52 protein-coding genes (2 of these 52 only partly in view) are annotated in these 57671 nt (G+C 74.7%); 16 read left to right on the forward strand and 36 right to left on the reverse strand.

Annotated elements, in window-relative coordinates:
* Window positions 1-1289 carry the 5' portion of a potassium/proton antiporter gene (locus ACU436_RS33575; protein ID WP_459031074.1) on the reverse strand. It extends 205 nt beyond the left edge of the window, so only the first 1289 of its 1494 coding nucleotides appear in the window; it begins with the start codon at window positions 1287-1289; its stop codon lies off the left edge, out of view.
* A gap of 161 nt (window positions 1290-1450) precedes the next feature.
* On the opposite strand from ACU436_RS33575, the gene ACU436_RS33580 reads away from it, so the two are divergent.
* The 3 genes from ACU436_RS33580 to ACU436_RS33590 are packed head-to-tail and all read left to right on the forward strand — an operon-like array spanning window position 1451 to window position 4208.
* Entirely contained in the window at window positions 1451-2770 is a 1320-nt protein-coding gene (locus ACU436_RS33580) for a sensor histidine kinase (protein ID WP_459031076.1), read from the forward strand.
* The gene (locus tag ACU436_RS33585; RefSeq protein ID WP_459031077.1) at window positions 2767-3435 is read left to right on the forward strand and encodes a response regulator transcription factor; all 669 of its coding nucleotides are present in this window, start codon (window positions 2767-2769) and stop codon (window positions 3433-3435) included. Before ACU436_RS33580 ends, ACU436_RS33585 begins: the two co-directional genes overlap by 4 nt.
* A 2-nt stretch (window positions 3436-3437) precedes the next feature.
* The gene (locus ACU436_RS33590; protein ID WP_459031078.1) at window positions 3438-4208 is read left to right on the forward strand and encodes a DUF4097 family beta strand repeat-containing protein; all 771 of its coding nucleotides are present in this window, start codon (window positions 3438-3440) and stop codon (window positions 4206-4208) included.
* Window positions 4209-4227: 19 nt separating this feature from the next.
* Here the strand turns inward: ACU436_RS33590 and ACU436_RS33595 are convergent, their stop codons facing one another.
* The 23 genes from ACU436_RS33595 to mraZ all read right to left on the reverse strand — a co-directional run bounded on the left by ACU436_RS33595 (window position 4228) and on the right by mraZ (window position 32135).
* The gene (locus ACU436_RS33595; RefSeq protein ID WP_459031079.1) at window positions 4228-4989 is read right to left on the reverse strand and encodes a class I SAM-dependent methyltransferase; all 762 of its coding nucleotides are present in this window, start codon (window positions 4987-4989) and stop codon (window positions 4228-4230) included.
* A gap of 42 nt (window positions 4990-5031) precedes the next feature.
* Window positions 5032-5307, reverse strand: coding sequence for a DUF167 domain-containing protein (locus tag ACU436_RS33600; RefSeq protein WP_459031080.1), 276 nt, complete (start codon window positions 5305-5307; stop codon window positions 5032-5034).
* An 11-nt stretch (window positions 5308-5318) separates the two neighbouring features.
* The gene (gene ileS, locus ACU436_RS33605; RefSeq protein WP_459031081.1) at window positions 5319-8459 is read right to left on the reverse strand and encodes an isoleucine--tRNA ligase; all 3141 of its coding nucleotides are present in this window, start codon (window positions 8457-8459) and stop codon (window positions 5319-5321) included.
* 1711 nt (window positions 8460-10170) lie between these two features.
* Window positions 10171-11304 carry a hypothetical protein gene (locus ACU436_RS33610; protein ID WP_459031082.1) on the reverse strand — a complete coding sequence of 378 codons (1134 nt, stop codon included), beginning with the start codon at window positions 11302-11304 and terminating at the stop codon, window positions 10171-10173.
* A 61-nt stretch (window positions 11305-11365) separates the two neighbouring features.
* Complete coding sequence (gene wag31 / locus ACU436_RS33615) at window positions 11366-12208, reverse strand: DivIVA-like cell division protein Wag31 (RefSeq protein WP_459031083.1); 843 nt, start codon at window positions 12206-12208, stop codon at window positions 11366-11368.
* 50 nt (window positions 12209-12258) lie between these two features.
* Window positions 12259-12549: a YggT family protein gene (locus tag ACU436_RS33620; RefSeq protein ID WP_459031084.1), complete on the reverse strand. Its 291-nt coding sequence runs from the start codon at window positions 12547-12549 to the stop codon at window positions 12259-12261.
* A gap of 29 nt (window positions 12550-12578) precedes the next feature.
* Entirely contained in the window at window positions 12579-13283 is a 705-nt protein-coding gene (locus ACU436_RS33625) for a cell division protein SepF (protein WP_459031085.1), read from the reverse strand.
* 55 nt (window positions 13284-13338) lie between these two features.
* The gene (locus ACU436_RS33630) at window positions 13339-14073 is read right to left on the reverse strand and encodes a YggS family pyridoxal phosphate-dependent enzyme (RefSeq protein ID WP_459031086.1); all 735 of its coding nucleotides are present in this window, start codon (window positions 14071-14073) and stop codon (window positions 13339-13341) included.
* Window positions 14070-14783, reverse strand: coding sequence for a peptidoglycan editing factor PgeF (gene pgeF / locus ACU436_RS33635; RefSeq protein WP_459031087.1), 714 nt, complete (start codon window positions 14781-14783; stop codon window positions 14070-14072). The genes ACU436_RS33630 and pgeF overlap by 4 nt, the downstream gene beginning before the upstream one ends.
* On the reverse strand, window positions 14780-16285 hold the full coding sequence (gene ftsZ, locus ACU436_RS33640) for a cell division protein FtsZ (protein ID WP_459031088.1): 1506 nt from the start codon (window positions 16283-16285) through the stop codon (window positions 14780-14782). The genes pgeF and ftsZ overlap by 4 nt, the downstream gene beginning before the upstream one ends.
* A 218-nt stretch (window positions 16286-16503) precedes the next feature.
* Entirely contained in the window at window positions 16504-17304 is an 801-nt protein-coding gene (locus ACU436_RS33645) for a cell division protein FtsQ/DivIB (RefSeq protein ID WP_459031089.1), read from the reverse strand.
* Window positions 17301-18695, reverse strand: coding sequence for a UDP-N-acetylmuramate--L-alanine ligase (murC, locus tag ACU436_RS33650; protein ID WP_459031090.1), 1395 nt, complete (start codon window positions 18693-18695; stop codon window positions 17301-17303). The genes ACU436_RS33645 and murC overlap by 4 nt, the downstream gene beginning before the upstream one ends.
* Entirely contained in the window at window positions 18692-19810 is a 1119-nt protein-coding gene (murG, locus tag ACU436_RS33655; protein ID WP_459031091.1) for an undecaprenyldiphospho-muramoylpentapeptide beta-N-acetylglucosaminyltransferase, read from the reverse strand. Before murG ends, murC begins: the two co-directional genes overlap by 4 nt.
* Entirely contained in the window at window positions 19807-21174 is a 1368-nt protein-coding gene (ftsW, locus tag ACU436_RS33660; protein WP_459031092.1) for a putative lipid II flippase FtsW, read from the reverse strand. Before ftsW ends, murG begins: the two co-directional genes overlap by 4 nt.
* Window positions 21171-22565, reverse strand: coding sequence for a UDP-N-acetylmuramoyl-L-alanine--D-glutamate ligase (gene murD / locus ACU436_RS33665; protein WP_459031139.1), 1395 nt, complete (start codon window positions 22563-22565; stop codon window positions 21171-21173). Before murD ends, ftsW begins: the two co-directional genes overlap by 4 nt.
* Before the next feature lie 131 nt (window positions 22566-22696).
* Complete coding sequence (gene mraY / locus ACU436_RS33670; protein WP_459031093.1) at window positions 22697-23767, reverse strand: phospho-N-acetylmuramoyl-pentapeptide-transferase; 1071 nt, start codon at window positions 23765-23767, stop codon at window positions 22697-22699.
* Window positions 23764-25173 (reverse strand): UDP-N-acetylmuramoyl-tripeptide--D-alanyl-D-alanine ligase, encoded by a 1410-nt coding sequence (locus ACU436_RS33675; RefSeq protein ID WP_459031094.1) that lies wholly within the window; start codon window positions 25171-25173, stop codon window positions 23764-23766. The genes mraY and ACU436_RS33675 overlap by 4 nt, the downstream gene beginning before the upstream one ends.
* A 52-nt stretch (window positions 25174-25225) precedes the next feature.
* The gene (locus ACU436_RS33680) at window positions 25226-26704 is read right to left on the reverse strand and encodes a UDP-N-acetylmuramoyl-L-alanyl-D-glutamate--2,6-diaminopimelate ligase (RefSeq protein ID WP_459031140.1); all 1479 of its coding nucleotides are present in this window, start codon (window positions 26702-26704) and stop codon (window positions 25226-25228) included.
* Window positions 26705-26935: 231 nt separating this feature from the next.
* The gene (locus tag ACU436_RS33685; protein ID WP_459031095.1) at window positions 26936-27796 is read right to left on the reverse strand and encodes an alpha/beta fold hydrolase; all 861 of its coding nucleotides are present in this window, start codon (window positions 27794-27796) and stop codon (window positions 26936-26938) included.
* A 14-nt stretch (window positions 27797-27810) separates the two neighbouring features.
* On the reverse strand, window positions 27811-29664 hold the full coding sequence (locus tag ACU436_RS33690) for a peptidoglycan D,D-transpeptidase FtsI family protein (RefSeq protein WP_459031096.1): 1854 nt from the start codon (window positions 29662-29664) through the stop codon (window positions 27811-27813).
* Complete coding sequence (locus ACU436_RS33695; protein WP_459031097.1) at window positions 29664-30494, reverse strand: hypothetical protein; 831 nt, start codon at window positions 30492-30494, stop codon at window positions 29664-29666. Before ACU436_RS33695 ends, ACU436_RS33690 begins: the two co-directional genes overlap by 1 nt.
* Before the next feature lie 28 nt (window positions 30495-30522).
* Window positions 30523-31503, reverse strand: coding sequence for a 16S rRNA (cytosine(1402)-N(4))-methyltransferase RsmH (rsmH, locus tag ACU436_RS33700; protein ID WP_459031098.1), 981 nt, complete (start codon window positions 31501-31503; stop codon window positions 30523-30525).
* Window positions 31504-31703: 200 nt separating this feature from the next.
* Window positions 31704-32135 (reverse strand): division/cell wall cluster transcriptional repressor MraZ, encoded by a 432-nt coding sequence (gene mraZ, locus ACU436_RS33705; protein WP_459031141.1) that lies wholly within the window; start codon window positions 32133-32135, stop codon window positions 31704-31706.
* 469 nt (window positions 32136-32604) lie between these two features.
* Between mraZ and ACU436_RS33710 the strand changes: the two genes are divergently transcribed.
* From ACU436_RS33710 to ACU436_RS33720, 3 genes are read left to right on the forward strand one after another with little or no spacing between them, the layout of a single operon-like run.
* Window positions 32605-33564, forward strand: a complete 960-nt coding sequence (locus tag ACU436_RS33710) for an AAA family ATPase (RefSeq protein ID WP_459031142.1) — start codon at window positions 32605-32607, stop codon at window positions 33562-33564.
* Window positions 33565-33567: 3 nt separating this feature from the next.
* Window positions 33568-34812 carry a DUF58 domain-containing protein gene (locus ACU436_RS33715; RefSeq protein WP_459031099.1) on the forward strand — a complete coding sequence of 415 codons (1245 nt, stop codon included), beginning with the start codon at window positions 33568-33570 and terminating at the stop codon, window positions 34810-34812.
* On the forward strand, window positions 34809-37187 hold the full coding sequence (locus tag ACU436_RS33720) for a transglutaminase TgpA family protein (RefSeq protein WP_459031100.1): 2379 nt from the start codon (window positions 34809-34811) through the stop codon (window positions 37185-37187). The genes ACU436_RS33715 and ACU436_RS33720 overlap by 4 nt, the downstream gene beginning before the upstream one ends.
* Before the next feature lie 82 nt (window positions 37188-37269).
* Here the strand turns inward: ACU436_RS33720 and ACU436_RS33725 are convergent, their stop codons facing one another.
* Window positions 37270-37650 (reverse strand): DUF3040 domain-containing protein, encoded by a 381-nt coding sequence (locus ACU436_RS33725; protein WP_459031101.1) that lies wholly within the window; start codon window positions 37648-37650, stop codon window positions 37270-37272.
* A 384-nt stretch (window positions 37651-38034) separates the two neighbouring features.
* A complete protein-coding gene (locus tag ACU436_RS33730; RefSeq protein WP_459031102.1) occupies window positions 38035-38796 on the reverse strand; it encodes an SAM-dependent methyltransferase in 762 nt (253 codons plus the stop codon).
* A 75-nt stretch (window positions 38797-38871) separates the two neighbouring features.
* Here ACU436_RS33730 and ACU436_RS33735 point away from each other — a divergent pair, with 75 nt between their 5' ends.
* A complete protein-coding gene (locus ACU436_RS33735; protein ID WP_459031143.1) occupies window positions 38872-39732 on the forward strand; it encodes a ParA family protein in 861 nt (286 codons plus the stop codon).
* Between the two features lie 1050 nt (window positions 39733-40782).
* On the opposite strand, the gene ACU436_RS33740 is transcribed toward ACU436_RS33735, so the two are convergent.
* Window positions 40783-41250 carry an SAV_6107 family HEPN domain-containing protein gene (locus ACU436_RS33740; RefSeq protein WP_459031103.1) on the reverse strand — a complete coding sequence of 156 codons (468 nt, stop codon included), beginning with the start codon at window positions 41248-41250 and terminating at the stop codon, window positions 40783-40785.
* Between the two features lie 34 nt (window positions 41251-41284).
* A complete protein-coding gene (locus ACU436_RS33745) occupies window positions 41285-41590 on the reverse strand; it encodes a hypothetical protein (protein ID WP_459031104.1) in 306 nt (101 codons plus the stop codon).
* Between the two features lie 215 nt (window positions 41591-41805).
* Between ACU436_RS33745 and ACU436_RS33750 the strand changes: the two genes are divergently transcribed.
* Window positions 41806-42381: a GNAT family N-acetyltransferase gene (locus tag ACU436_RS33750; RefSeq protein ID WP_459031105.1), complete on the forward strand. Its 576-nt coding sequence runs from the start codon at window positions 41806-41808 to the stop codon at window positions 42379-42381.
* Window positions 42382-42464: 83 nt separating this feature from the next.
* A complete protein-coding gene (locus ACU436_RS33755) occupies window positions 42465-43121 on the forward strand; it encodes an LppM family (lipo)protein (protein ID WP_459031106.1) in 657 nt (218 codons plus the stop codon).
* Here the strand turns inward: ACU436_RS33755 and metF are convergent.
* Window positions 43108-44010: a methylenetetrahydrofolate reductase [NAD(P)H] gene (gene metF / locus ACU436_RS33760; protein WP_459031107.1), complete on the reverse strand. Its 903-nt coding sequence runs from the start codon at window positions 44008-44010 to the stop codon at window positions 43108-43110. The two genes, ACU436_RS33755 and metF, sit on opposite strands and share 14 nt — an antisense overlap.
* A gap of 186 nt (window positions 44011-44196) precedes the next feature.
* Between metF and ACU436_RS33765 the strand changes: the two genes are divergently transcribed.
* From ACU436_RS33765 to ACU436_RS33780, 4 genes are read left to right on the forward strand one after another with little or no spacing between them, the layout of a single operon-like run.
* Window positions 44197-45315: a polyprenyl synthetase family protein gene (locus ACU436_RS33765; protein WP_459031144.1), complete on the forward strand. Its 1119-nt coding sequence runs from the start codon at window positions 44197-44199 to the stop codon at window positions 45313-45315.
* A gap of 13 nt (window positions 45316-45328) precedes the next feature.
* Window positions 45329-46891, forward strand: coding sequence for a phytoene desaturase family protein (gene crtI, locus ACU436_RS33770; protein WP_459031108.1), 1563 nt, complete (start codon window positions 45329-45331; stop codon window positions 46889-46891).
* A 28-nt stretch (window positions 46892-46919) separates the two neighbouring features.
* Entirely contained in the window at window positions 46920-48596 is a 1677-nt protein-coding gene (mptB, locus tag ACU436_RS33775) for a polyprenol phosphomannose-dependent alpha 1,6 mannosyltransferase MptB (RefSeq protein WP_459031109.1), read from the forward strand.
* Window positions 48574-49515 (forward strand): phytoene/squalene synthase family protein, encoded by a 942-nt coding sequence (locus ACU436_RS33780; protein WP_459031110.1) that lies wholly within the window; start codon window positions 48574-48576, stop codon window positions 49513-49515. Before mptB ends, ACU436_RS33780 begins: the two co-directional genes overlap by 23 nt.
* A 27-nt stretch (window positions 49516-49542) precedes the next feature.
* On the opposite strand, the gene ACU436_RS33785 is transcribed toward ACU436_RS33780, so the two are convergent.
* Window positions 49543-49899, reverse strand: coding sequence for an Rv2175c family DNA-binding protein (locus tag ACU436_RS33785; RefSeq protein WP_459031111.1), 357 nt, complete (start codon window positions 49897-49899; stop codon window positions 49543-49545).
* A 66-nt stretch (window positions 49900-49965) separates the two neighbouring features.
* Here ACU436_RS33785 and pknB point away from each other — a divergent pair, with 66 nt between their 5' ends.
* A complete protein-coding gene (pknB, locus tag ACU436_RS33790) occupies window positions 49966-51756 on the forward strand; it encodes a Stk1 family PASTA domain-containing Ser/Thr kinase (protein WP_459031112.1) in 1791 nt (596 codons plus the stop codon).
* Window positions 51757-51967: 211 nt separating this feature from the next.
* On the opposite strand, the gene ACU436_RS33795 is transcribed toward pknB, so the two are convergent.
* Window positions 51968-53356, reverse strand: a complete 1389-nt coding sequence (locus ACU436_RS33795; RefSeq protein ID WP_459031113.1) for a class II 3-deoxy-7-phosphoheptulonate synthase — start codon at window positions 53354-53356, stop codon at window positions 51968-51970.
* A 102-nt stretch (window positions 53357-53458) separates the two neighbouring features.
* Between ACU436_RS33795 and ACU436_RS33800 the strand changes: the two genes are divergently transcribed.
* Window positions 53459-53602, forward strand: coding sequence for a GPGG-motif small membrane protein (locus tag ACU436_RS33800; RefSeq protein ID WP_343944106.1), 144 nt, complete (start codon window positions 53459-53461; stop codon window positions 53600-53602).
* A gap of 11 nt (window positions 53603-53613) precedes the next feature.
* Here ACU436_RS33800 and ACU436_RS33805 read toward each other — a convergent pair whose 3' ends face one another.
* The 3 genes from ACU436_RS33805 to ACU436_RS33815 all read right to left on the reverse strand — a co-directional run bounded on the left by ACU436_RS33805 (window position 53614) and on the right by ACU436_RS33815 (window position 55760).
* Window positions 53614-54102 carry a polyadenylate-specific 3'-exoribonuclease AS gene (locus ACU436_RS33805; RefSeq protein ID WP_459031114.1) on the reverse strand — a complete coding sequence of 163 codons (489 nt, stop codon included), beginning with the start codon at window positions 54100-54102 and terminating at the stop codon, window positions 53614-53616.
* A gap of 97 nt (window positions 54103-54199) precedes the next feature.
* On the reverse strand, window positions 54200-54934 hold the full coding sequence (locus tag ACU436_RS33810) for a hypothetical protein (RefSeq protein ID WP_459031115.1): 735 nt from the start codon (window positions 54932-54934) through the stop codon (window positions 54200-54202).
* Between the two features lie 52 nt (window positions 54935-54986).
* On the reverse strand, window positions 54987-55760 hold the full coding sequence (locus tag ACU436_RS33815; protein ID WP_459031116.1) for a lysophospholipid acyltransferase family protein: 774 nt from the start codon (window positions 55758-55760) through the stop codon (window positions 54987-54989).
* 197 nt (window positions 55761-55957) lie between these two features.
* Here ACU436_RS33815 and ACU436_RS33820 point away from each other — a divergent pair, with 197 nt between their 5' ends.
* Complete coding sequence (locus ACU436_RS33820; protein ID WP_459031117.1) at window positions 55958-56443, forward strand: hypothetical protein; 486 nt, start codon at window positions 55958-55960, stop codon at window positions 56441-56443.
* Window positions 56444-56451: 8 nt separating this feature from the next.
* Here the strand turns inward: ACU436_RS33820 and ACU436_RS33825 are convergent, their stop codons facing one another.
* A complete protein-coding gene (locus ACU436_RS33825; protein WP_459031118.1) occupies window positions 56452-57408 on the reverse strand; it encodes an ROK family glucokinase in 957 nt (318 codons plus the stop codon).
* Window positions 57405-57671, reverse strand: the 3' portion of a protein-coding gene (locus ACU436_RS33830) for a hypothetical protein (protein WP_459031119.1). Its footprint extends 87 nt past the window's final position; only the last 267 of its 354 coding nucleotides appear in the window; its start codon lies off the right edge, out of view; it ends in the stop codon at window positions 57405-57407. Before ACU436_RS33830 ends, ACU436_RS33825 begins: the two co-directional genes overlap by 4 nt.

Genomic DNA, 57671 nt, shown 5'->3' on the forward strand with positions numbered 1-57671 from the left:
CGCGGCAGCCGCAGCTCACGCAGGTACACCCCGCGCAGCCGCGACCCGACCGGCACGTGGACCTGCAGCAGGTCGGCGGAGAGCTCGTCGAGCGGGGCGGCGTCCACGGAGATCTCGCGCGGCTGCGCCGCCCGGGACACGCGCAGCAACCGCGCCACCCAGGGGAGCGTCGGGCCCTGGAGCAGGGTGAGCCCGACGACCAGCACGAACACGACGTCCACCAGCGCCGCCCCGCTCGGCGCCCCCTCGATCAGCGCGACCAGCGCGAACACGATCGGGACCGCTCCACGCAGCCCGGCCCAGGACAGGAACGCCTGCTCGCGCCACGGCACCCGGAACGGAGCCGCCGCCGCGAGCACCGACAGCGGGCGTGCGGCGACGATGAGCACCACCCCGGCCACGAGCGCCGGGACGATCGCGTCGACCAGGCGCGGCGGCGACACGAACAGCCCGAGCAGTACGAACACCCCGATCTGCGCCAGCCAGCCCATCCCCTCGGCGAACGAGCGGACGTCGCCGCGGTGCGGGAGGTCGGAGTTGCCGAGCACCAGTGCCGCGACGTACACGGCGAGCAGGCCGGACGCGTGGGCGAGCTGCCCCGCCGAGTAGGCGAGGACGCACACCGCCAGCGTGGCGAGCGGGTACAGGCCGGTGGCGGGCAGCGCCGCGCGGCGCAGCGCCCACGCCCCGGCGAGCCCGAAGAGCCCGCCGATGACGCCGCCCGCGGCCAGCTCGTAGGTGACGAGCAGCGGCGTGTACCAGGTGATCGGATCGGTCGAGGCGAGCAGGATCACCGCCAGCACGACGGGCGCGTCGTTGGAGCCGGACTCGAGCTCCAGCATGCCGGCCACCCGCCGGGAGACGCCCACCCCGCGCAGGACCGAGAAGACCGCGGCCGCATCGGTGGAGGACAGCACCGCGCCCCACAGGAACGCGGCGCGCCAGTCGAGCCCCAGGAGCAGGTGCAGCCCCACCCCGACCACCCCGATGCTGACGGCCACCCCGACCGTCGCGAGCGCGATACCCACGCCCAGCGCGGGCCGGACCGCGGACCAGTGCGTGGTGAGCCCGCCCTCGGCGAGGATCAGGACCAGGGCTGCCCAGCCGATCGACTCGGTGAGCGGGGCGTCGGAGAACTGGATGCCGAGCACCGACTCGCCGAGCAGGATCCCGATGCCGAGGTAGAGCAGCAGCGAGGGCAGGCCGAGCCGGACCGAGATCCGCACGGCGAACACCCCCAGCAGCACGACCGCGGCCGCGACGCCGAGCGCCAACTCCAGGCCCGCCATGCCCACCTCCGCCCCCCGGTACACGGTATCGGCGCAGGTCGCGGGCCCTGCCACAACCCCGCCCACCGGGCGACGACGTGCTGGGGCGGGGGGCTACCCCCACCCCCGTCGGGGGACCAACGGGATGGCGGCCCCCCGACGCCGCTCCTTAGCCTGCTCCCATGGTGATCGCGCCGCCCCTGGAGGTCGCCCCCGCGGCCCGCCCACCCCACCGGGACCCGCTGCGGGCGCTGGTGGCCCCGTCCACCTGGCTCGCGGCCGCCCACCTGCTGCTCGACGCCGTGGTGGGCGCGGCCACCGCGTTCGTGCTGGGCATGGGCCTGGTCTTCAGCATCGTGCTGTTCCCCCTCGCGCTCCTCGGGGTGCCGGTGTGGATCGTCACCGCGTGGGTGAGCGCCGGCATGGCCCGCCTCGAGCGCGCCCGCTACCGCATCCTGCTCGGCGTCGACGTCGGTGCTCAGCCGCTGCCGGCGCTCGAGCGCAACCCGCTGCGCTACGGCGGCGTCCTGCTGCGCGACCCGGGCGTGCGGCGCCGCGCGCTCCACCAGCTGCTCGCCGCGCCGGTCGGGGTGGTCACCTGCGGGATCACGTACACGCTGCTGTCCGGTGCGCTGGCGTTGCTGGCGATGCCGCTGCTCGGGCTCGGGGACCCGGCCGACGGCACCATCGCGTACGGGTTCCCCCTCGTCGACACCGGCGGCGGACGGGCCCTGCTCGCCGGGCTCGGGCTCGTCCTGCTGCTGGCCGCCCCCACGGTGCTGCGCGCGCTCGCGGCCGCCGACACCGCCCTCGCCCGCACCCTGCTCGGGCCGGTGCCGGAGGTGCTCGCCCGCCGGGTGGACGAGCTGGAGCGCAGCCGGGCCCGGGTGGTCGACGCCGGCGAGGCGGAGCGCCGCAAGCTCGAGCGCGACCTGCACGACGGCACCCAGCAGCGGCTCGTCGCGCTGGGGATGACCTTGGGCCGCGCGAAGACGCGGTACAAGCAGGACCCCGAGGCCGTGGGCGAGCTGCTCGACGACGCCCACCAGCAGGCCAAGGACGCCGTCACCGAGCTGCGCGGGCTCATCCGCGGCCTGCACCCGCCGGTGCTCACCGACCGCGGGCTCGACGCCGCGCTCTCCGCGATCGCCGTGCGCTGCCCGGTGCCGGTGCAGCTCACCGTCGAGATCGACGAGCGGCCCAGCTCCACCGTGGAGGCGATCGGCTACTTCGTGGTGGCCGAGGCGCTCACCAACATCGCCCGCCACTCCAGCGCCACGAGCGCGGTGGTCGCGGTGCGGCGGGAGCGCGGCGCCCCCGTCTGGATCACCGTCACCGACGACGGTGTGGGCGGCGCCGACCCCGACCGCGGCACCGGCCTGCGCGGCCTCGCCGACCGGGTGTCCGGCGTCGACGGCCAGCTGCGGGTCGACTCCCCCGTCGGGGGTCCCACCGTGCTCACGGTCGAGCTGCCGTGCGGTCCGGGTGGGCTCACTCGATGACCGCTGAACCGATGACAACAGCGCGGGTCACCGTCGCCGAGGACTCGGTGCTGCTGAGGGAGGGGCTCTCCCGGCTGCTCGCCGAGGCGGGCTTCGAGGTGGTGGACGCCGTCGGCGACGGCGAGTCGCTCCTGCGGTCGGTCGGCGAACAGCAGCCCGACGTCGTCGTCGCCGATGTCCGCATGCCCCCCACCCACTCCGACGAGGGCCTGCGGGCGGCGCTGGTGATCCGGTCCCGGTGGCCGGCGGTCGCGGTGCTCGTGCTGTCGCAGTACGTCGAGGAGCGCTACGCCACCGAACTGCTCGCCGGTGACACCCGCGGCGTCGGCTACCTGCTGAAGGACCGGGTGGCCGACGTGGAGACGTTCGTCGAAGCGCTGCACCGCGTCCGCGCCGGTGGCACCGCGCTCGACCCCGAGGTCGTCTCTCAGATCTTCGCCCGCTCCCGGCGGGCCGCGCCGCTGGCCGCGCTCACCCGCCGCGAGCGCGACGTCCTCGCCCTGATGGCCGAGGGCCGGTCCAACGCCGGCATCGCCGCGGAGCTCGTGGTCGGTGAGGGCGCGGTCGAGAAGCACATCAGCGGGATCTTCGGCAAGCTCGCGCTCCCCACGGCGCCCACCGACCACCGGCGCGTGCTCGCCGTGCTCAAGTACCTGGAGGACTGACCGTGACCGCGCCCGCGAAGGCGAATCCCGCCGTGGTGGCCGCCGCCGTGCTCATGGTCGTGGTGGTCTGCGGCACCGGCGCCTTCGGGCTGCTGTCCGAGGCCGTGACCGGCACCGTCGACCGCTCGAACGCGTTCACCCCCGCCGCCGCCCGCCTCGCGGTCGACGCCAACGGCGACGTCACGATCGGTCCGAGCCCCGACGGGCAGGTCCACGTGCACACGGTCGTCCGGCACGGGCTGGGGCAGCCCGAGATCTCGCAGCAGGTCACGGCGGCCGGTGTCCGGCTGGACGCCGGCTGCCGGGAGTTCCTCGCCGTCCGCTGCGACATCCGCCACGAGGTCCAGGTGCCGCCTGCGTTCGAGGTGGTGGTCGACGGCTTGGACGGGGACGTCGTCGCGAGCGGCCTCTCCGGGCCGCTGAGGATAGAACGGATCGCCGGCGACATCACCGCCGTCGACCTCGCCGGTCCGCTCGACCTGCGCTCGCGCACGGGTGAGATCAGGGGCGAGTCCCTGCACACCGAGGTGCTCCGGGCCGAGTCCGACACCGGCGACGTCCGGCTGGAGCTGCTGACGCCCCCGCAGGCGGTCGACGTCACCGCGGACAACGGGGAGGTCGACCTGACGGTGCCGGCCGGCACGTCCTACCGCGTCGACGCCCACACCCGGACCGGCGAGGAACGCGTGCTCGTGCCGCTCGACCCGGCCTCCCCGCGCAGCCTGCGCGTCGACGGCGGCACCGGCGACGTGACGGTGCGCCCCACCCGCTGACGGCACGAGCGCGGCGGGGTCAGCCCACCGACCAGGACAGCGTGGCGGCCAGGCGCGGGCGCTGCAGCCGCTCCAGCGCGTCGGCCACCTCGGGCACGGAGACCGTGGGGAGGCACAGCCTGCGGGTGACCCACACCGGGTCCTGCCGGGGCGGCACCACCCGCTCCCACTGCCGCACGACCGGCTCGACCCCGATCTCGCGCAGCACCGCGACCGCGTCGTCGGTGGTGGCGGGCGGCGGCCGGTGCAGGTCGTGGAACCGCACCCAGAGCGGGTCGAGCCAGGCCATCGGGTGCTGCGCCATCATCTCGACGACGACACCGCGGCGGGCCGCCGCCGTGAGCGCCTCGAGGAACGGCACGAGGTCCACGACGTTGTGCAGCACGTGGTGGCAGACCACGACGTCGGCGGTGCCCGCGGCGGCCGCGGCACCGGGCCACCGGCCGAGCACCGTGCGGTGCGGCAGACCGCGGGCCCGGGCCTCGGCGGCGAACGCGTCGAGCATGTCCTGCTGCTGGTCGGCGCCGGTGAGGTGGCCCGCCCGGTCGGCGAGCGCGAACGAGGCGGCCCCGCCGCCGCATCCGACGTCGAGCACGCTGCCGGCCTCGGGGAGCAACGCGTGCGCCGCCCGCCGCGAGGGCGTGTCGAGGGGCTCCACCGGCGGCGTGAAGAAGGTGACCTCGTGGTGCCACGGGTCGGCGGGCGCCCGCTCGAGGATGCGCGGCGGGATCCCGCGGCCCTCCTGGAGCTCGGCCCATCGTGTGGCCGCCAGTCCCCCCATGGATTCCGAGTATGCCTCCCTGCGCCCGTCCGGGCAGCCCGATCAGGCCATGAGTTCGGCCAACCGGGCGGTGTGCGCCGCGCGATCGCCACGCACCGCGACGACCTTGTCCCGCCCACGCACCCCCGTGACGATCTCGACGTCCCCGCGGCGCACCCCGAACGCGGCGGCGAGCGCAGCCACCACGGCCGCGTTCGCCGCGCCGTCGACGGCCCGCGCCCGCACGGCCACGAGGAGCGCCGGGCCGCGCGGGCCCGCCCACGTTCCGCCGACCCCGTCGCGGCGCGCGCCGGGCCGGACCCGCACCGAGACCCGCATGCCCTCGCGGGTCAGACGCGGGTCACCAGTGCGGCGAGCTCGGCGCTCGTGCCGTCCGGGGTGGCGACGGTGCCGCGCAGGGTCGGCTCGGGCGCGGCGCCGTAGGCGACCGCCTCCGCGAGCACCTCCCCCGCCACGAACCCCTCGTGGGCGCGCACGGCGTCGAGCACGCCGGCCGGGCCGTCGAGGGTGAGGCCGATCCGGTCGGCGACGTCGAGACCGGCGTCCCGGCGGGCCTGCTGCACCACCCGCACGACGTCCCGCGCGGTGCCCTCGGCGGCGAGCTCCGGCGTGATCGCGGTGTCGAGCACGACGAGCCCGGTGGATCCCGGGAGCGCCGTGGTCGAGTCCGGGTCGGTCGCCACGAGCTTCTCGGTGAACTCGCCCTCGAACAGCTCGATCCCGCCCGCGGTGACGGTGCCGCTCTCGTTGCGGGCCCACTCCCCCGACTTGACGGCGCGGATCACCTTCTGGGTGTCGCCGCCCAGCCGCGGCCCGCAGGCGCGGGCGTTGACGGCGATCTCGAAGCGTCCGTGGGCGGACACGTCGGTGGTCAGCGCGACGTCCTTGACGTTCACCTCGTCGCGCAGGATGTCGGCGAACGGGGCGAGCGACTCGGCGTCGGCTGCGGCCACCGTGAGCCGGGCCAGCGGCAGCCGCACCCGCAGCCCCCGCGCCTTGCGCAGCGAGAGCGCGGCCGAGGCCACCTGTCGCACCCGCTCCATCGCGGCGACGAGCGCGTCGTCGTGCGGGAGCTCCCCGCCGGCCGGCCAGTCGGCCAGGTGCACCGACCGTTCCCCGGTGAGCCCCTGCCAGATCTTCTCCGTGGTCAGCGGCAGCAGCGGGGCCGCCACCCGGCACGTCACCTCCAGCACGGTGTGGAGGGTGTCGATCGCGTCCTCGTCGCCGGCCCAGAACCGGTCGCGCGAGCGCCGCACGTACCAGTTGGTCAGCGTCTCGGCGTGGTCGCGCACCCGCTCGCACGCGCCCGCGATGTCGTACACGTCCAGCGCCGCGGTGAGCTCGTCGACGAGCGCCGCGGTGCGGGCCAGGACGTACCGGTCCAGCACGTGCGTCGAGTCGGTGCGCCGAACTCCGCGCCGCCCGGCGTAGAGGGACAGGAAGTACCAGGTGTTCCAGAGCGGGAGGATCGCCTGCCGGACGCCCTCGCGGATGCCCTGCTCGGTGACGACGAGGTTGCCGCCGCGCAGGATCGGGCTCGCCATGAGGAACCAGCGCATGGCGTCGGAGCCGTCGCGCTCGAACACCTCGTTGACGTCCGGGTAGTTCCGCCGCGACTTGGACATCTTCTGCCCGTCGTCGCCGAGCACGATCCCGTGGGCCACGCACGAGCGGAACGCCGGCCGGTCGAACAGCGCCGTGGCCAGGACGTGCAGCAGGTAGAACCAGCCGCGGGTCTGCCCGTTGTACTCGACGATGAAGTCGCCCGGGTAGTGGTGCTCGAACCAGTCCGTGTTCTCGAACGGGTAGTGCACCTGCGCGAACGGCATGGAGCCCGAGTCGAACCAGCAGTCGAGCACCTCGGGCACCCGGCGCATCGTGGACTTCCCGGTGGGGTCGTCCGGGTTGGGCCGGGTGAGGTCGTCGACGTACGGCCGGTGCAGGTCCGTCGGGCGCACGCCGAAGTCCCGCTCCAGCTCGTCGAGCGAACCGTAGACGTCGGTGCGCGGGTGCTTCGGGTCGTCGCTCATCCACACCGGGATCGGCGAGCCCCAGTACCGGTTGCGGGAGATCGACCAGTCGATGGCGTTCTCCAGCCACTTCCCGAACTGGCCGTCCTTGACGTGCGCGGGCGCCCAGGTGATCTGCTGGTTCAGCTCCACCATGCGATCCCGGAACTGGGTGACCTTTACGAACCACGAGTCGACCGCCCGCTGGATCAGCGGGTTGCCGCAGCGCCAGCAGTGCGGGTACGGGTGGTCGTAGGTCTCGTGGCGCAGCAGCACGCCGAGCGCGTGCGGGGCGCCGCGCTTGAGGTCGGCGATGATGTGCGGGTTGGCGTCGAACACCAGCATGCCCGCGTACGGGGGCACGCGCTCGTCGAACTCGCCCTTGGTGTCCACCGGCACGACGACCTCGATGCCCGCGGCGTCGGTGACGACCTTGTCCTCCTCACCGAAGGCGGGCGCGATGTGGACGAGCCCGGTGCCCTCGTCGGTGGTGACGTAGTCCGCGGCCAGCACGCGGTGGGCGTTCTCCCACCCGGTGAAGAAGTCGAACGGCGGGGTGTAGGACAGCCCGAGCAGCTCGGAACCCCGGAACGTCGCCACGACGTCCGGCTCCTCGCCGAGCTCACGCGCGTACGCGGCCAGCCGGGCGGAGGCGAGGACGTAGCGCTCGCCGTTCGCGGCCACCAGCGCGTACTCGACCTCGGGGTGCACGGCCATCGCCAGGTTGGACGGGAGCGTCCACGGCGTGGTGGTCCAGATCAGCGCGAGCGCCCGGTCGAGGTCCGATCCCGGCGCGTGCAGGCGCAGGCCCACCGTGACGGCCGGGTCCTGCCGGTCCAGGTAGACGTCGTCCATCTTGGTCTCGGTGGCCGACAGCGGCGTGCCGTCGTGCCAGCAGTACCAGAGGACGCGGAAGCCCTGGTAGACCAGGCCCTTGTCCCAGAGGGTCTTGAAGGCCCACATGACGCTTTCCATGTAGTCCAGGTCGAGCGTCTTGTAGTCGTTGTCGAAGTCGACCCAGCGGGCCTGGCGGGTGACGTACTCGCGCCATTCGTCCGTGTAGCGCAGCACGGAGGTGCGGCAGGCCTCGTTGAACGCGGCCACGCCCATCTCGTCGATCTCGGCCTTGCTCTTGAGCCCGAGCTGGTGCTCGGCCTCGACCTCGGCCGGCAGGCCGTGGGTGTCCCAGCCGAAACGGCGCTCGACGTGGCGGCCGCGCATGGTCTGGTAGCGCGGGACGACGTCCTTGACGTAGCCGGTGAGCAGGTGGCCGTAGTGCGGGAGGCCGTTGGCGAACGGCGGGCCGTCGTAGAACACGAACTCGTTGCTGCCGTCCTGACCCGTGGGGCGGGCGTCGACGGACGCGCGGAACGTGTCGTCGCGCTCCCAGGCGTCCAGGACCTCACGCTCGAGCGAGGGGAACGCCGGATGCGCGGGAACCGGGGGGTAGCGGTCGCTCATGTCTGGTGGTGCTCCTCGTGCGTGGCTCGTGGTGCTGCCTGCACGGGGACGACGCTCCAGCGAGCGCCGCGGTACCACCCCGCTTGCCGCTCCGGGACGGAACGGCCTCTCGTTCGGACGGCTGTGACGGGCCGCTCCCGTCCGGTTCTACCGCGCCCCGAGGGGCGTTTCTTCCGGAGGCTCCCCGGTGATGGCCGGATCGGTGCCTGTGTGACAAGGGTAGCGCCAGGGCGCCACGGCATATTCCCCCGGGCCCCAGCGCTTGGTCACCGGCGCCGGGAGGCCCGGATCCACGACCCGAGCGCCGTGATCGGCACGATCGGGACATCGGCTACAGGGGGAGGGTGTTGCCGAATCGAGGCGATGCGGGCCCGATCCCGCGGCGGTCGCTCGACGATCGAGCGCGGGATGTGGCGTGGTCGACGGGTGCGGTCGCAGGGGCCTGCGGTCCGGGCCTGCGGTAGGGCCGTCGTCACCCGTGAACCCGCCGGAGGGGGTCGGCCGTCTGGGGGGTCTCGCCGCGGTTCGTCTCTCGTGGGCGGGCCCGGTCACCTCGGGACGCGATGCCTTCCAGGTCCGTCCCGGTGGTCGTGACCGGCACCCGGGGATGCGCCGGTCCCCCTTCGTCGAGGTGGTGGCCGGGTTGGGGTCACTACCGACCCCCGGGGTGGCGTGGGCGGCCGTCCCCGACGTGGGGGCACGCCTGTCTGTGGGCGAGACGGTCACCGCCGGGTGCCCACGCCACTGTCCGGTGGTCCCGAACGCAGCACCGACCGCCCGCCCAGAGCTACGTGCCGCCCCGGGGCACCGCGCTCGAGCTGCCCGGGACGCAGTAACTCGGTGCCGAGCCGGTGGACCCACGCCCGGGTCGGTTCCGCGGAACGCACCCGGACTCTCGCCGAAGCCGTGGAGTGAGTGGAGGCGGGACCACCGGATAGTCCGCGCGCACCCAGCAGTGACGGGCTCGTCGAGAACTGGCGTGCGTGACAGCCGGGGACGGCCGCCCCCGCAACCCCAGGATCCGGTAGTGCACCCAACCCGGGCACCCACCCGAAGCGACGGGATCGACGAACCGGAACGAACACGCGCGAGGCCGGACGGACGGCGGGCAGGCAGCGGCCGGTCGGGTACGGCGCGCCCACCGCAGCAGGATCCCCGGCGATCGCCCCGCACCGCGCAGCGGTGCGACCCATGATCGATGCGAGCAGCACCCGGCGGCGGCCGCGACCACGCTGAGGTACTTCTCGCGACCCGTGATCGGCCCGAGCAGTACACCAGTGCAGTGGTCGCGACCGTGGCGTGCGGCTCGCCGTCGGCCCGGCCGGCGACGGCCCGGGGCCGCCACCGGAGGTTCGTGGACTGCAGGGGTGATCGGCGGGCGGGCGGATCGAGCGTGTTCTCGTGTTCCCCGTCGAGCCGGTACTCGGGGGTGGCCTCCGCGATCGCCTTGATCAGCAGGATCGGGACATGACCTGCACCCCTGCAGTTCATGTCCCGATCGCGCCGATCATGGCGCGCCGACCATCGGTCCTGGGCCCGAGCGGCGGTGATCAAGGGCTCATGGTCGCAACCGATCGGCTGGCGACCTTCTCCCCTTGATCACCCCGCCGGGGAGGCCTGGCTCGCGCGCATTCGGCCCGGTTCGTGGACCCCGTCGCCCTGGGTGGATGGCCACCTTGGGTTCACGACCGTCATGGCCGCGACCGTCCACCTACCGCGTGGCGGGCTCCTGGGCGGCGAGCGTGCGCACGGGGCTGCACCAGCCGCACGGGGTGAAGCCCAGCTCGACGGCCTCGCGGACCGGCAGCGGGATGGTGGCCTTCCCGCCGAGGGCGCGGCAGGTGCTCACGTGGAAGCGCGGCTGCTCGTCGATGACCAGCACCTCGGTCTCCAGCCCGGCGACGACCGCCGCGGCCGCGGGATCACGCTGCTCCTCCGGCGGCTCGCCGTCGGCGGCGGGTGGCGGGGCCTCGGCACCCGTCTCGGCGGCCGCGGCGGTCGCGCCGGCCGCCGGGGCGTCGGCGCCCTGCTGCTCCGGCGCACCCGTCGGCGACTCGGTGGGCTTGTCCGTGGCCGCTGCCGCCTCGGCACCCGTGGCCTCGGGCGGCGCGCCGGCGCTCTCCTCCGCGGCGGGCTCCTCGGCGGAAGCCGGCGCGCTCTCGGTGCCCGCGCCGTCGGCCGGGCCGTCCGGCTCGCGAGCGGCGGGCGCCATCGCGGTGGGGCTCGAGTCGGCGGCGTCGTCGGGCCGGCCGTTGCTGACGGCCTCCGTGGGCGGCGAGGACGGCGCCGCCTGTCCGCCGGCGCTGGGCGCAGCCGTGGTGGGCGGTGAATCGTCCGCCGCGGAGCCCTTCTCGTCCGTGCCCGTCGATGGGGTGGAGGCGGTAGTCGCCGCACCCAATTTCGTCACGTTGAGTGACGAATCACCGCTCGACGCGGTGGTCTCGCGGGAAGCGCCGGGCGGTCGCTCCGTAGAGGCGGACGGTTGCACCACGGGCATCACGACGGTCTTCGTGGTGTCCGACGTGTCGTCGTACCGTTCACCGGTCGTTGCCCCACCGGTGCGGCCAGGCGCGTCGGACCCCCGCGGGATGACCGGGAGCACCTCGGTGACCGGCTCCGGGTCAGGAGTGCGGATGCGCGGCGGCTCTACCGCGGTCTGGGCCGCGGCCGCCTCGGCACCGGCCCGTACCGCGCTCCGCCGCTGCAGCCAGTCGATCAGCAACACCGCCGCGGCGGCGACGCTGACGGCGACGGACACCCAGGCCCACAGGACGCTGCCGGACAGCAGCGCCACCACGAGGAGGCCGAAGGCGATCAGAACGAGGATCAGGACCAGCAGCAGCACGTCTCACTCCGTCTTGCGGAAGTGGGGCCGGTCCGGCCGCACCACCCGGGTCGGTCGAGGTTCAGCTCCCGGCGTCGGCGCGCTGGCCGTAACCGGTGGAGGCGTATCCGCCGTTCGAGCTGGACCGGCTGTCGGACGGCGCCGCAGAGCCGCGTTCCCCGAGGTCGCGCAGCTGCGACTCCAGGTAGGTCTTGAGCCGGGTGCGGTACTCGCGCTCGAACGTCCGCAGCTCGTCGATCTTCTTCTCGAGCACGGACTTGTCGCGCGTGATGGTGCCGATGATCTCGGCTTGCTTGCGCTCGGCGTCACCGACCAGCGTGGCGGCCTTGTCCCGGGAGGTGCGCTCCAGGGTCTCGGCCCTGGTACGGGCGTCGTTGAGCATCGTCTCGGCCCGGGCGCGGGCGTCGTTGACGAGGCCGTCGGACTTGGCGCGCGCCTCCGACAGCAGCTGCTCGGACTTGGTGCGCGCGTCGGTGAGCATCGCGTCGGCCTCGGACTTGGCCTCGGCGGTGAGCCGCTCGGCCATCTCCTGGGCCATGCTCAGGACCTTCGCGACCTGGACGTGGCTGTCGCCACCCTCGGCCACGTCGGCGAACGACGGGCGTTGCGGCGGCTCGGCCTGGCGCAGTGGCGGCTCCTGCCGCTGGATCTGCTGCGTGGGCGGGGACACCGCCGCGGCAGCAGGCCGCGACCGGGCCTCCTCCAGGTCGGCCTGCGCGTTGCTGAGGCTCTGCTCGAGCTGGGAAACCTGCTCGCGGAGGTCCTCGTTCTCCTCGATCAGTCGAGACAGCTCTGCCTCGACCAGGTCCAGGAACGCGTCGACCTCGTCCTCGTTGTAGCCCCGCTTCCCTATAGGGGGCTTGCTGAACGCGACGTTGTGGACGTCGGCGGGCGTCAGCGGCATCGGATCACCTCATGCAGTCCTCGGCGGCGGCACCGTGTGACTGGGGCTCACTACGGCGTCGGCTGGGCAACGTTCATCAGTATGAACACCACCAGCAGTAGAACCATAATCGACAGGTCCAGTCCAACGCCGCCGATCCGGAGAACGGGGATCACTCTCCGCAACAACTTCACAGGCGGGTCGGTTGCTGTGAAGATCAGCTCGAGAGCGACGGCGCTGGGCCCCACCGGCACCCACTGGCGCGCAAAACTGCGCACGAGCTCCACCACGATCCGGCCCACGAGCAGGAGCCAGAAGAAGAACAGCAGGTAGTAGAGGACGAACTGGATGGCGAGGGGCACGTCGCCGATCCTAACCGCGGCTCCCGTCCTCACTCGCCCCGGAAGCCACGGTCGGGGTCGGTGGCCCCGCCGGAGACGGTCCGCTGGGCGAGCATCCGCGCGTCGTCCGCCGACACCTCGACGTCGGCCGGTGTGAGCAGGAAGACCCGGCTGGTGACCTTGTCGAAGCCGCCGTGCAGGGCGAACACGAGGCCGGCCGCGAAGTCGACGAGCCGCTTGGCCTCGGCGGCCTCGAGCTCGGTGAGGTTCATGATCACCGGGACGCCGCTGCGGTACCGCTCGCCGATCGTGCGCGCGTCGCGGTAGCTGCGGGGCTGCAGCGTGGTGATGCGGGCGAGCGCGGCGGCACCCGTGGCGGCGCGGTCGCGCTGCTCGGGCACCGCGGCCGGCACCGGGGCCACCGATCGGAGCGGTTCCTGCAGGTCAGGCTCCATCGCGAGCGCCCCGCGAACCGGGGATCCGAGGCCGCCGGAGCCACGTGCGACCGCGCGCTCGGCCACCACGGGGCGGGCGGGACGGCGGTCCCACTCGTCGTCGTAGCGGTCGCGCCGGACGGGCTCGGAGTCGTCCTCGTAGGAGAAGCGGTCGTCCCAGCGCTCGTTGGCGTAGTCGCGCGGCGAACGCTCGCGCCGGGGCTCCGGGTAGCGGTCGGCGAGCGGATCATCGGAGTACTCGCCCAGCTCCTCGGCGGGCACCATGCCGAAGTAGGCCTTGAGCCGGTACATCGCGCCCATCCGCGCTCCCATCATCGACTGCCCGACGGCCGGTCACTGCCCCGGCGACCGACGATCACCGCGAGGTTAACGGTCGTTCCCCCACAAGGGCCGTTCCGACACGCACCAGGCCGGATCCGTGCCTGATCGCGGTCTCCAGGTCAGCGCTCATGCCCGCTGAGAGGACCGTGGCCTGCGGAAACCGGTCGCGCAGCTCCGACGCGGCCGCGGCGACGTCGGCGAACGCGGCATCCGGATCGGCGCCGAGCGGGGCCACCGCCATCAGGCCGGCGAGCCGCAACCCGGCGCACGTGGCGACGTGTTCGGCGAGGCGGATCAAGCCCGCTCGGGGTACGCCTCCTCGCAGTGGGTCACCGTCGACGCTGTACTGCAGCAAAATCGGTAACCGATCGGTGCGCCCACCGGTCTCCTCGTCGCGCCGTGCGGCCGCGTCCAACGCGTCCGCGAGGCGGGTGGAATCCACCGACTCCACCCGATCGGCCCAGCGCACCACCGACCTGGCCTTGTTCCGCTGCAGGGTCCCGATCAGATGCCATCGCGGATGCCCGTCCGGACGCAGCGCGGCCACGGCGGCCACCTTCTTCTCCGCCTCCTGGACGCGGTTCTCCGCGAAGGCGGTGAGCCCGAGGTCGAGGAGCGCCGCGACGTCCTCCGCCGGCACCGTCTTCGTCACGGCCAGGAGGCCGACGGACGCGGGATCACGCCCTGCCGCGACGCAGGCGGCGGCGATCCGCTCGCGCAGGGCCGAGAGCCGCCCCGCGAGCTCCTCCCGCCGGCCGGGCGCCGTCATCGCGGGTCGAGCCAGGTGATCGCCGCCTGGCGGCCGCTGCGCGGGTCCCGGCGGTGGCTGTACAGGTCGGGGGTCTCGCGCGTGCAGCGCGGGTCGCCGCCGATGCGCGCGACCCCGAGCTCGGTGAGCTGGTGGTAGAGCCCGGCGCGCAGGTCGAGCCCGGGGGTGCCGCGCCGGGTCCGTACGGCGCTGCCGGGCAGCCGCGCGTCGACCTCGGCGCGCATGGTGTCGGGCACCTCGTAGCAGCCGCCGCAGATCGCCGGGCCGAGCAGCACCTCCAGGGCGTCGCGTCGCGCCCCGAGCGCCTCCATGGCCGCGACGGTGGCCGGCAGGACCCCGTGCGCGGCGCCGACCCGGCCGGCGTGGGCCGCACCGACGACACCGGCGGCCGGATCGGCCAGCAGCACCGGCACGCAGTCCGCGGCGAGCACCGCGACGCCCACCCCCGGCAGGGCCGTGACGGCCGCATCGGTGGCGGGCACGTCCGGCGCGTCCGCAGCGGGGACCGACTCGACCGTGACCACCCGGGTGCCGTGCACCTGCTCGAGGAACACGACCGGCACCCCGAGCTCGCGCCGCAGCCGCGCACGGTTGGCGGCCACGGCCCCCGGCTCGTCCCCGACCAGTGCGGACAGGTTGAACGAGGCGAAGTCGCCGCGGGAGCGGCCGCCCGCCCGGGTGCTCACCACCCGCCGGACGCGCGCGCTCACCTCTTCATGAACGGCGGCACGTCCACGTCGTCGTCGAGGTCCGCGACGTCCACCGGCTGGGTGTAGAGGGGGGCCGTGGAGCGCTCGGACACATGCGGGCGCTGCGGCTCCGGCACCGAGTCGAACGTCGCCTCCCGGCGCAGGTCGGCCGGGCGCTGGGCGGTGGTGAACCCGCCCGCCGGCGGCGGGGCGGCCGGCGGCAGGGTGCCGGACTGGTTCGGGGCGGCCGGCGTGCTCGGCGCGGCCGGCGGCCGGGCGGCGGTGTACGGCGTGGACTGCGCCGCGGCGGATCCGTTCCCGTGTGCGGGGTTGCCGTTGCCGGTGGGCCCGGCGGTGGACGCCGCGGGGCTCGACGGCACGGTGCCCCCCGTGGGCGGGGCCGCGGGCGCACTCGGGGTGGTGGAGGCGGCGGGCGCCGCCCCGTTACCACCGGCCGGCGCGCTGCCGTTCCCGTCCGAGGGCGACGTCGTACCGCTCACGCCCGACGCGATCACCCCGGACGGCTGCTTTTCCTGCGACTTGAACGCGGCCGGTTCGAGCTTCTTGTGCGTGGGCCCGCCCGCCTCGAAGCCTGCGGCTATGACGGTGACCCGGACCTCGTCGCCGAGCGAGTCATCGATCACGGTGCCGAAGATGATGTTGGCTTCGGGGTGTGCGGACTCCTGCACCAGCGACGCGGCCTCGTTGATCTCGAAGAGACCGAGGTCGGAGCCGCCCGCGATGGACAGCAGCACGCCTTGCGCGCCGTCCATCGACGCCTCGAGCAGCGGCGAGTTGATCGCCTTGCCCGCGGCCTGCACGGCTCTGCCCTCCCCGCGCGACGAGCCGATGCCCATCAAGGCGCTGCCCGCCCCGGACATGACCGACTTGACGTCGGCGAAGTCGAGGTTGATCAGACCCGGCGTGGTGATCAGGTTGGTGATGCCCTGCACACCGGAGAGCAGCACCTCGTCGGCCGAGCGGAACGCGTCCATCAGCGAGACACCCACGTCGCCGAGCTGCAGCAGCCGGTCGTTGGGAATCACGATGAGCGTGTCGCACTCGTTGCGCAGCGACTGGATGCCCTCCTCGGCCTGCCCCGCGCGGCGGCGCCCCTCGAAGGTGAACGGCCGCGTGACGACGCCGATCGTCAGCGCGCCGAGCTTGCGCGCGATCGACGCGACGACGGGCGCACCGCCGGTGCCGGTGCCGCCGCCCTCGCCCGCCGTGACGAAGACCATGTCGGCCCCCTTGAGGACCTCCTCGATCTCCTCGCGGTGGTCCTCGGCGGCCTTGCGACCGACCTCGGGGTTGGCGCCGGCACCGAGGCCCCGGGTCAGCTCCCGGCCGATGTCGAGCTTGACGTCGGCGTCGGACATGAGCAGGGCCTGGGCGTCCGTGTTCACCGCGATGAACTCGACGCCCTTCAGGCCGACCTCGATCATGCGGTTGACGGCGTTCACGCCGCCGCCACCGATGCCGACGACCTTGATCACGGCCAGGTAGTTGTGCGGGGGCGTCATAAGGGCGCACCTTCCAGTCAAGCTCGGGTCCGTCCCCGGGGGTCCGGGCCATCGGAGGAGAACGCTAGGTCTCGTCCGGGTCTCGGTCCAGCAGGCGCGCCGCTGGCGCGCCAGCCCCCAAAGGGGTTGATCTTCAGTGCTGATCTTCCCCTCCGGCCCGCGAGAACGGGCGCGCGGGGGCCGGTCGTCACCATAGCGGGCGACCCGACGACACCCGATCAGCGACGGATCGTCGGGAGGTCCGGACTCGTGACGTCGTAGACGGTGCCGGGCTGGGTGAGGAGCGCGACGAGGGCGGCGGCCTTCTCCTCGTCCCGCTCCGGCGTGCCCCAGCGGACCTCCTTGCCCTCCGCCAGGCGCAACGTGACCTGGCCCGGGGCGCCCGGGGCCGCAACGCTGGCGCCCGCGGTCTCGACCCGCGCGCGCAGGTCGTCGGGCAGGGAGGCGAGCACGGCCACGGCGGCGAGGGTGGCCGGGTCGCCGGAGCGCGGCGTGGTCGTCAGCCGGGGCAGGCCTTCGGCGGGTGCGCCCCGGTAGACCACGCCGGAGCGGTCGACGAGCGCGGGCCCCTGCGCCGTCGAGACCGTCGCCACCGGCATCCGTTCCGTCACCGAGACGGTGACGGTGTGCGGCCACGACCTCCCGACGTGCACCGACTCCACCGGCGGCAGCGCCGCCACCCGCGTGGCCACGGCCTCCGTGTCGACGGCGGCGAGCGGGACCCCGGTCGCCACGGCGGCCGCGGCGAGGACGTCGGCCTGGGACACGGTGGCGGCGCCGGTGACCTCCACGGCCTCGACGTCGAACAGGCCCGCGTCGTACAGCAGCACCCGGGCGCCGAACCCGAGCCCGACGAGGAGGACCACCGCGATCAGCAGGGCGGCGAGGCGGCGCCGCCGGAAACGCTCCTTCGACACCGGACGGCGCGGGACGCGCTCCGGGTCCCGGGGTGGGCGGGCGGCCGGACGGTCGGCAAGCGCGCGGTCCCCGCGCCGAACGCGCTCCGGGCGACCCGTCACCGCGCCCGCCGCTCCAGCTCGAGCAGGATCTCCGGCGCCAGCACGGTGACGTCGCCCGCGCCCATCGTGATGACGAGGTCGCCCGCCACGGCGACCCCCGCCACGACCGCGGGCACGTCCTCCCAGCGGGGCACGAACCGCACCCGCTCGGCCGGGAGCAGCACCGCGTCGGCGATCAGCGCCCCACTCACCCCGGGCTGCGGGTCCTCCCGCGCGCCGTACACGTCGAGCACGACGACCTCGTCGGCGAGCCCGAGCGCGGTGCCGAACTCGGCGGCGAAGTCGCGGGTGCGGGAGTAGAGGTGCGGCTGGAACGCCACCACCACGCGGCCGTGCCCGTCCACCACCTGGCGCGCGGCGCGCAGCTGGGCCGCCACCTTGCTCGGGTGGTGGGCGTAGTCGTCGTAGACCGCGACGCCCGCGGCCCGGCCGCGGAACTCGAACCGCCGCCGCACCCCGTCGAACGCGGCGAGCCCGGCGAGCAGCGCGTCCGGGTCCGCGCCGAGCTCCACCCCGGCGAGCAGGGCGCCCAGCGCGTTGAGCGCCATGTGCTCGCCGGGCACGGCGAGCCGCAGCTGGTGCTCGCGACCGGCGTGGACCAGCACGACGCGGGCGCCGGTGCCGTCCGGACGGAAGTCGAGGAGCCGGGCGTCCGCGGCATCGGAACGTCCGTAGCGACCCACCCGGATGCCGCGCGCCTCGGCACGGGCGGCGAGCGCTTCGGCGCCGGGGTCGTCCACGCAGGTCACGAGCGTCCCACCGGGCACGATCCGGCCCAGGAACTCGTCGAACGCCGCGACGTAGGCCTCCGGGCTCCCGTAGTGGTCGAGGTGGTCGGCCTCCACGTTCGTCACCACCGCCACCGAGGGCGAGAAGGCGAGGAACGAGGCGTCGCTCTCGTCGGCCTCCACGACGAACGCGTCGCCGCTGCCCTCGTGGGCGCCCGAGCCGGACGCGGTGAGGTCACCGCCGATCGCGAACGAGGGATCGAGCCCGCAGTGCTGCAGCGCGACCGTGAGCATCGACGTGGTGGACGTCTTGCCCGCGGTGCCGGTGACGGCGGCGAGGCGCCGCCCCGCGGTGAGCGCCGCGAGCGCCTGCGCCCGGTGCACGACGGGGATGCCGCGCTCGCGGGCGGCGGCGAGCTCCGGGTTGCTCTCCCGGATCGCGGACGACACCACCACGGTGGCGGGCGGCTCCGGCAGGTGCGCCGCGTCGTGGCCGACGGCGACGTCGGCGCCCAGCGCGCGCAGCGCGAGCACGGTGCGGGAGTCCTTCGCGTCCGAGCCGGACACCGCCGTGCCCCTGGCCAGCAGGATCCGCGCGATGCCGCTCATCCCGGCACCCCCGATCCCGATCAGGTGGACGCGCTTCGCGAGCTCGGCACTCATCTGTCCCTCCACGGCGGCAGTACCTCGGTCGCCGGCTCCGGTGCCGCACCGACCAGCTCCAGCACCATCCGGGCGAGCGTGTCGGCGGCGGCGGCGTGCCCGGACGAGCGGGCGGCCGCTCCGGACGCGGCCAGCCGGCGCGGGTCGTGGAGCAGCGGCACGAGCTCGGCGGCCACCCGCTCCCCCGTGAGGTCGGCGTCGTCCACCAGCACGCCGCCACCGGCGGCCACGACGGGGCGGGCGTTGAGCGCCTGCTCGCCGTTGCCGTGCGGCAGCGGCACGTAGACGGCGGGCAGGCCCACGGCCGACACCTCCGCGACGGTCGTGGCGCCCGCCCGGCAGAGCACGGCGTCGGCCGCGGCGTAGGCGAGGTCCATCCGTTCGATGTAGGGCACGCCGAGGTACCCCGGAGCGGGCGGCGCGGGTTCGCCCCCCTTGCCGTGCGCGTGCAGCACCGCGACGCCGGCCCGAAGCAGCTCGGGCAGCGCGGCCGCGACGGCCGTGTTGAGCGTGCGCGCGCCGAGCGAGCCGCCGAACACGAGCAGCACCGGCCCCTGTGGCGGCAGCCCGAAGAACTGCCGGGCCTGGGCGCGCAGCCCCTGCCGGTCCAGGCCCGTGATGGACCGCCGCAGCGGCATCCCCACCACCCGCTCGCCGGGCAGCCCGGTGCCCGGCACCGCCACCGCGACGATGTCGGCGAAGCGGGCACCGACCTTGTTGGCCAGGCCGGCGCGGGCGTTCGCCTCGTGCACGACGATCGGGACGCGCCCGCGGGCGCCCAGGTAGGCGGGCAGCGCGACGTAGCCGCCGAACCCGACCACCACCTGCGCGCCGGTGCCGGTGAGCACCTCGCGCACCCGCGAGACGGCGCCGCGGACCTTGCCCGGCAGGCGCAGCAGGTCGGCGGTCGGCCGGCGCGGCAGCGGCACCGGCGGGATCAGCTCGAGCGGGTAGCCGCGGGCCGGGATCAGGGTGGTGTCCAGGCCCTTCTCGGTGCCCAGCGCGGTGATGCGCGCGTCCGGGCGCAACGCGCGCACCGTGTCGGCGAACGCGAGCGCGGGCTCGATGTGCCCGCCGCTCCCCCCGCCCGCGACGACGATGGACGGGCCGGTCACCGCACCCGCCCGCGCTGGACCGGCGCCCGGTACGGCTGGGGCGGCGGCAGCCTCAGCAGCCGCGCGATGCTGCTCTGGTGCTGCTTGAGCGCCGCGATGGCCTCGGGTTCGTGCCGCGCCGCGTTGGCCAGCACCCCGAAGACGAACATGGTGACCACGAGGGACGTGCCTCCCGAGGAGATCAGCGGGAGCTGCAGCCCGGTCACCGGCAGCAGCCCCACGACGTACCCGATGTTGATGGCGGCCTGGGTGACGAGCCACGTCGTGGACGTCGCCACCACGAGCCGCAGCCACGGGTCGGCGCTGCGCGCGGCGATCCGGAAGCCCGTGTAGGCGAGCGTGGCGAACAGCGCCAGCACGGCGAACGCCCCGATGAAGCCCAGCTCCTCGGCCACGATCGCGAAGATGAAGTCGTTGTGGGCGTTGGGCAGGTAGCTCCACTTGGCGCGGCCCTGCCCGAGGCCCTGCCCGAAAAGCCCGCCGTCGGCGAGCGAGTACAGCGCCTGCTGCGCCTGGAAGCCGGCCGCCTGCGGGTCGGCGTTCTCGGGGTGGAGGAAGGCCGTGATGCGGCTCATCCGGTACTCGGCGGTGAGCGCGAGCGCCACCGCCCCGGCCGCCGCGCCGCTGGAGAGGGCGAGGATCAGCCGCATCGGCGCGCCGCCGAAGTACAGCAGCGCCACGAGCACGACGCCGAGCGAGATCGTCATGCCCAGGTCGGGCTGCAGCACCAGCAGCGTCAGCAGCACCACCGTGACCGGCACGACCGGTGACAGCGCGTACTTCCAGCGGTGCATGACGGCCTTGCGGGCCACGAGCACGTGCGCACCCCACAGGGTGAGCGCCACCTTCACCGCCTCGGACGGCTGCACCGAGAACGCTCCGAGGGCGAACCAGGCCCGCGACCCGTTGCGGGTGTCCCCGACGAACAGCACCGCGACCAGCGCCAGCACGCCGACGACGAGCGCGGCGGGGGCGAGCGAGCGCAGCCGGCGCGGGGAGATGCACAGCCCGAGCCAGAACATCAGCAGGCCGGGCCCGCAGAACATCAGCTGGCGGGTGAACACCGAGTACGACGACCCGTCCGCGGTGAGCGACTCCACCGACGACGCCGACAGCACCATGACCAGCCCGAACAACGTCAACAGGCCGAAGACGCCGAGCACGAGGTGCAGCGACGTGAGGGGGCGGCGCAGCCACTGGCCGAGCGCCGCGGCCGTGCGGCCGATCGCGAGCCGGAGCGCGTTCGGCCGCACCGCGATGCGCCGCGCCACCGCCGTCCTCGCCCCACCGCCCCGCGACGCGGTCCTGGACGCCGCACGCACGCCCCGGCCCCGCTCCCCGCCCCGCGGCAACGGCACGGTCATGGCGCCGTCCCCAGCGAGGTCGCCGCCTCGGCGAACCTCAGGCCGCGCTCGGCGTAGTCGGCGAACTGGTCCATCGAGGCCGCGGCCGGAGCGAGCAGGACGACGTCGCCGGGCCTTGCGAGGGCAGCGGCCCGCCGGACTGCGGTCGTCATGACGTCGGTCGGCATGGTGGCATCGTCGCCCGGCACGACCTCGACGACGGGGAGGTCGGGCGCGTGTCGCGCGAGCGCGGCGATGATCTCGGCCCGGTCGCTGCCGATCACGACGGCGCCGCGGAGGCGGCGGGCGTTCCGCGCGACGAGGTCGTCGACGGAGGCGCCCTTCAGCAGCCCGCCCACGACCCACACGATCGGAGCGGGGGCGTGCGCGGCGAGCGACGCGGCGGCAGCGTGCGGGTTGGTGGCCTTGGAGTCGTCGACGTACCGCACCCCGCCCGCGGTGGCGACCACCCCGCCGCGGTGCGGGCCGGGCCGGAAGTCGTCGAGGCCGGCGCGGACGGCGTCCGGCCCGACGCCCACGGCCCGGGCGAGTGCGGCGGCCGCGAGCGCGTCGGCGATACCCGGGGCACCGGCCGGGTGCACGGCGGCCGCCTCGACGAGCCGCCCGCCGTCCGGGTCGTCGCAGAAGGCGCGGTCCACGAGCATCCCGTCGACCACCCCCAGCTGGCCGGGCGCCGGTTCGCCGAGGGTGACGCCGATCCGCCGGGGCGCGGGCGCCGCGGCGAGCAGCGCAGCGGCCGCGGGGTCGTCCACCCCGGCGACGGCGACGTCCGCCCGCAGCGCCCCGGCCTTCGCGGCCGCGTAGGCGGCGAACGAGCCGTGCCAGTCGAGGTGGTCGTCGGCCACGTTGAGCACGCACCCGGCGTACGGCCGGATCGACGGCGACCAGTGCAGCTGGAAGCTGGACAGCTCCACGGCGAGCACCTCGTGGCCCGCGCGTACCGCCGCGACGACCGGGTAGCCGATGTTGCCGCAGGCCACGGCGTCGCGGCCGGCGGCGCGCAGCATCGCCGCGAGCATGCCGGTGGTGGTGGTCTTGCCGTTGGTGCCGGTGATCGCGAGCCACGTCGGAGGATGCTCCCGCGCCTGCGCGAGCCACCAGGCGAGCTCCGGCTCCCCCACCAGCGGGGCGCCGGCCGCGGCGGCCGCGGCGACCAGCGGGTGGTCCGGGCGGCGCCCCGGGGAGGTGACGACGAGCGCGGTGCCTGCGGGCACGCCGTCCTGGTCGTCCCCGGGCTCGGCGCCCGGCGGGAGGTCGGCCAGCGCGGCCGGACGGGCGTCGGTGACGGTGACCCGCGCCCCGACCCCGACGAGCGCCTCGGCCGCGGCGAGCCCGGACACCCCGGCCCCGGCCACGAGCACCGGTGCGCCGGCCAGGTCCTCGGGCGTCATGGTGCGGTTCACGCTCCCGGGGGTCGGTCGGATTGCAGCAGAGCCACTTTCATGCCATCTCGTTGCGTGGAAGTGGCTTTGCTGCAACGAGAGAGCGCGGCGCGCCCGGGAGATTACCCCGGGCGGCGTGGTCAGCCGCCGCCCGCGGCCGTGAGCCACTCCTGGTAGAAGAGGCCGAGGCCGAGCGCGGCGCACATGGCCGCGAGCAGCCAGAACCGGATGATCACCGTGGTCTCGGCCCAACCGGCGAGCTCGAAGTGGTGGTGGAAGGGCGCCATCCGGAAGACGCGGCGGCGGGTGGTGCGGAACACCGCGATCTGCACGGCCACCGACAGCACCTCCACCACGAACACCCCGCCGATCACCACGAGCAGCAGTTCGGTGCGCGTGACGATCGACAGCCCGGCGATCAGCCCGCCGATGGCGAGCGAGCCGGTGTCGCCCATGAAGATCCGGGCGGGGGCGGCGTTCCACCAGAGGAACCCGATGCAGCCGCCCATCGCCGCGGCCGCGACGAGCGCGACGTCGAGGGGGTCGCGCACCTGGTAGCAGCCCGCGGCGCTCGCGATCGCGCAGTTGTTGCGGAACTGCCAGAACCCGATGATCGTGTACGTGGCCAGCACGATCGCCCCGGTGCCGGCCGCGAGCCCGTCGAGGCCGTCGGTGAAGTTCACCGCGTTCGACCAGCCGGCGATGATGAGGTTGGCGAGCAGCACGAAGCCGATGGCGCCGAACGACAGCACCGTGATGTCGCGTACGAACGAGAGGCTGTCCGAGGCCGGGGCGAGCCCGTCGGCGTTGGCGAACCGCAGCGCGAGGATGCCGAAGATCGTGGCGGTGAGCACCTGGCCCACGGTCTTCGAGGTCTTGTTGAGGCCGAGGTTGCGGGCCCGGCGCAGCTTGATGAAGTCGTCGAGGAAGCCGACGATGCCCAGCGCCGTGGTGAGGAACAGCACGAGCAGCGCGGACGCCGTGATCGGCTCGCCCGTCAGCAGGTGCGAGATCACGTAGCCAAGCCAGATCGCGAGCAGGATCGCGACGCCGCCCATGGTGGGGGTGCCGCGCTTCGACTGGTGGCTCTGCGGCCCCTCGGCCCGGATCTCCTGCCCGAACCCCTGCCTCGCGAAGAACCGGATGAGGTAGGGGGTCAGCAGGATCGAGACCGCGAGCGCGACGCCTGCGGCGATGAAGACACCTCTCACCGGGGCACCGGTCCCGGCGCGCGCAGCAGCCCCTCGGCCACCCGTTCCAGCCCGGCCGCGCGGGACGCCTTCACCAGCACGACGTCACCCGGCCCGGCCTCGGCCCGCAGCAGGTCCACGGCCTCGTCCACGTCGGAGGTCCGGCGGGCTCCCGGGTAGTCGGCGGTGTCGACCGCGACGAGCCGGTCGATGCCCAGCTTGCGGGCCAGTGCCGCGACCTCGGCGTGGGCGGCGACGGTCCCGTCGCCCTGCTCGGCCATCCGGCCCAGCACCGCCCACGTGCGCCGGTTGCCCGCGCCGAGCGCGGCGAGGGCGGACAGCGCGGCCCGCATCGACTCGGGGTTGGAGTTGTAGGCGTCGTTGACGACGGTGAGCCCGTCCGCGCGGTCGGTGACCTCCATCCGCCACCTCGACGCCGGCTCCGCGGCGCTCAGGGCCGCGGCGACGCCCTCCGGCGTGCCGCCGAGCTCCAGTGCGACCGCCGCGGCGGCGAGCGCGTTGCCCACGTGGTGCTCGCCCACGAGCCGCAGCGTCACGGGGGCGCGCCCGGCGGGGGCCACCAGGGTGAAGCGGGCCCGCCCGCCGTCGAGGCGCACGTCCTCGGCGCGGACGAGGGCATCGCCCCGCCCGACGGTCACCACCCGCGCCGCCGTGCGGTCGGCCATCGCGGCGACGAGGGCGTCGTCGGCGTTGAGGACGGCCACGCCGTCCGGGGGCAGCGCCTCCACCAGCTCGCCCTTGGCCTGCGCGATCGCCGCCACCGAGCCGAACTCGCCGACGTGCGCGCGCCCGACGTTGAGCACGACCCCGATCCGCGGCCGGGCCACGGCGGCGAGCCGCGCGATGTGCCCCGCGCCGCGGGCGGAGAGCTCGAGCACGAGGTGGCGGGTGTCGGGGCCGGCGCGCAGCACCGTCCACGGCAGGCCGAGCTCGTTGTTGAACGACCCCGGCGGCGCGATCGTGGGCCCGAGCGGGGCGAGCACGGCGGCGAGCAGGTCCTTCGTGGAGGTCTTTCCGGAGCTGCCGGTGACCCCGACGACGGTGGTGGCCGGCAGGGCCCGCACCACGTGACCGGCGAGCGCCGCGAGCGCGGCCAGCACCGCGGCACCCGCGCCGTCGTGGTCGCTCTCGTCGAGGTAGGTGCCCGCCTGCCGGGCCACCGGCGGCGCGATGACGGCGGGCGCATCGACCTCGCGCCCGGCGAGCACCCCCACGGCGCCGGCCGCCATCGCGGCGGCGGCATAGCAGTGTCCGTCGACCCGCTCGCCCGGCAGGGCGACGAACAGGCCGCCCGGAGCGATCGCGCGCGAGTCGAACTCGACGGCGGTGACCCGCTCGTCCCCTGAGGCCCGGTGGAGGCGCCCACCGGTGACGGCGGCAACATCGGCCAGCCGCATCTCGATCATGCTCTCTTCCTGCTCATCGAGCGTATCCGATCATCCGTGGGCACAGGCCTCGCTACCGCGTGCCCTGCAGCGCGGCGCTGAGGGCCGCCGCCACCTCGGCGGCGTCGTCGAAGGGGTGTTTGACGCCGGCCACCTCCTGGCCCGTCTCGTGCCCCTTCCCGGCAACGACGACGGCGTCCCCCGGTTGCGCACAGGCCACCGCGGCCGCGATCGCGGCTCGCCGGTCACCGATCTCCATCAGGTCGCCCGCGCCCGGCTCGGCCCGCGCCCCGGCGAGCATCTCCGCCCGGATCCCGGCCGGGTCCTCGGTGCGCGGGTTGTCGTCGGTGACGACGAGCAGCTCCGCGCGCGCCGTGGCGGCGGCGCCCATCATCGGGCGTTTGCCGCGGTCGCGGTCGCCACCGCAGCCCAGCACGACGATCAGCCGGCCCGGCACCTGCGGGCGCAGCGCGTCGAGCAGCGCGGCCACGGCGCCGGGCTTGTGGGCGTAGTCGACGATCGCGAGGAACGGCTGTCCCTCCTCGATCCGCTGCATCCGCCCGGGCACCGCCACGCCGGCGAAGCCCTCGGCGGCCACCGCGGCGGGAACCCCGACGGCGTCGAGGCACGCGAGCGCCACCACGGCGTTGGCCACGTTGAACGCCCCGGGCAGCTGCAGCCGCACCGGCAGCTGCGCGCCGTCGGGGGCGACGGCCGTGAACGTCTGGGTGCCGTCGGGGCCGGTGCGCACGTCGACGCCGCGCCACGCCGCGGGCCCGGCGATGGACACGGTGACCGCGCCCGGGGTGCGGGCGGCCAGCCGCCGCCCCCACTCGTCGTCGACGCAGACGACCGCGTGCCCCGCCCGGCCGTCGAAGAGCGCGGCCTTGGCCTCGAAGTAGTCCTCCATGTCGCGGTGGAAGTCCAGGTGGTCCTGCGACAGGTTGGTGAAGGCGGCCACGGCGAACCGGGTGCCGCCCACCCGGCCCATGGCGAGCGCGTGGCTGGAGACCTCCATCGCCACGTCGGTGACGCCGTCCTCGGCCATCACGGCGAACAGCGCCTGCAGGTCGGGCGCCTCCGGCGTGGTGAGCGCGGCGGGCAGGCGCCTGCCGTGGATGCGCGTACCGACGGTGCCGACGAGCCCGGTGGCGCGGTCCGCGGCCGCGAGCCCGGCCTCGAGCAGGTGCGCCGTGGTGGTCTTGCCGCTGGTGCCGGTGACGCCGATCACGCGCAGGCGCGCCGTCGGGTCGCCGTGGACGCGCGCGGCCAGGACACCGAGCACCTCACGCGGGCGCGGGTGCACCAGGAGCGGGACCCCGGCGAGCGCGGGCCGCCGGGCGCCTGCCGGGTCGGTGAGCACGGCCACCGCACCCCCGGCGACGGCCACGGCGGCGTAGTCGGCCCCGTGCGCGCGGGTGCCGGGGAGGGCGGCGAACAGGTCGCCGTGGCGCGCGTCGGATGCCCGCAGCGTGACGCCGGTGACGGTCGCCGCGCCGCTCGCCGGCACCCCGATGGCGGCGCCGAGCACATCGAGCGTCACCGGGCGCACCACCCGCGGACGCGGCGGTGCGCCGGCCGGGGAAGGAGGGGCTTCGCGCGCGGGTGACACGTCGCGGAAGGCTACCGGCGCGCCACCCGGCGCCCCTGCGCGCACCGCCCGCGCGTCACCCGTCCGCGCGCCGGACGGCCCAGCGTGCGCGTCCGTCGGCACGAACGCGCACGGAGCGTGATCCGCGCAGGGTCCGCGGGCCCTCGCCGACCGCACAGCGCGCGCAGCGGGTCATCGATCGGAGGTGTGCCCCAGGACCTCGGTCACCAGGACGTCCCACACCTGCGGCGGCGGCATCTGGTGGCCCATCCCCCGCAGCGGGACCAGCCGGGCACCGGGGATCTCCGCCGCGAGCGCCTCCCCGTGGCCGTACGGGAAGAGCGGGTCGGCCGTGCCGTGCAGCACCAGCGTGGGCGCGGCGATGGTCCCGATCCCGGCCTGCACCGAACGCCCCGGCTCGGCGATCCAGTGGTTCTTCCACGCGGCCGCCATGTCCGGAGTGCGGTCGAAGGCCCGGCGGACGATCGCGGCCAGCCGCTCCTCGTCCGCGGGCAGCGTGCCTGCGAACACCCGCTCCTCGGCGACGACGTAGGAGATCACCGCCTCGCGGTCGGCCCAGTCGGGCTCGGAGGCGGGCTGCGCGAACGACGCCTGCACCGCCTCGGTGGACGGTGGCAGGTCGTCCCACGACACGCTCGCCGGCCCGCCGATCGACGTGGCGACGAGCGTGAGCGTCCGGACGCGGCCCGGGTGCTCCACGGCGGCGCGCTGCGCGATCGCCCCGCCCGACGAGACGCCGATCAGGTGCGCCGAGGCGATCCCGAGGCCGTCGAGGACGCGCAGGACGTCCTCGGCGAGGTCGACGCCGTCGTAGCCGGGCTTCCCGGCGGGCCACTGCGCCGAGCGGCCGGTGTCGCGGGGGTCGTAGCGGATGACGTACCGCCCGCCGGCGGCGAACCGCGCGCACAGCTCGTCGTCCCAGAAGTCCATGGAGCCCGAGTTGCCCCCGACGAGCAGCAGAGGGGGATCGGAAGGCGCCCCGATGCCCTCGACGCAGAGCGTGACCTCTCCGTCCCGGACGAACCGCTCCATGCCGCCCCCAGGCCCTACGGCAGCTGCAACATCTGCACCGGCTGCGGTTCGTCGCTCACCGGCAGGCGCTCGCGCTGAGCTATGTAGGTGGCGATGTCGTGGAACAGCGGCGCCGCGCTCGTACCCGGGTCGGGGGCGTCGAGCATGATCGCGATGACGTACCGCGGGTTCTCGGCGGGCAGCATCCCGGCGAAGTTGATCCAGTGCAGCTGCGAGGAGTAGCAGCCGCACGCCGGGTTCACCTGCTGCGCGGTGCCGGTCTTCCCGGCCACCACGTACCCCGGCACCGCGGCCTGGTGGCCGGTGCCGCGCTGGCCGTGCGCGTCCTGGGTGACGGCGGTGAGCATCGTCCGCAGGGTGGCGGCGGTCTCGGGCGAGATCACCCGCACGGGCGCGGGCGGGGGTGGGGTGACCTTCACGCCGTCCGGCCCGGTGGTGCCCTCGACGATCCGCGGCGGCACCCGTACCCCGTCGTTCGCGACGACCTGCAGCATCTCCGCCATCTGCAACGTCGTGATCGTGAGGCCCTGCCCGATGGGCAGGTTGCCGAACGTCGAACCCGACCAGGACGACCGCGGCGGCACCTGACCCGGCTCCTCGCCGGGCAGGCCCACGTCGGTGCGCTGGCCGAGGCCGAAGCGGGCGAGCATGTCGGCGAAGCGCTCCTCCCCCACCCGCTGAGCCGTCATGATCGTGCCGACGTTCGAGGACTTCGCCAGCACACCGGTCAGCGTGAAGCGCTCGGTGCCGTGGTCCCACGCGTCGCGGATGGTGCGGTCGGCGACGTGGATGCTGCCCGGCACCGTCAGGATGTCGTTCGGGCCGGCGACGCCGTACTCCAGCGCCGCGGCCATCGTGACGACCTTGTTCACCGACCCCGGTTCGAACGTGTACTGCACGGCCGTGTTGCCCAGCTGGTCCGGCGACGCGTGGGACAGGTCCCGCGGATCGAACGTCTGGCCGTTCGCCATCGCCAGGACCTCGGCGGTGCGCGCGTCGAGGACCACGGCCGACGACGTCGGGTCCGCGCCCGTGCGTTGCACGTAGTCGGCGAGCGCCTGTTGCACGGTGTACTGCAGGTCGGAGTCGAGGGTGAGCTGCAGGTCCGAGCCCTGCACGGCGGCCCGCTCGAAGCGGGTGCTCCCCGGGATGACGGCGTTCGAGTTCTCCGCCGTGTCGACGACGCGCAGCCCCTCGAAGCCGGCGAGCAGGTTGTCCTGGGAGCTTTCGAGGCCCACGCGGCCGGTGAGCTTGCGCTCGTCGGCGTTCCAGGTGGCGGCGCCGACGACGTTCGCGGCGAGGCTGCCGCCCGGGTACTGCCGGTCCTCGCGCCGCTCCTCCGCGATCTCGGGGAACCGGTCCCGCAGGGCGCGCGCGACGTCGGGCGTGACGAGCTTCGCGAGCACGACGTAGCCGCGGTCGCTGGTGATCAGGCCGAGCAGCTCGCCCTGGTCCTGCCCGGTGGCCTGGGCGACCGCCGCCGCCATCTCGGCGGCGTAGCGGGGGGTGTCGGGCCCGCGGGTCTGGGCGATCATCCGCGGGTTCGTGACGAGGGCCCGCGCGTCGACGCTGAACGCGAGCGGCTCGCCGGTGCGGTCCAGGATCGCGCCGCGCTCGGCCGGCAGCCGGATGTTCGTCGTCGACTGGCGCTGCGAGGCGGCGCTCAGCTCGCCCGCCTCCACGGTCTGGACGACCACGAGCTTGAGCGTCGCGACCGCCAGCACCACCACGAGCAGCACCCGGCCGATCCGGAGCCTGCGCGCGCCCAGCACGGCCTGGTCGGGCGGGCGCCGAGGCGCGGACGGCCTCGGCGACGACTGCTGGCGGGCCGCGCCGGCGGCCCGGGGCCGGGGCGGGGCCGTCGGCATCAGCCGGCGTCCGTCGCGCCGCCGTCCGCGCGGGCCTCGGTGCCCCGCCCGGCGTCCTGGCCGGTGTCCTCGCCGCCGTCGGTGTCGGCATCCGCCGCACCCTGCCCGGACTCGTCGTCACGGGCGCCCTCGGCCGGGGTGTCGCCGTCCACCGCGGGGGTCCCGGCCTCCTCGGTGTCGGAAGCGGCGAGCCGCGCCGAGTCGCCCGGGGACGCGCCGGCTTCCGGAGTCGTGCCCTCGGGGGTCGTGCCCTCGGGGGTCGCGCCGTCGGCCGCGGGTGGTTGCGTGCCCTCGGGTGGCGCCGGCGGGGCAGGCGGTGGCGGGGCGACCGCGGCCCGCGGCTGCCCGACGACCTCCACCCCACCGTCCGCCGCCACCACGAGCCGCGCCGGGTCCCGCACCGGGACCATGCCCAGGTCGCCCGCGCGACGGGCGAGCTCCGGCGCCGACGCGAGCACGGCGACGTCCTGCTTCAGCCGCTCGGCCTGCTCGCTGAGCACCCGGGCATCGGCGGTGGCGTCCTGGAGCCGGTACGAGTCGGCCGCGGCCGCCGTCGACAGCCACAGCGTGGCCACGAGCCCGGCGGCGAGCAGCACCATGATCAGCAGCACGAACTGCGGCCGACCTGCGGGGGCCGCGGTGCGTTCCGGACGCACGCCCGCGCCGCGGCGCGCCCGCTCGTCGCGGCCCGCGTACGCCTTCCTCCGCCCGCCTGCCGCCGGATCGGCGGTGGGCGCGACGGGGGCGGCAACGGCGCCCCGCTGCGCCGGGATCGCCGCGGTGCGGCCCCGGACGGCGGTGCGCCCGCGCTCGGCGACTGGAGCACTCATGACACCACCACTTCCTGCTGCTGGACCGTCACGCCGCCTCCCGGATGCGTTCGGCGGCACGCAGGCGGACCGGGGCCGCCCGCGGGTTCTCGCTGATCTCCTCCGCGCTCGCCTGCTCGGCCCCTCGGGTGAGCAGGCGCAGCTCGGGCCCGTGCCCGGGCAGCTCGACGGGCAGGTCCACCGGCGTGCGGGACGACGCCCGGGCCGTGAGCTCCCGCTTCACCATGCGGTCCTCCAGCGAGTGGTAGGCGAGCACGACGATCCGGCCCTCGACGGCGAGCGCGTCGACGGCCGCGGGCAGAGCGGCACGCAGCGCGTCCAGCTCGCCGTTGACCTCGATGCGCAGCGCCTGGAACGTGCGCTTCGCCGGGTGGCCGCCGGTGCGCCGGGACGCCGCGGGAACCACGTCGTAGAGCAGCTCGACGAGCTCGGCGCTGCGCCGAAGCGGCGCCTCGACCCGCCTGCGGGCGACGGCGGCGGCGATCCGGCCCGCGAACCGCTCCTCGCCGTACTCACGCAACACCCGGGCGAGCTGCGGCACCGGGTACGAGTTGAGGACCTCGGCGGCCGTGGGCCCCGTGGTGGGATCCATCCGCATGTCGAGGTCGGCGTCGCGCGAGTAGGAGAAGCCGCGCTCGTCGGCGTCGAGCTGCAAGGACGAGACACCGAGGTCGAACAGCACGCCCTCGACCCGGGGAAGCCCCAGTTCTCCGAGCACGTCGGCGATGCGGTCGTACACGGCGTGCACGAGGTGGATCCGGTCGGCGTGGGCGGCGAGCCTGCGCCGGGCCACGGCGAGCGCGTCCGGATCCCGGTCGAGCCCCACCAGCGTGAGCCGGGGGTGCTCGGCGAGGAGCGCGGCGGCGTGCCCGCCGAGGCCGAGGGTGGTGTCGACGAGCACCGCGGGCCGGTCGGCGAGCGCCGGCCGCAGCAGTTCGGCGACCCGGGGCAGGGCCACGGGGACGTGTCTGGCCCCAGCTGGCCCGCCCTCGTGGTCGTGCTGCCCCACCGCACACCTCCCTGCCCCGTGTCGCCGCCCCCACGCCCCCGCGTCGGTCGGCCGGTCCGTTCCGGCCCGTTCGATCCGGTCGATCCGGTGATGCCTCCACCCGGCAGACCTGGCACCGGGGAAGGTGCGCCAGGGCTACCGGGTGGGGGCACCGCCGAGTCGATGTCACCCACTGCTGCTCGCCTCGTGCGTCCTCGTGCTCAGATCAGTCCGGGGAGCACCTCCTCCTGCGCTTTCGCGTAGGTGTCCTCGTTCTGGTCCTGGTACCGCTGCCAGGCCTCGGCGTCCCAGATCTCGGCGCGCGTGAACGCGCCGATCACCACGCAGTCCTTCGCCAGCCCCGCGTAGCGGCGCAGCTCGGGGGTGATGGCGATGCGACCCTGGCCGTCGGGGTTCTGCTCGTCGGTGCCGGAGAAGAGGTTGCGCTGGAAGACGCGGGCCGACTCGCTCGTCAGCGGCGCGGATGCGACCTTCTGCGCGAGCTCCGTGAAGGCGTCGCGCGTGAACACGTACAGGCAGTGGTCCTGCCCCTTCGTGATCATCAGCCCGCCTCGCAGCTCGTCGCGGAATTTCGCGGGCAACGTGAGCCGCCCCTTGTCGTCCAGCCTTGGGGTGTAGGTGCCGAGGAACACCGGCCCCACCTCCACCTGCGGCCCCGTTGTGCCCCAGCGATCACCACATTACCCCACTTCGCCCCACCGTCAACTCCGACAACCGCTCACCGTCCGGGAAAAGAGAGGGAAAACCCCTGGTCAGGTGAGGTGGGGCAAGGTGGGGGACCACCCGCTCGCGCGACGGTTGGCGGCCACGGACGGTGAGCGGCCGCCCCTCCAAGGCCTGGATTCAGGCTGCTACTGCTCGCTCCCCGCCACCCGTACGGCGCACGGAGAGCGCACAGACGGACGAGGTGGGGCAGAGTGGGGAAGCTTTGCGACACCCCATCGAGGGGAGCCGCGAGCAACCGTTTGACAGACTGGACACGCGTCTCGCCCCAGGGGACGCGTGAGAAGACCACGGAGGAGGGCACGTGGCCATGCTTGCGAGGTCACCGGAGGAGCACTCGTGACCGCGACGAGCAGCCGTCCCGGGCTGGACGGCGACATGGGTCCTGGGCTCGGTGACGTGGCGGAGCTGTGCGGCCGGATCGCGGGGAACGTCCAGCGGGTCATCGTCGGCAAGCCCGACGTGGTGCGCGTCGCCCTGGTCGCGCTGCTCGCCGAGGGGCACCTGCTCGTCGAGGACGTCCCGGGGGTCGGCAAGACGTCCCTCGCGAAGGCGCTCGCGCGATCGATCGACTGCTCGGTGAGCCGCGTGCAGTTCACCCCCGACCTGCTGCCGGGCGACATCACCGGTCTGTCGGTGTTCAACCGGCAGACGGCGGAGTTCGAGTTCCGACCGGGCCCGGTCTTCGCCAACATCGTGATCGCCGACGAGATCAACCGCGCCTCCCCGAAGACGCAGTCGGCGCTCCTCGAGTGCATGGCCGAGCACCAGGTCACCGTCGACGGCGCCACCTACGCGCTCGCGAGCCCGTTCATGGTCGTGGCCACGCAGAACCCGGTGGAGATGGACGGCACCTACCCACTCCCCGAGGCCCAGCGCGACCGGTTCACGGCACGGGTCAGCGTCGGCTACCCCGACCCCGCGGCCGAGCTCGCGATGGTCGACGAGCACAGCGCGGCCGACCCGCTCGACATGCTGCGACCGGTCACCGACGCCCGCCGCCTGCGCGCGGTGATCGACGCCGTCCGCCGCGTGCGGGTCGGGCCGGAGGTGCGCCAGTACTGCGTGGAGCTCGTCGGCACCACCCGCCGCATCCCGGACGTCCGGCTGGGCGCGTCCCCCCGGGCCACCCTGCAGCTCGTGCGCACCGCCCGCGCCCAGGCCGCGCTCGCCGGCCGCGGCTTCGTGGTGCCCGACGACGTGCAGGCCGTGGCGGTACCGGTGCTCGCCCACCGCCTGATGCTCACCCCCGACGCGCTGGCGTCCCGCCGCTCCGCCGTCGACATCGTCCGCAGCCTGCTCGGCCGTCACCCGGTACCGGCGCCCCGGGGCGGCTGACGCGTGGGTCCCGGCGGACGTTTCTCCGGCCTCACGACCCGCGGGCGCTGCCTGCTCGCGGGCGGCGGCGCCACCTCGGTGTGCGCCGTCATCCTGGACGAGCGTGACCTCCTGCGCGTCGGCGTGTTCGTGGCGGTGTTGCCGCTGCTCGCGCTGCTGCTCGCGTCGCGCACCCGCCGAGCGGTCCGGGCCGAGCGCACGCTCGAGCCGCCGCGGGTGTCGGTCGGTTCCTCCGTCGACGTCGAGCTCCAGCTCGAGGGCGGCCCGCTGCTCGGCGCGCTGCGGCTGGTCGACGCCGCGCCCGACGCCGCGGGGCCGCAGGCCGACGCCCCGCCGAGGTTCACGGTGCACCGGCTCTCCAGCCGCGGCACCGCCACCCTGACCTATCCCCTGCAGCCGTTGTTGCGCGGCGTGCACCGGGTCGGCCCGCTCACCGGCACCGCCACCGACCCGCTCGGGCTCGCCGAGTTCGACCAGGAGCTCGCGGAACCGCAGCGGCTGGTGGTCCTCCCCCGCGTCGTGCCGCTGCGTGGCGTGCCACCCGCGATGGGCGCCGGTGAGGGCACGGCGGGCGCCGCGCTCAGCCATCAGGGTCAGGGCGCCACCGACGTGCTGGTCCGGCCCTACCGGCAGGGCGACGAGCTGCGCCGGGTGCACTGGCGCAGCTCGGCCCGGCACGACGACCTGATGGTGCGGCTCGAGGAGCGGCCGTGGCGCGGCGGGATGGCCCTGCTGCTCGACCGCCGCGATGCCGCCCACCGCGGGCGAGGCGTCGACTCGAGCCTGGAGTTCGCGGTCAGCCTCGCCGCCAGCGTGTGCGTGCACCTCTTCGCGCGCGGCGAGCCGGTCACCCTCGTCACCGAGGACGGCGTCGAGCTCACGCCACCGGGCTCGGCATCCGGGCGTGAGCAGATGCTCGACGCGCTCGCCGGCCTCCGGCCGTCCGCCCGCAACGATTTCGGCGGGCCGGAGCTCACCGCGGGCACCGAGGTGCTCGCCGTGCTGGGGGCGGTCACCCCCGGCGAGGTCGACGCGCTGGCCACCCGCCACCCCGGTGGGGGCCACGCGGTGCTCTGCGACACCGCGACGTGGGACCCCGCGGGCGGCCGCAGCTCCGCCGTCGAGAGCACGTCCGCGCTGCGGCGCGCCGGCTGGCACGTCGCGGTCGCCACCGCGGCGATGACCCCTGGCCAGGTCTGGGACCAGCTGGTCGCCGGCGCCTCACCCACCTTCGCGGGGCGGCGATGACGCGATCCACCACCCCGCCGTCGCGGCCGGATCCCGCACCCGCGAAGCGCCCCCCGGCCGAGACCGCGCAGGCACCCCGCCGGCGCAGGCCCGCCCCGGCCACCGAGACACCGCAGACACCGCCCGACCCACCCGCCGCACCGAAGCCGACCGCACCCGAACGCCGGGTGCCCTGGCTCGCGACGCTCGCGTCCGGCTTGGCGGTGCTGCTCGCCGGCGGGCCGGTCACGGCCGTCGTCCAAGGCACCTCCTGGATCGGGTACGCGCTCGCGGCCGTCGCGGTCGTGGTCGGCGCCGGCCTGGTGCTGCACCGCTTCGGGCCGATCGTCACCGTGATCGGCCAGTGCGTCGGGGTGCTCCTGGTCGTCACGATCTTCTTCGGCGACGGCGCGCTGCTCGGGTTCCTTCCCGGACCCGGCGCGTTGAGCCACCTCGGCACGCTCCTCGGCGGTGCCGGCCAGCAGATCAACACCAGTACGGCGCCGGTCGCGGCCACCCCGGAGATCCTCTTCCTCGTCACGGTCGCGTTCGGGCTGCTCGCGGCCGGTGTGTACGTGGCGGCGGTGCTCGCCCGCGCCCCCGCCGCGGCCGGGGTGCCGCTCCTCGCGGTGTTCGCGGTGCCGGCGGCGTTGGCCGACCAGCTCCTGCCGTGGTGGGCGATGGCCGGCGCCGCAGCCGGGTTCGGCCTGCTGCTGGTGGCCGCGGGAGGGTTGCACAGCCAGCTCACGGGGGGCACAGCGCTCGTGGCCGGGGCCGTCGTCGTGGCGCTCGGCATCGGCCTCGTCACGCCGTTCATCGGCACGTCCGGACGGTTCGCAGGCGGCGGTGGGAGCGGGCAGACGGGATCGATCGGCCTCACCCCGTTCGCGGCGCTGCGCGGGCAGCTCGAGCAGACCACCCCGGCGGAGCTGTTCGAGGTCCGCGGCCTCACCCGCCCCACCTACATGCGCGCGCTCACCCTCCGGCAGTTCATCCCGGACCAGGGGTGGGAGGCCACCCGCCCCGCGCCCGGCATCCCGCTCCCCGGGCCGGTGCAGCAGCAGCCCGACGTGCCGGGCGACTTCGTCGACGTCGACATCACCAACCTCGCCTTCCGCGACTACTGGCTCCCGCTCTACGGCGAGCCGATCGACGTCGCCGACCTGCCCGAGACGCAGTGGCTGTACGACGCCGCCAGCGGCACCGGCTACACCGGGCGTCCCCGGCAGGAGGACGGCTGGCGGCAGCGCGCGGTGCTGCCGACCCCGTCGATGCAACAGCTGCGCGCCGCCCAGGGCATCGACGGTGTGGGCCTCGAGTACCTCGACACCACCGGCGTCGACCCGCGCGTCGGCCAGATCGCGAAGGAAGTCATCGGCAACGCCGGGCCGGGGTTCGACCGCGTGTTCGCGATCCAGAACTGGTTCGCAGGCGCCGGGTCGGAGTTCACCTACAGCCTCCAGACCGCACCCGGCTCCGGTGACGACGCCCTCGTCGAGTTCCTCACGGTCGGCAAGACCGGCTACTGCGAGCAGTTCGCCTCGGCGATGGCCGTGATGCTGCGGACGGTCGGCGTGCCCGCGCGGGTCGCCATCGGCTTCACGGCCGGCACGGACGAGGGCGACCACCGCACGATCAGCACGTCGGACGCCCACGCGTGGGTCGAGGCCTGGTTCCCCGGCGTCGGGTGGACGGCCTTCGACCCCACCCCGCTCACGGACGGCCGCCGGATCGACCCGCCCTACGTGGAGGAGGCCGAGGCCGAGCTGTCCAGCCAGGAGAGCGCCCCGGCCGAGGACGCGCCCGCACCCGACCCGCTGCCCGGGGAGGACCAGGGCCCCGAGCCCAGCACGCCCGAGCCGACCCAGCCGGACGCGGCGCCGTCCGTCGAGTCGCCGGGCGTCGACATCCCGGTCTGGCCGTTCATCGCGGCGCTGCTGGCCGTTCTGGCCGCGCTGATACCGGCCACGATGCGGATCCGCGACCGCAGGCGACGTCTCGCCGCCGTGGCCCGCGGCGGCCCGGAGGCGGCCGGCGCGGGCTGGGACGAGCTCCTGGCGGAGTCGACCGACCGCGGCGCCGACACCCCGCCGAGCGACACCGTTCGGTCCGCCGCCCGCCGCCTCGTGCGCGAACACCACCTCGAGCCGGACGCGCAGCAGGCCCTGCGCCAGGTGATCGGCGCGGTCGAGTCGAGCTGGTACGGCGGCACCCACCCCGGTGCGGGTGAGCTGGACGAGCCGGTGCGGGCCGTCGCGGCCGGCATCTCGGCCGGGAGCGGGCTCTCGCTGCGAGGCCGGATGCTGCCCCGGTCGGTGGTGCAGCGGGTGCGGGAGCGCCGGTCTCGGGCGCGGGCCGGTGGCCGCTCCGAGTCCGAGGCGATCACCTCGCGCTGAACACCGCGGCACCGAACAACACCGCGGACCCCACACATACCGGAGCCGGGATGTGTGGGGTCCGCGGAGTGCGTGCTGCGGGTTATTCCTGCTCGAAGCGGCGGCGGAAGCGCTCTTCCATCCGGCCGGTGAAGCGGTTCTTGTCGGGCTCGGCGTTCTTCGCCGGCGCTGCCTGGCCGCTCTTGCCCACGGAGGTGACCGCGAGTACGGCGCCTCCGAGCATCATGAGGAACCCGACCACGCTCAACACCGGGAAACTTCCCAGCCACAGCGTGGGCACGGCGACGCCGACGACGAGCAGCACGAGACCCACGACGAACAGGGCCACGCCCTGGAGGCGACGGCGGCGTGTTGGCTTGCGCAACCGCCCACCGCGCACGGTCGACGCGAACTTGGGGTCCTCGGCGTAGAGAGCGCGCTCGATCTGTTCGAGCAGCCGCTGCTCGTGCTCGGAGAGGGGCACGGCTTCACCTCCGGCACTGTTCATCCTGTCGGGTCATATTCCATGGTGCCGGAACGACGCGACGAGCGCCCAGGCTGGGCGTCTGATGATGAGGATACGAGCCTGAACGCCCGCCGACTACCCGGACTCGTCGAGCGGACGGGTCGATCTTTCCGGATCACCGGATGCGCACCGTGAACACAGCACCCCCGGAGCCCTCCGGCCGGCATCCCCGCAGGTGTGGGAGCCGCGAACGGATCAGGCGGCGGCGCCATACACCCCGCGTGCCTACTCCGTCACATCGAGTCGGCGAGGCGCAACGATCTCGTGCCGCGACCGTGACCACACTGTGATCAGCTCCGCGGCGTCGACGAACGGTGTGCCCGATGCGCCGAGCAGCAGGCGTCAGGTGCGGCGGGCCAGGGCGTGCAGGCGGGCGGCGACGTCGAGCAGGGGCGGAGCGGCGGCCGCGAGATGCTCCAACTCGGCGACCTCCCGCGTGGCGGCCGGGCCACCGTCGCGCACGGAGCCGGGGATCCAGCCCTCCAGCACCCCGTCGCCCTGCAGGACCTCGACCCGCAGGGTGCCGGCGGATTCCAGCAGCGCGCGCAGCGTGCCCGCGTCGAGGCGCCTGCGCAGCGCGTCGCCGGGCCCGAGCCGCCCGTCCGGGTCGACCAGCAGTGACCGGGCCTCGGCGAGCCTGCCGGCGAGGGTGCGGGCCAGCACTGCGGCGTACCGGCCGGGGACGAGCACGGAGACGGCGCCGCCCGCGGCGGCGGCCGTGGCGAGGGCCGACACCGCGGCCGCGGCGTCGTCGACGACCTCGAGCAGCCCGTGGCCGAGCACCAGGTCGGCCCCGCCGGCCGGGGCGACGTCGGCGAGCGCGTCCACGTCGCCCTGCACCGGGGTGACGAGTTCGTGCACGCCCGCGTCGCGGGCCCGGCGGTGGAGGGCGGCGAGCGCGTTCGGGCTGTTGTCGACGACCGTGACCGCGCAGCCGAGACGGGCGAGCGGCACCGCCCACGCGCCGCTGCCGCCGCCGACGTCGAGCACGCGAGGTGTCCGCCCCGGTCTGCGGTCGAGGACGCCGGTGATCTCGGCCGCGAGGGCGCGGTGCACCGGGCCACCGTCCACGCCGACGACCTCGGCCGTCGGACCACTCACCATGCGAGCCTCACGGCGGCAGCCTAATGCCCCTTGCCGGGGGACTGGGCCTCACCTGAAGGAGGTAGGTTGATCGCCGTGCTGGTGGTGGCCACATTGAGCTTGAAGGGCGGGGTCGGCAAGACCACCGTCGCACTCGGGCTGGCCGGTGCGGCGCTGCAGCACGATGTGCGCACGCTGGTGGTGGACCTCGATCCTCAGGCCAATTCGACGATCGCCCTCGACACGGCGCCGACCACGGCCACCGTGGCCGACGTGCTGGACGAGCCGCGGCGGTCGGTGCTGCACGGCGCGATCGCACGGAGCGGGTGGGGCGACGGCCTGGACGTGCTCGTCGGCGCCGAGCAGACCGAGCGGCACAACCATCCCGATCCCAGCCCCAAGCAGCTGGACCAGCTGCGACGGGCGCTGCACCGGCTCGTGGACACCGACGGCCTGCTCGGGGACGGCATGGCGGGCGGCGCGGACCAGCCGTACCAGTTGGTGATCATCGACTGCCCGCCGTCGCTGGGGCAGCTCACCCGCAGCGCGCTCGCGGCGGCGCACCGCGCCGTGCTGGTGACCGACCCGACGATGTTCGCGGTGTCGGGGGTGCAGCGCGCGTTCGACGCCGTGCAGACCGAGCGCCAGCGCGGCAACCCCGACCTGCAGCCGCTCGGCGTGCTGATCAACCGGGTGCGGCCGCGCAACACCGAGCACGAGTTCCGGATCAGCGAGCTGCGGGAGCTGTTCGGCCCGCTGGTGCTCACCGGGGTGCTCCCCGACCGCTCTGCCATCCAGCAGGCCCAGGGCGCCTGCATGCCCATCCAACGCTGGGACACCCCGGGTGCCCGGGAGGCCTCGGCGGTGTTCACCGTCCTGCTGGGCCGGGTGCTGCGCAGCGACCGCCGGCGGGACCCGGCGGCCGACGCGGTGGTCGCACCGCCCGGCATCCACTGACCGGCTCCGCGCAATTTCATCCACACGCTCGGCGTAGACGTGAGCGGGCTCCGACCAAGATCGAAAACCGCTGATGTCTACCTCGTCCGCGTGGACAACCAGCCGACGACACCGGTGATCGCCCCGGGTGTCGCAGCGGTGCGTCTCTCGTGGGCGCGCCCGGTCACCTCGGGACGGCATGCTCGCCACACCCGCCTGGGTGGTCGCGGCCGGCAGCTGGGTTGGATCCGTCCGGTGCGCCGGGGTGGGTGGCCGGCTTGGGTTCACTACCGTCCCCCGGGGTGACGTGGGCGGCCGTCCCCGACGTGGGGGCACGCCCGCCTGTGGACGAGACCGTCACCGCCGGGTGCCCACGCCACTATCCTGTGGTCCCGAATCACCGCACCGACCGACCGCCCAGAGCTGCGTGCCGTCCCGGGGCACCGCCTTCGAGTTCCCCAGCGAGCAGTGACTCAATGCCGAGCCGGTGGACGGGTCGGGGTCGGTTCCGCAGAACGCACCCGGACTCTCACCGAGGCCGTGGAGTGTGTGGCGACGGGACCACCGGATGGTCCGCGCGCACCCGGCAGGAACGGGCTCGTCCAGAACCGGCGTGCCCCCACGTCGGGACGGCCGCAAACGCAACCCCAGGATCCGGTAGTGCACCCAACCCAGCCAGCCACCCACCCCAGGCGACGGGATCGACGAACCGGAGAGAACACACGCGAGGCCCGCGACGCGAGGCGGGGCACGCAGCGACCGGCCGGGTACGGCTCGCCCACCGCAGCGGAACCGCGATGATCGATCCGACCAGCACCCAGCGGCGGCCGCAACCACGCTGAGGTGCGACTCGCAGCGCCTGATCAGCCCGACCAGTGCACCAGCGTGGTCGCCGCGACCGTGACGTACTGCTCGCCGCAGCCGGCCCGCCCGGCGGGCGGGCGGGGTGCCGCGTTCCGCGGAACATCCCGCGGCGACCATGATCGACGAGTGCGGTCACAGAGCCGCACCGGAGCGGCCTGAGAACCGCATGCGCTGATCGAGCCCGCCGAATTCGGGGCCCCAGCCGTCTCAGCGCACCGGCACCGAGGCCGTGACCATGCCGACGAACTGCTCGGCCTGGCGCAGCATGTCGTCGGCGTCGCGCCGCCCGACGAGCCGGGCGATGCCCGCCTCCGCCGCCGCCCGGGTGGCCGAGCAGGACGAGAAGAACGCCGCCCACTCGGCGAACTCCGGCGCCACCTCCGCGAGCAACCCCCAGACGTTGCGGGTGGCGCCGCGCCGGGGCTGGGGGCGCGCCCGGATCGCGAGCACCGCCGCCCCCGCCCGGAGCGCCGCGAGGTAGGCGGCCGGGTAGCGGAGCAGCGGCTCCTCGGTGCCGTGGGCCTCGGCGAGGCCGTCGGCGGCCTGGCGCAGCAATCCCAGCGCCGCGCGCGACGTGGGGGCGGCGACCGGGCGGGGACCGGTTCGCGCGTGCGTGGGCCCCGCGCGCTGCGGTGCGCGCGGGGCGGGCACTCGTGCCGTGGTGGTGATGGTCATCGTCGGCTCCTCCAGGCCTCCCGGCCACGTCTTCTCAGTCGGCAACCCGCACGAGGTCCCACACGCCGGGGCCGGCGCGCATGCGCAGCACGAACTCCCGGGCGGGTGCCTCCGGCTCGCCCGCCGACCGGGCCACCACCCGCCAGCAGCGCAGCCGGTCGCCCCCGACCGGCATGGGCGACGGGAACGGCCACGGGGACTCCTCGATCCACCGCTCGCGGACGTCGGTGATCAGGTAGCGCGGACCGCGGCGCGTCGGCCTGCGCTGGAACTCGACGGGCTCGCCGTCCTGCCACCGCACCTGCACGGGCGTCGGCTGCCGGGAGCCGAACAGACTCATCGGACTCATCGCAGTCCCTCACTCACCGGCATACGCTCCTCCCGACCGGCAGGTTCGCCGCACCCGGCGGCGGGGCGCTTCCCCCGCCCCACCCACCGGGCGCGTCGAGATCGAACACATGTTCGATCGATGTCCAGTGAAGCGCGCCGCGGCCTCCACGTCAAGTCCGGGCCACCGCGGTGTGCCTGCGGCCCCGGACGTGGTGTGATGGACGGGTGACCAGGGCTCCGGCGCGCCAGCTCGTGCGGCTCGGGCCGGACGACCTCGCCGACCGGCTCACCGAGGCACTGCACGTCTACGTCTCCGCGATGGGTTATCCGCCGAGCACCGCGCGCCATCGCCGCACGTTGTGGCTCGAACACGTCCGCAGGCCCGGCTGGCGCGCGGTCGGCTGGCTCGACACCGCGGATTCCCTGGTCGGCATCGCCTACGGCTACGCGGGCGGGCCGGGCCAGTGGTGGTACGAGGAGGTGCGCCGCGGCCTCGCCGCCGCGGGCCCGGAGGCCCAGCTCTGGCTGCAGGACTACTTCGAGCTCACCGAGCTGCACGTCCGCCCCGACGTGCAGGGTCGCGGGCTCGGCGAGTCGTTGCTGCGCGCCCTGCTCGCCGACGTCCCGAGCACGCGGGTGCTGCTGTCCACGCCGGAGTACGGCGTCGACGCCCCCGGCCGCGCGTGGCGGCTGTACCGGCGCGCGGGGTTCCTGGACGTCCTGCGCCAGCACCGGTTCACCGGCGACGCACGCCCGTTCGCCGTGCTCGGACGGACCCTCCCCCTCCGGCCGTCCCCCTGACGCCGGCCCTTACCGCACGAACGCCCCGGTCGTGCGGGCGCAGGGTCCCCGGCGCGGCGGCACGGGTTTGGCACGATGAACGCGTGCCCTCCACCCGTCGCCGGATCCTGCCGCTGCTCGGACTGCTGCTCGCCGCGCTCGCGCTGAGCGGGTGCGCTCGCGTGCAGGCCGCGCTCGCGGTGCAGCCCGACGACACGGTCACCGGGCAGATCGTCGTGGCGACCCCCGAGAAGGCGCCGGACGACCCGGGCCCGACGATCGTGCTCCCGCCCGACCTCGAGTCCGACGTCGACGTGTCGGAGTACCGCCAGGACGGCTACGCGGGCTCCGTGCTGAGGTTCGAGGGGCTGACGTTCGCCCAGACCGCGGAGCTCACGCAAGCGGTCGGCCCGGCCGGGAGCAAGGTCCGGTTCGAGATGCGCCGCGCGGGCAGCCGGGTGCTGGTGGGTGGGGCCGTCGACCTCACCACGGTGGCGGTCGACCGCGCCGACTTCCAGCTCAAGATGAACTTCCCCGGCCAGGTCCTCGAGTCCAACGGCGACGCCGACTCCAGCGAGGTGGCCTGGACGTTCACCCCCGGCGAGGTGGGCGACTTCTCGGCCGTGGTGGCCTACCCGGACCCGCAGGCACCGTCGCCGGTCAACTGGACGCTCGGCCTCGCCGCCATGGTGGCGCTCGCGGCGGCGGCGGTGGTGCTCATGGCCAGCCGCACCCGCAACCCGCCGGTCAACAACCGCTGAGCGCGGGGACGGCGCGGCGTGCGCCGAGGCCGAGGCGCTGCACCAGCTCGGTCGTGGCGAGCGAGCGGTTCAGCGTGTAGAAGTGCAGCCCGCGCACGCCCTCGGCGAGCAGGCGGGCGCACATCTCCGCCGTGACGTCCATGCCCTCGGCGCGGAACCCGGCCGGGTCGTCCGCGTAGCGCTCCATCCGCGCGACGAGCGCGGGCGGCAGCGGCGCCCCGGACAGCTCCGGGCCGCGCCGGAAGGTGCGCACCGAGGTGAGCGGCATGACGCCGGGCAGGAGCGGCACGTCACATCCCGCCGCGGCCAGCCGGTCGCGCAGCCGCAGGAAGCCCTCGGGTTCCAGGAACAGCTGGCTGATCGCGAAGTCGGCACCCGCGCGGATCTTGGCGACGAGCCGGGCGAGGTCGGTGTCGAGGTCGGGCGAGCGGGGGTGCCCGTACGGGAACGCGGCCACGCCCACGCAGAAGTCACCGAGCCGGCGCACGAGGCGCACCAGGTCGTCGGCGTAGGTCAGGCCCTTCGAGTGAGGCACCCACTCACCGAGGGGGTCTCCGGGCGGGTCGCCGCGCACCGCGAGCACGTTCGAGATGCCCGCCGCGGCGTACGCACCGACGACCTGGCGCAGCTCGGCCACCGAGTGCGACACGGCCGTGAGGTGCGCCATCGGCACGAGCGTGGTGTCGGTGGCGATCCGTGCCGTGGTGCGGATCGTGCGGTCGCGGCTGGTGCCGCCGGCACCGTACGTGACCGACACGAACGCCGGGTCCAGCGGTTCCAGGCGCCGGATGGCGCGCCACAGCTCGGCCTCACCGGCCTCGTCCTTCGGTGGGAAGAACTCCACCGAGAACACGGGCCGGTCGCCGCTGATCCGCTGCGTGACCTTCACACACTGAAGCGTAGTCGCTGCACCGATCGCGTCCGTTTCCCTCCGCCCGCCGCGGGCGGTTCTCGGATCCGACGACTCGCGACGCCGGTGACCCGCGGTTACGCTCGCCCCCGTGGTCCGCCTGATGCGATCCCCGCTTCCCCGCCCGCGACCTGCGGGGTGCTCCCCGTGAGCCGCGCGGGCACCGTGCAGCACCCGCCGTCCGGCCCCGGCGACGGCAGGAAGCCCGACGACGCCGGGGTCACCGCCGCGATCGAAGCGGCTCTCACCACGTACCTGCGCAGCCGCACGGCCGATGCCGGCACGATCGACCCGGTGTTCGGGGAAGCCACCGAGGCGCTCGCCGACTTCGTCCTCCGCGGAGGCAAACGGATCCGCCCCACGTTCGCGTGGTGGGGGTGGCGTGGTGCGGGAGGGCCCGTCGAGGCGCCCGAGGCCCTGGGGGTGCTGCGTGCCATCAGCGCGCTGGAGCTCCTCCAGGCCAGCGCGCTCATCCACGACGACCTGATGGACGCGTCGGCCACCCGGCGGGGCCGGCCGACCGTGCACGTCGAGTTCGCCCGCAAGCACGCCGCGGCGCGCTGGCGCGGCCAGCCCGCGCGGTTCGGGGCCGCCGCCGCGATCCTCCTCGGTGACCTCGCCCTCGCGTGGGCCGACGACATGCTGCACGCCGCGGGCCTGTCGCCTGCGGCGCTGCGCCGCGCGGCCCCGCCGTGGCGGGCGATGCGGACCGAGGTGCTCGGCGGGCAGTACCTCGACGTGCTGCACCAGGCCACGGGCGACACGTCCGTGCGCGCCGCACTGCAGATCGACCGCTACAAGACCGCCGCCTACACCGTCGAGCGACCGCTGCACCTCGGTGCGGCGATCGCCGAGGCGCCACCCGAGCTCGTCAACGCCTACCGCAGGTTCGGCGCCGACATCGGCGTCGCGTTCCAGCTGCGCGACGACCTGCTCGGGGTGTTCGGCGACCCCGAGGTCACGGGTAAGCCGGCCGGCGACGACCTGCGCGAGGGCAAGCGCACGCTGCTGGTGGCGGTCGCGGTCGAGCGGGCCGAGCAGCAGGGGCAGCACGAGGCGCGCCGGGCCGTCCTGGACGCCGTCGGCGACCCCACCCTCGACGACGAGGGCGTCGAGCGGGCGCGCGGGTTGCTCACCGAGCTCGGCGCCGTGCAGGCCGTCGAGCAGCGCATCGCCGCGCTCACCGGTTCCGCGCTCGACGCGCTGTCGGCGGCCGACGTCGCCGAGCCCGCCGCGGCGCAGCTCGCCGAGCTGGCGGTCGCGGCCACGCGGCGGCGCAGTTGACCCCGGTGCGCCGTTGAGGCGCGGCGTCCCAGGGCCCAGCGACCACGTCGTGGTCGTCGGCGCCGGGCTCGCGGGGCTCTCGGCCGCGCTCCACCTGCTCGGCGCGGGCCGGCGCGTCACGGTGCTGGAGCGTTCCGGGCACCCGGGCGGCAGGGCCGGGCGGCTCGACCTGCGCTCACCCCGGGGGACCTACCACGTCGACACCGGTCCGACGGTGCTCACGATGCCCGAGCTGCTCGACGAGGCCCTGTCCGCCGTCGGCGAGAAGCTCGACGAGCGGCTCGATCTCGTACCGCTCGACCCCGCCTACCGCGCGCGCTTCGCCGACGGCTCCACGATCGACGTGCGCACCGACGCCGCGGCGATGACCGAGGAGGTCCGTGCGACCTGCGGGCCCGCGGCCGCCGCCGGGTACGAGCGGATGCGGTCGTGGCTCACCCGGCTGTACCGGGTGGAGATCGACAGGTTCATCGGCGCCAACCACGACTCCCCGCTCGGCCTGCTCGGACCCGACCTCGTCCGGCTCGCCGCGCTCGGCGGGTTCGGCCGGCTCGGCCCGCGCATCGAGCGGATGCTGCCCGACGAGCGGTTGGCGCGGATCTTCTCGTTCCAGGCGCTGTACGCCGGCGTGCCGCCGCACCGCGCCCTCGGCGCGTACGGCGTGATCGCGTACATGGACACGATCGCCGGGGTGTACTTCCCCCGCGGCGGGATGCGCCGGGTCGGTCAGGCGCTGGCCGACGCCGCCGTCGAGGCGGGCGCGCAGATCCACTACGGCCGGACGGCCACCGGGCTGGAGCGGCGCGGCGGCCGGGTCACCGCGGTGCGGCACGGCGCCGCCGACGGCGCCGACGGGGCGCGCGTCGCGTGTGACGCGGTGGTGCTCACCCCGGACCTGCCCGCCGTCCACCGGCTCGTCGGGCGGGCCCCGCGGCGGCCGGTCCCGTTGCGGTGGTCACCCAGCGCCGTCGTGCTGCACGCCGGCGTGAGCCGGACGCTGCCGGCGCTCGCGCACCACACGATCTCGTTCGGCGCGGCGTGGCGCCGGACGTTCCGGGAGATCATCGACGAGGGGCGGCTGATGAGCGACCCATCGCTCCTGGTCACCCGGCCCACCGCCACCGACCCCGCGCTCGCGCCCGACGGGTCGGAGCTGCTCTACGTGCTCGCGCCGTGCCCCAACCTCGCGCGGAACCGGATCGACTGGGCCCGCGTCGGCCCCGCCTACCGCGACGAGCTGCTGAGCGTGCTCGCCGCCCGGGGCATCGACGTGCCGGCGGCCGCCGGCGCGGACGACCTCGACGTGGCGCGGCTGGTGACACCGGCCGACTGGGCCGCGGCCGGGCACGCCGCCGGCACCCCGTTCTCGGCGGCCCACACGCTCGCGCAGACCGGGCCGTTCCGCCCGCGCAACCTGGTCCGGGGGCTCGAGAACGCCGTCCTCGCCGGCTGCGGCACCACCCCGGGTGTGGGCATCCCGCCGGTGCTGATCTCCGGCCGGCTGGCCGCACAGCGCATCACGGGTGCCGTCCACCGGCGTTCGGCGTGGGGGCGCAGGGTACCCACCGGGGGCTGACACGGGTCGTGCGAGCATGGATCGCGTCATGAAGCCACCATCACCGGTCGACGGGTCGACGCTCCCCGACACGGCAGCGGAACGCGCAGCCGCGCCGGACGGCGCGCACGACATCCTCGACGCGCCGCCCCCCGTCGAAGCCCGTCCCGCCCTGCGGGGATCGTGGCGCGATCGGTTCGGCAGCCCGGCCCGCGGGCCGCTGCTCATGGGCCTCGCCGCCTCGCTGATGCTGCTCATCGGCGGGTTCGGCGCGGGCGGCGTGCTGATCCACGATCCGCTGCTCACGAACTCGCCGGTCGGCTTCTGGCGGTACGGCCACGGCCGCGACATCGCGAACGTCCTGATGTACGCCGGCGTCGGCCTGATGATCTGGGCATGGGTCCGCCTGGGTCGCGAGGTGCTCGCCAACCGGGCGCGCGGCCGCGCGGTGCTCACCACGGCGGCCGTCTGGACGGCGCCGATGCTGCTGGCGCCGCCGCTGTTCACGCGCGACATCTTCAGCTACCTCGCGCAGGGCGCACTGCCGCTGGCCGGCTTCGACCCCTACGCGGTGGGGCCCGAGGCGATGCCGGGGGTGTTCTCCGACAACGTCCACTACTTCTGGCAGGACACCCCCGCGCCGTACGGGCCGCTGTTCATCCTCATCGCGAAGGCCATCGCGTGGATCACCGGCGACACGATCATCCTCGGGGTCGTGCTGATGCGGCTCGCGCTGCTGCCGGGCCTGCTCCTGTTCGTGTGGGCGCTGCCCGAGCTCACCCGCCGGCTCGGCGGGCGGGTGTCGGTGGCGCTCTGGGTGGCCATCGCCAACCCCGTCACCGTCGTCCACATGGTCGGCGGGGGCCACAACGACCTGCTGGTGGTCGGCCTGCTCGCCGCGGGGTCGCTGGTCGCGCTGCGCGGCCGGCACGTCCTCGGCATCGTCCTCGTCACGCTCGCCATGGCCGTCAAGGCGAGCGCGGTGATCGCGCTGCCGTTCCTCGTGCTCGTGTGGGCGGCGCACATGTCCGGCTCGCAGCGGGCGCGCATCGGGAAGGCGATCGGGGCGGGTTTCAGCGTCTTCGTCGTGGTGTTCGCCGCGTGCTCGGTCGCGGCGGGGGTCGGGCTCGGCTGGCTGCCCGCCCTGAGCGCCCCGTCGATGATCGTGAACTGGATGTCGCTCCCCACAGCGGTGGGCGAGTTCACCCACACGCTGCTCAGCGCGCTCGTCAACGTGCCGAAGCAGCCGTTCATCAACGTCGCGCGCGTGCTCGGCGGGATCCTGCTGGTCTACATCGCGGTCCGGCAGTGGTGGGCGGCGCGCGACGGCGGGCCGGACGCCGTGCGCCGCGCCGGCGTGGTGCTCATGGCCACCGCCGTGCTCTCCCCCGCGATGCTCCCGTGGTACGTCAGCTGGGGCATGGCGCTGCTCGCGGCCACGGCCTGGTCGGTGCGCGGCCTGCAGATCACCGTGTTCGCGTCCGTGATGCTGACGATCTGCTACTACTCCAACGGCGAGGACGCCCTCTACAACCCGCCCTACCTCATCGCGTGGGCGCTCATCGCCGTGCTCGCCGCGGTGTCGCTGGTGCGGCACGACCCGCTGCGCCTCAGCACCCGCGTGCTGCGGCGCACCCGGCAACCGTCCCCGGCTCCCGTCCCGGCGACGTCGTCGGCGGGTTCGGGCTCGGTCATCGTCGACGGTGCCGGGCGCGGCACGAGCTGAGCTCGACGCCGCCGGGATCACCGATCCGGCGTTGCGGGCCGGCTACACCGTCTGCCGGGAGCTCAACGCCCACCACGGTCGCACGTACTTCCTCGCCACCCGGCTGCTCCCCGCCGCGCGCCGGCCGGCGGTGCACGCGCTCTACGGGTTCGCGCGGTACGCCGACGAGATCGTCGACGACCTCGACGACACCCGCCCCGCCGCCGAGAAGGCGGCCCGGCTCGACCTGCTGGGCACCCAGCTGAGCGGCGCCCTGGCCGGCACGCGGGCCGGGAACCCCGTTCTCGCCGCCGTGGCCGACACCGCCGAGAGGTACGCGCTCGACCCCGCCCATTTCGCCGACTTCCTCGCGTCGATGCGGATGGACACCGAAGTCACCGAGTACGCCACCTTCGACGACCTCGACCGGTACGTGCACGGCTCGGCCGCGGTGATCGGCCTCCTGATGCTGCCCGTCCTGGGCACCACGGTCCCCCGCGAGGAGGCCGAGGAGCCCGCCGCGGCGCTGGGCGTGGCGTTCCAGCTCACCAACTTCCTGCGCGACGTCGGCGAGGACCTCGACCGCGGCCGCGTCTACCTGCCCACCGAGGAGCTCGCGGCGTTCGGCGTGGACCGGGACCTCCTGGTCCGGTGCCGGCGCACCCGACGGGCGGACCCGCGCGTGCGCCGCGCACTGGCCCACCTCGTGGCGCACACCCGCGCGGTCTACCGCCGCGCCGCACCGGGCCTCGGGATGCTCGAGCCGGTGTCCCGCGCGTGCGTGGCCTGCGCGTTCACCCTCTACCGCGGCATCCTCGACCAGATCGAGGCGGCCGACTACGACGTCCTGCACCGGCGCGTGTCGGTCCCCCGCCACACCCGGCTCGCGGTGGCGTTCCCGGGTCTGCTGCGCGCACTCGCGGCCCGCGCCCGGCCCTGAGGCCGGGGGGCGCGCCGGAAGGACGCATCAGAAGGCCATGGCCTGGGCTCTCCGCTTGACCTCCCGGTGCCGGCCCGCCCGGAGGGACGCCACGGGCGTGCCCGGCAGCGAGTCGTCCTCGGCGAAGAGCCAGCGCAGGATGTCCGGATCTGCGTAGCCACCATCCCGCAGGACGGTGATGGTGCCCGGCAGCCCCTTGATCACCGCGCCGTCGTCACCGATGAAATCGGACGGGACGACGACCTCTCCCTCGCGCCGGAACGACAGCAGCTGGCCGTCCCGCACGAGCTGATGGACCCGGGAGACCGGTTGGCCCAGTCGCTGTGCGACCTCCTCGACGGGCAGGGTCGCGATGTCCGCCGACAGCCCGACAACCTCGTTCACGGGGCGATACGATGCCACAGGCGCGCCGCGTGGGAGAAGCGGAAGGCGCGACGGTACCGTCATCGCGTGAACGCCCCGCCTGCTGCGCTGCTCGACGCGCGCTACCGGGTGGGCTCTCAGCTCGCCCGCGGCGGGATGTCCATCGTGTACCGGGGCACCGACACGCGCCTCGACCGGCCGGTCGCGATCAAGGTGATGGATCCCCGGCTCGCCGGGGATCCCGCGTTCCGCGGCCGGCTCGAGCGCGAGGCCCGTTCGGCGGCGCGCATCGATCACCCCAATGTCGTCGACGTGTACGACCAGGGCGCCGTCGCGGGCGGTGCCGGCACCGGCGTGGGCGTCGGCAACAGCATGGACGGGCCGCTGCTGTTCCTCGTGATGGAGCTGGTGGAGGGCGGCACGCTGCGCGACGTCCTGCGTGCGCGCGGCGCCCTCGGGGTGCCGGCAGCGTTCGCCGTGATGGAGCAGGTGCTCTCCGGCCTGGCGGCGGCTCACCGGCTCGGCCTCGTGCACCGTGACGTCAAGCCGGAGAACGTGCTGATCAGCCGCTCGGGCGAGGTCAAGGTCGCCGACTTCGGGCTGGTCACCGCGAACGCCCAGGCGGGCGCCAGCACCGCCGGGATGATCATGGGGACGGTCGCGTACCTCTCCCCCGAGCAGGTCGCCACCGGCGACGCGGACACCCGCAGCGACGTGTACGCCGCCGGGATCCTCCTCTACGAGCTGCTCGCCGGGGCGCCGCCGTACAGCGGCGACACCGCGATCTCGGTGGCCTACCGGCACGTGAACTCGGACGTGCCACCGCCGTCGCAGATCGCCGGCGAGGTGCCCCCCGAGCTGGACGACCTCGTGCTGCGCGCCACCCGCCGCGACCCCGGCGCCCGGCCGGACGACGCGGCCGCGATGCTCGCGGAGCTGCACCGGGTGGCCGTGCGGCTGGACGTCCCGCGCGTACCCCTGCCGGTGCCGCCTCCCCGCCCCGTCGAGGAGCAGGACACCGTGCCCGCGGGCCCGCAACGGCTCGCTGCGGGCCCCGCAGGGACCACAGCGGTGGCCACGGCGACGGGCGCCGCCGGGCCCGCTCCGGGGCCGCGGGGCACCCGTTTCCTCCCCCGCCCCGACGACGATCCCGCACCACCGCACGTGCGGGCCCGCCGGCGCAGCCGCAGAGCCTTCGCGGTGTGGACGGCGATCGTCCTCGTCCTGGCGCTGCTCGTCGGGGTGACGGCGTGGTGGCTGGGCAGCGGGCGCTGGACGGCGATGCCGAGCCTGGTGGGGCTGGAGGCCACGGCGGCGCAGCAACTGCTCTCCGACGCCGATCTCGTCGGACGCGTCACCGAGACCTACGACGATGACGTCGCCGACGGCCTCGTCAGCGCCACCGACCCGTCCCCGCAGGTGGAGCTGCTGCGCGGCAGCACCGTGCAGATCACGGTCTCGACCGGACCGCCGACGGTGCCCGACATCGCGCCCGGCACCCCGGTCGCGGACGCCGAGCGGGCCGTTCGCGACGCCGGGCTCACCCCCGTGCACGACTCGGAGGACACCGACGAGAGCGACTCGGTGCCGGAGGGCACCGTCGTCCGGACCGACCCGGAGGCGGGCACCGCGCTGCAGGCCGGCGAGCGGGTGACGATCGTGGTGAGCAGCGGCGAGTCGGACTCGGTCGAGGTGCCGAACGTCGTCGGCAAGGACTTCGACGACGCCTCCGACATCCTCGACGAGCTCGACCTCGACGCGGAGGGCCGCAGCGCGATCCCGTTCATCGGCCGCCGGGACGGCCAGGTGGTCGAGCAGCGCCCGTCCCCGGGCACGACGGTCGAGCGAGGCACGACCGTGACGCTCGTGACGGTCTAGAACCGGTCGACGGTGTTCGCCGGCCGATGGTCGGCGATCAAAGGGAGAAGGTCGCCAACGGGTCGCACCGCTGCGCGGAGCGGGCGATTCTCCGGGGCCGCTGCGGTGGGCGCGCCGTACCCGACCGGTCGCCTCGGGTGGGTGGTCGGGTTGGGTCCATCACCCCCATACAGACCCAGACCCTGTGACCGCCCGTCGACCACGGCAGTCGTCAGCCGCGCAGCATCTCCGCCACGAGGAACGCGAGCTCGAGGGACTGCTGGGTGTTCAGCCGCGGGTCGCAGGCGGTCTCGTAGCGGCCGGACAGGTCGGCGTCGGAGATCTCCTGCGCGCCGCCGAGGCACTCGGTGACGTCCTCCCCGGTGACCTCGACGTGGATGCCGCCCGGGTGGCTGCCCAGCGCGCGGTGCACCTCGAAGAAGCCCTGCACCTCGTCGACGATCCGGTCGAAGTGGCGCGTCTTGTAGCCGGTGGTGGACTCGTGCGTGTTGCCGTGCATCGGGTCGCACTGCCAGATCACCTTGTGCCCGGACGCTTCGACCTTCTCCACGATCGCCGGGAGCACGTCGCGGACGCGCCCGTTGCCCATGCGGCTCACGAGCGTGAGCCGGCCGGGCGTGGCGTGGGGGTCGAGCCGCTCGACGTACTCGACGGCCAGCTCCGGCGTGGTGGTGGGGCCGATCTTGAGCCCGATGGGGTTGGACATCAGCTCGGCGAGCGCGATGTGGGCGCCGTCGAGCTGGCGGGTGCGCTCCCCGATCCACAGGAAGTGCGCCGAGAGATCGTAGAGGCGCGGCTCGGGGCGGGTGGTGTCCAGGCGCAGCATCGCGCGCTCGTAGTCGAGGAGCAGCGCCTCGTGGCTGGCGTAGAACTCCACGCTGTGCAGGTTGTGGTCGTCCACCCCGCAGGCCTGCATGAAGTTCACGGCGCGCTCGATCTCGGTGGCGATGTCCTCGAACCGCTCCCCCGCGGGCGAGGTGCGCACGAAGTCCTTGTTCCAGTCGTGGACCATCGTCAGGTCGGCCATGCCGGTGGCCGTGAGCGCGCGCACCAGGTTCATCGCCGCGCCCGCGTTGGCGTACGCGCGCACCATCCGCGACGGGTCGGGGACCCGGGCCTCCGGCGTGGCCACGAGCGAGTTGACGATGTCGCCGCGGTAGGACGGCAGGCCCAGCGCGTCGACCGGGGCGCTGCGCGGCTTGGCGTACTGCCCGGCGATCCGCCCGACCTTCACGACGGGCAACGACGCGCCGTACGTCAGCACGATGGCCATCTGCAGCAGCGTGCGGATCGCGGCCCGGATGTGCGGCTCGGTGTTGTCGACGAACGTCTCGGCGCAGTCGCCGCCCTGCAGCAGGAACGCCTCACCCCGGGCGACGGCGGCGAGCCGCTCCCGCAGCCGGTCCACCTCCGGCGGCAGGGTGACCGGCGGCACGCTCTCCAGCACGGTGCGGACGTGGGCGACGTGGTCGGCGTCGGGCCACTCGGGCTGCTGCGCGGCCGGGCGCGCCAAGGCGTCGTCGAGCCGGGCCCGCAGATCCGGGGGCAGCGGGGGCAGCTCGGGCAGCACCTCGACCGGTGCGTCGACCGTCCAGTTCACGAGGGACAAGGGTAGAACGTGCCGGAAACGTGGGCATGACCACCTCGGCGACCACCCGTTCAGACCGATTCCACCGATGGGTGATCGGGAACCACCGATGGCATGAACACTCTGCTGTGGATACTCGCCGTGGTCCTCGTCGTCGCCGGTGTATTCGCGATCCTGCGCAAGCAGCTGATCTGGGGGATCGTGCTCATCATCGTGGGCCTGCTGGTCGGCCCGGGCGGCGTGAGCATCTTCACCTGACCGAGCGCCCGTCAGCGGGCGGCCACCGCCGCGTCGATCGCCTCCCAGCGCCTGCGGTTCAGCCTGGCGTCGGCCAGCGCGTCGTGCGCATCGGCTGTGGGTGGCGGCAGCGGTGGCCGTCCGGCGTCCTCCCAGCGCTGCCTCAGCTCCCGGGTGAAGCGGGGCAGCGCGCGGGGCAGCGCGGGCATGGCCCCCCACAGCTGGCACAACGCCACGTGGTCGTACGCCGCGATCCACGCCCACAGCTCGACGTCACCCGGTGCCCCGGTCAGGAACTCCAGCAGGTCGGCACGCAGCCGTGTACGCGACCGCCACGCCGAGTCGGCCGGTGAGGGGAGCTTGGGCAGCACGTTGGCCCGGACCCACGGCCCGGCCCGGGTGGGGTCGAACTCGGTGGACACCGCGTAGAACTCGCGGCCGTCCTCCCCGACCACACCGATCGACACCAGGTCGATCGTCGTCCCGTCCTCGATGAACTCGCAGTCGTAGAAGAACCGCACGTCGAGAGGTTAGTTGACGATCCTCACCGCATGTGCGGCGCTGGGGGTCAACGTGCCGTTCGCTCCCCTGCGGGCGGCTCGACCCGGGGCACCGCAACTAGTCGCTCTCGTCCTTCGAGTCATCCTTGCTGTCGGCCTCGGGCTTCTCGGCCGTCTTCTCGCTGTCCTCGGCCGTCTTGTCCGACTCGTCGTCTGCCGTACCGGCGGCTGCGGAGTCCGCCGCGGGCGACGTCGGAGGCGGTTCGTCGGACTTCTTCTTCTCCGAGGTGGTGGGCGCCCTCAGGGCGGCGGCAGGCGGGGGCGGCGGGGCCGGGGCGCGGGTGGCCCGCGGCCGTTGTGTGGGCCGTGCCGCCGGCTCCGGCTTCTTCTCGGGTTCCGGCGTGGGCTCGGCCTCGGGGGACGGCGGCGGCGCGGCCTGTGCCGGCGGTGGCGCGGAGGCCGTGGCCGTCGGAACCTGGATCAGCCCGGTGAAGCTCTGCCGCTCGGCCGTGGGGCCCTGCAGGACGGCCGCGAAGGTGGACGTCGCCGCGATCACGACCACGGCGACGGCCGCGAACACCGCCCACGGCGCCACCCGGGCGAACCGTCCGCGCGGCGCGGGTGCGGGCCCCACCACGGCCGGGATCTCCATGGTGGGTTGGTCGTCCATCGGTGCGACGGACGTCGGGTGCTCGTCGGCATCCGCGGGCGCCGGCAAGGCGTAGGGGACGTCCGGCTCGGCCTCGTCCGCCGCGCCGGAACCGAGGAGGACGTCCTCGTGCTCGGCGCCGACGACCGCGTCGTCGGCGCGCAACGGGTCGTCCGGCTCTCCCACACCCGACCATCGCGCCACGCCAGCACGGTATTACTCGCCGCAACAGAGGTGTGGCGCGGCCTACCCTCGGCTAGCTCGCGCGGGTGCCCGGGACCCGGCTCGCGCCGCGGCCGTCCTCGCCCTCGGCCTCGCCGTCGGTGGGGATCGGGGCGGCCGGGGCGGCGGCCTTCGCCGCCTTCTCCTTGACCGAAGCCGCGTAGAGATCGACGTAGGTCTGGCCGGTCAGCTCCATCAAGGCGTACATGATCTCGTCGGTCATCGAGCGCTCGATGAACCGGTCGCCCGCCATGCCGGCGTAGCGGGAGAAGTCCAACGGGGGGCCGATCTTGATGCGCACCTTGCGCGGCCGCCAGATCCGGGAGCCGATGGGGTTGACCTTGTCGGTGCCGATCATCGCGACCGGGACCACCTGGACGTCCGCCTCGAGCGTCATGCGCGCCACGCCGGTCTTGCCCTTGTAGAGCCGCCCGTCGGGGGACCGGGTGCCCTCGGGGTAGATGCCGAGCAGCTTGCCCTCTCGCAGCAACCGGACGGCGGTGTCCATCGCCGCCTGCGCGGCCGATCCCCCGGACCGGTCGATCGGGACCTGACCCACCCCGGTGAAGAAGATCTTCTTGAGCCACCCGACGAGGCCGGGCTGGATGAAGTACTCGCGCTTGGCGAGGAACGTGATGCGGCGCGGCACGAGCAACGGCAGGAAGAACGAGTCGGCGACGGCGAGGTGGTTGCTCGCCAGGATCGCCCCGCCCTTCTCGGGAACGTGCTCGAGCCCTTCGACCGAGGGCCGGCAGAACAGCCGCAGCACCGGGCCGAGGAGCACGAACTTGGACCACCAGTACAGCACCTGGGCGTGCCCCCTCCAGCTCGACTGCGCCAGCCTACGGAGCCGCGCGAGCCGCCGACAACGGGCACGACGGTATCTGGTGCTCCCCGCCGGAAAGCACTGAGCACAACGGGCGGCCGAACTCTTCCCTCTTCGGGGTGCCGCCGTGTCAGGATGGTGGTCTCGCCGTGCCGGTGCGCACCGAGGGAGGAGGCCGCGTGAACCGCGATCCCGACGAGCGCTCCCAGCCCGACGGCGCGGCGCCCGACGAGTTCGAGTCGATCGTGGCGCTCTGGCGCAACGAGGGGGACGTTCCCCAGTGGCCGGGCGACGACGATGCTCCGAAGGCCGCCGCCGCACCCAGCGGCCTCGACGAGCTCCCGCCCGCACCCCCGCCCGCACCACCGATGCCCCCGCGCTCGTACTCGCCCCCGCCGCTGCCCGAGGACGAGCACTTCATCCCGCCGGAGCCTCCGCCGCTGCCGCGCCTCGGCCCGCCCGCGCTCGTCGGGCTCACCCTGATCATCATCGGGCTCGTGCTGGTCGTCTCGCCGGGCTGGCTGGGCGTTCCGGCCCCCTACGGCCTCCCGCTCGGCCTGGTCGGGCTGGCGTCCGGCCTGGGCTGGTTGGTGCTGCGGCTGTGGCCCGACCCCCCGGAACGCCGCAGCGACGACGGTGACGACGACGACGGCGCGGTCATCTGAGCCGAGGCTCAGGCGCGGTGGGCGAGCTCGCGAGCCAGCTGCGCCGCGCCCACCACGGCGGCCGCCTCGCCCAGCTGGGCGGTGCGGATCCGGGCCAGCGGGCGCCGGCCCGCCCCCGTCACGGTGGCCGCGTAGTGCTCGCGCGCCTCGTCGAGGAAGAGCGGCGCCGACCCGGACACTCCCCCGCCGATCACCACCAGCTCCGGGTCGAACACGTCGGCCACGAGCGCGAGCCCCTCGCCGAGCCAGCGGGCGAGCTCGTCCATGGCGGCGCAGGCCACCGGGTCGCCGTCGCGCGCGGCGGCCGCCACCCGCTGGCCGGTGACGCGGCCCGGATCCCCCGCCACGAGGCGGCGCAGCAGCGGTGAGCGGCCCGGGTCGCGGGCGAGCAGCTCGACGGCCGTCGTGGCCAGCGCCGTTCCGCTGCAGTAGCGCTCCCAGCACCCGTTCTTCCCGCACGGGCACGGCCGCCCCTCCGGCACGACCCGCAGGTGCCCCAGCTCGGGCGCCACCCCGAACGCGCCCCGGTAGAGCTCTCCGTCGATCAGCAGGGCCGAGCCGATACCGGTGCCGAGCGCGACGAACACCACGACGCCCGCCCCGGATGCGGCGCCGAAGTGCCGCTCGGCGAGCGCGGCGGCGTTCGCGTCGTGCTCGACGACGACCGGCAGGCCGATCCGCTCCGCGACCCGGTCGGCGACCGGCGCGTCCCGCCAGGACAGGTGCGGGGCGAACCGGACACCCCTGCGGTCCGGCGTGACGAACCCGGCGAGCGCCAGCCCGACCGCCCCGATGCGGTGCCGCGCCGCGAGCTCCCCGACCACGCCCGCGAGCGCGGCCTCCAGGGCGCCCTCGCTGCGTGGTGTGGGGGTGCGGGCGGTGTCGTGGACGTTCCCCTGCGCGTCGACCACCCCGGCCCGCACGCTGGTCCCCCCGACGTCGACGCCGATGGTCAGCCCCGTCATGAGGTTCGCCGTTCCACCCTGATCCGCTGCACGCGACGCGCGGGAGGCCGCTCGGGCGCGTCGGGAGCGGGGGCGGGAGCGGGGGTGCCCTGGTCCAGCGCCGCCCGCAGGACGGCCACCAGCCCGGCGGCCTGCTCCGCCAGCCGCACCGCGAGCTCGGGGCGTTCCCCGCGCAGCGCGGCGATGACGGCGCAGATCGGGCACGCGGCGCACTGCTCGGGCCCGTCACCCGCGGGTTCGGTCCGCAGCCGGTCCAGCATCGG

Source organism: Pseudonocardia wallangbongensis (genome assembly GCF_054486945.1).

Bases quoted from the DNA above. Each gene is read 5' to 3' on its own strand.
- ACU436_RS33580 (WP_459031076.1), top strand. From the start codon at position 1,451: ATGGTGATCGCGCCGCCCCTGGAGGTCGCCCCCGCGGCCCGCCCACCC.
- ACU436_RS33585 (WP_459031077.1), top strand. From the start codon at position 2,767: ATGACCGCTGAACCGATGACAACAGCGCGGGTCACCGTCGCCGAGGAC.
- ACU436_RS33595 (WP_459031079.1), bottom strand. From the start codon at position 4,989: ATGGGGGGACTGGCGGCCACACGATGGGCCGAGCTCCAGGAGGGCCGC.
- ACU436_RS33600 (WP_459031080.1), bottom strand. From the start codon at position 5,307: ATGCGGGTCTCGGTGCGGGTCCGGCCCGGCGCGCGCCGCGACGGGGTC.
- ileS (WP_459031081.1), bottom strand. From the start codon at position 8,459: ATGAGCGACCGCTACCCCCCGGTTCCCGCGCATCCGGCGTTCCCCTCG.
- wag31 (WP_459031083.1), bottom strand. From the start codon at position 12,208: ATGCCGCTGACGCCCGCCGACGTCCACAACGTCGCGTTCAGCAAGCCC.
- ACU436_RS33625 (WP_459031085.1), bottom strand. From the start codon at position 13,283: ATGGGCGCGATGTACCGGCTCAAGGCCTACTTCGGCATGGTGCCCGCC.
- ACU436_RS33630 (WP_459031086.1), bottom strand. From the start codon at position 14,073: ATGACGGCGCCCGGCCGGCGGGAGGAGCTCGCGGGGCGGCTCTCGGCC.
- ftsZ (WP_459031088.1), bottom strand. From the start codon at position 16,285: ATGACGCCCCCGCACAACTACCTGGCCGTGATCAAGGTCGTCGGCATC.
- murC (WP_459031090.1), bottom strand. From the start codon at position 18,695: ATGAGTGCCGAGCTCGCGAAGCGCGTCCACCTGATCGGGATCGGGGGT.
- ftsW (WP_459031092.1), bottom strand. From the start codon at position 21,174: ATGACCGTGCCGTTGCCGCGGGGCGGGGAGCGGGGCCGGGGCGTGCGT.
- murD (WP_459031139.1), bottom strand. From the start codon at position 22,565: ATGACGCCCGAGGACCTGGCCGGCGCACCGGTGCTCGTGGCCGGGGCC.
- ACU436_RS33675 (WP_459031094.1), bottom strand. From the start codon at position 25,173: ATGATCGAGATGCGGCTGGCCGATGTTGCCGCCGTCACCGGTGGGCGC.
- ACU436_RS33685 (WP_459031095.1), bottom strand. From the start codon at position 27,796: ATGGAGCGGTTCGTCCGGGACGGAGAGGTCACGCTCTGCGTCGAGGGC.
- ACU436_RS33690 (WP_459031096.1), bottom strand. From the start codon at position 29,664: ATGCCGACGGCCCCGCCCCGGCCCCGGGCCGCCGGCGCGGCCCGCCAG.
- ACU436_RS33695 (WP_459031097.1), bottom strand. From the start codon at position 30,494: ATGAGTGCTCCAGTCGCCGAGCGCGGGCGCACCGCCGTCCGGGGCCGC.
- ACU436_RS33710 (WP_459031142.1), top strand. From the start codon at position 32,605: ATGGGTCCTGGGCTCGGTGACGTGGCGGAGCTGTGCGGCCGGATCGCG.
- ACU436_RS33720 (WP_459031100.1), top strand. From the start codon at position 34,809: ATGACGCGATCCACCACCCCGCCGTCGCGGCCGGATCCCGCACCCGCG.
- ACU436_RS33730 (WP_459031102.1), bottom strand. From the start codon at position 38,796: ATGGTGAGTGGTCCGACGGCCGAGGTCGTCGGCGTGGACGGTGGCCCG.
- ACU436_RS33740 (WP_459031103.1), bottom strand. From the start codon at position 41,250: ATGACCATCACCACCACGGCACGAGTGCCCGCCCCGCGCGCACCGCAG.
- ACU436_RS33745 (WP_459031104.1), bottom strand. From the start codon at position 41,590: ATGAGTCTGTTCGGCTCCCGGCAGCCGACGCCCGTGCAGGTGCGGTGG.
- mptB (WP_459031109.1), top strand. From the start codon at position 46,920: ATGAAGCCACCATCACCGGTCGACGGGTCGACGCTCCCCGACACGGCA.
- ACU436_RS33800 (WP_343944106.1), top strand. From the start codon at position 53,459: ATGAACACTCTGCTGTGGATACTCGCCGTGGTCCTCGTCGTCGCCGGT.
- ACU436_RS33825 (WP_459031118.1), bottom strand. From the start codon at position 57,408: ATGACGGGGCTGACCATCGGCGTCGACGTCGGGGGGACCAGCGTGCGG.